Consider the following 55,762-nt stretch of genomic DNA (forward strand, 5'->3'; position numbering starts at 1 on the left):
AGCGGGCCCGGTCTGCGGCACGGGCAGTCATGGCCGAAGCCTGCCAGACCCGATTACCGGAGGGTAGGGGGAGGATCCGGGCAGATCGCCCGAGGGCCCGGTCCGGGTTCCCCCGGGCCCCGCGTCTGCCCGTAGAGTGACGCGCACGGAGCCTCGCCGGGCCGAGCGTTCCGGCAGCCGGAGCGCGAGGAGACGGGGGAGCATGAGCACGGAGGCGGGACGCACCCCGATTCCCCCGCGCCCCACCGCGCCGCCCCGCCCCGCCTCCCCTCCGGACGAGCCGCCGCCCGCGCCGTCCGCCCGCTTCCCCGACGTGCGCCCCCCGGTGGACGACGACTGGCTCCTCGACGCACCCCGCCCCACGGCCGGCACCGAGGACGACGACCAGGCCTCGCGCGTAGCGGCCCTGCTGGCTCCGTTCACCGAGGCGGCACGGGCCGTCGGGCGCGGCGGCGGGGCGTCCGGCGACCCCGCGCCGGGAGACGTGACCGCGCCCCGGCCCGCGACGGCCTTGCTGCCCGGCGCGGCGGAGAACGCGTCCGCCGGGACCGAGTTCCCGGGGACCGGCGCGGCCGCCACAGCGCCGGCCGGGTTCCCCGCGCAACCCCCTCCCGGGGTATCCCCTTCGCGGGACCGGGACCGGGACCGGGACTGGTCCCAAGACCGTGACCGTGACCGGTCACGGGACCAGGGCCGGGTCCAGGGCCGGGACCGGGACACGGCGTCGACCCCTTACGAAGCCGGGCCCCCCGCCCGCGACGTCACGAAGGCCACGCGCGGCCCCCTGCCCCGCCGCCCCGACGACGCCGACGGCGACGCCCCGCCACCCCCACCCGCTTCCGCCCGCCTCCCCGACGCCCCGCCCTCGGGCACCCGCACCCGGCGCGTCCTCGACGCGGGTGACGTACCGGAGCGGCCCGCCGCCGGGCGGCCCTTCGTGTTCTTCGCGCGGCCCGCCCTGTACGACGACACCACCACCCGGCTGCGCCCCGTCAGCGCCTGGGCCCGCCCCCGCGTGGCCGCCGCCGCGGCCTGCGTCGTCCTTGGGCTCGGGCTCATCGGCGGCGCCGTGACCGGCAGTTGGCTCACCGGCGAGTCGTCCGCCACCGGCGGCAACCGCAGTGCGTACGCGGTCACCGGCCGGCTCTGGCACAGCGTCCCCGTCGACCGGCTCTTCCCGCCCACCCTCAAGGGCGAGGGCGCGGGCCCCGGCGGCGCCGACCGGTCCTGGACCCGGATCGCCGTCGCCCCGGACAGCGGCTGCGACGCCGCCTTCGACCCGCTGCTGCACAAGGCCCTCGCCCCGGCCGGCTGCCTGCGCCTGCTCCGCGCCACGTACACCGACGCCACCCGCAGCCATGTCACCACCGTGGGCCTGCTGTTCACCAAGGCGGACGCCGAGGCCATGCGGGCGCTGCGGAACCGTTTCACGCGCGAGGGCCTCGACCGGCGCCCCGATCTCATGCCGAGGCCCTACGCGGCCAAGGGCACGGCGGCCGAGGACTTCGGGGACGCCCAGCGCGCGTCCTGGACGGTGTCCGTACTGCCGGACGCGCCCGTCGTCGCGTACGCCGTATCCGGGTTCGCCGACGGCCGCGCCGTCACGGACCCGGAGCCCGCCACCGAGGCGATGGGCAGCAACACCGCCTCGGCGCCCGCCCAGTCCGGCCTCGGCCACGAGGCGAAGGGCATCGCCGACCGCGTCGAGCGAGGCCTGCGCAAGACCATCGCGAAGGCGGACAAGGCGTGATGAGGCCCCGTCAGTCACTGGCCGCCGCCGCGGTCGCCGCCGCGCTGGCCCTCGCCCCCGCGGCCCCGGCGCACGCCGACGACGGCATCCGCGCCCAGCAGTGGGGCCTGGACGCCATGCACACCGGCCAGGCCTGGCAGACCACCAAGGGCGCCGGCATCACCGTCGCCGTCCTCGACACCGGCATCGACGCCCAGCACCCCGACCTCGTGGGCAACGTCCTCGAAGGCAAGGACATGGTCGGCTTCGGCGCCCGCCGCGGCGACCGCCCCTGGGCCCGGCACGGCACCGCCATGGCCGGCATCATCGCGGGCCACGGACACGGCGAGGGCCGCGGCGACGGCGTACTCGGCATCGCGCCCGAAGCGAGGATCCTGCCGATCCGCGTGATCCTCGAAGACGGCGACCCCGCCCGCAAGAAGGCCCGCAACACCCGCGGCAACGCGCTCGCCGAAGGCATCCGCTGGGCCGCCGACCACGGCGCCGACGTCATCAACCTCTCCCTCGGCGACGACTCCAAGTCCGCCCACCCCGAACCCGCCGAGGACGCCGCCGTCCAGTACGCGCTCAAGAAGGGCGTCGCCGTCGTCGCCTCCGCGGGCAACGGCGGCGAGCGCGGCGACCACGTCTCCTACCCGGCCGCCTACCCCGGCGTGATCGCCGCGACGGCCGTGGACGAGAACGGCGACCGCGCCTCCTTCTCCACCCGCCGGTGGTACGCCACCGTCGCCGCGCCCGGCGACGACATCGTCATCGCCGACCCCGACGGCAAGTACTACGAGGGATGGGGCACCAGCGCCGCCTCCGCCTTCGTCTCCGGCGCCGTCGCCCTGATCCGCGCCGCCCACCCCGGCCTCACGCCCGCGCAGATCAAACAGCTCCTGGAGAACACCGCCCGCGACGCACCGCCCGGCGGGCGCGACGACTCCCGCGGCTTCGGCCTCATCGACCCGGCGGCCGCCCTCACCCGGGGCGCCGCACTCGGGCGGGACAAGCCGCGCGCGGCGGCGTACGGCGAGAAGTACTTCGGCCCCGGCCCCGACGCGGCGGAGGGCGACAGCGGCCCCGCCGCCTGGGTCGGGCCCGTCGCGGGCGGCCTTGGCGTGGCCCTGCTGGCGGCCGGCACCTATCTGTGGCGCGGGCGGCGGGGCCCCCTGCCCGAGGCCGTGACCCTGCTCCTCGGGGGACGGCGCGTCCCGCCGGCAGGGGCGCCGGGCGGCCCTCCCTAGGGCCGGACTAGGGTCGACACCGTGGCGAACATGGCGAACAAGAACATTCCCGACCCCGGTTTCTCCGACGACGACGGCACCGCCGACCCCCGGCTCGCCGCGGCGCTCACCGCCTGGTCGCAGGACCGTACGGCCCACGGGCCCGTCCTCGAAGCCCTGGCCGAGGCCCGGCTCCTCGTTCCCGTCGTCGCCGTACTCGGCGAGGTCGAGGAGGACGAGAACGGCCTTCGCCGCGAGAAGACCAGCGACATGGCCGTCCCCACGCTCAAGGCCGGCGACCGCAAGGCACTGCCCGCCTTCACCTCCACCGAGGCCCTCGCCCTGTGGGACCCGGCGGCCCGGCCCGTCGCCGTCCCCCTGCACCAGGCGCTCCAGGCCGCGGCCCACGAACAGGCGGACACGATCGTCCTGGACCTCGCGGGCCCCGTCCCCTACGAACTGGGCCGGGCCGCGCTGCTCGCCCTCGCCGAGGGCCGCGCCGGCGCCGACCCGCTCGCCGACCCCGCCGTCACCGGCGCGGTGCGCGCGGCCGTCGCCGCCGAGCCCGCCGTGCTCCGCGCCCACCTCGGCCCCGGCAGCTCCGACGGCACCCTCGCCCTGGTGCTCGACCCGAGCGCGGACCCGGCCGAGGCCGCCCAGCGCGTGGCCCGCCGCATCGCCGCCGACGAAACACTGAGGGCCCGCCTGGTGCGCGGCCTCGACCTGGCGATCCTGCCGGCCGAGGCGACGCCACCGGGCGAGCCCCTCTACGTACGTACTGACTGATCCGTGCGTACTGACTGACTACCGGGATCTCCCCGGGACGGGCGGCTCAGCCGAAGACCGGGCCCGTGTACTTCTCGCCCGGCCCCTGGCCCGGCTCGTCCGCGACGATCGACGCCTCGCGGAACGCCAGCTGGAGCGACTTCAGGCCGTCGCGCAGCGGCGCCGCGTGGAACGAGCTGATCTCCGTGGCGCTCGCGTCCAGCAGACCGGCCAGCGAGTGGATCAGCTTGCGGGCCTCGTCGAGGTCCTTGTGGCCCTCGCCGCCCTCGGCGAGGCCGAGGTTCACGGCGGCGGCGCTCATCAGGTGGACCGCCACCGTGGTGATCACCTCGACCGCGGGGACGTCCGCGATGTCACGGGTCAAGGTGTCGAAGTCGGGGGAGTCGGGCCCGGGGACCTCGGGGGACTCGGGGGCGGGGGTCGTGTCGCTCATGTCCCACACGATAAGCCGCGCCCCGCACCGCCCGGCCCCCGGGAGCCCGCGGCCCGGCCGGTTCGCCCCACCCCCGGGGAGCTGCTAACCTTGTGTAACGACCGGCCGGAGACCCGCGTGCCAACGCAAGGATCCGGCCCACAAGTGGAGGCTCCGATCTCCCACCTGGCCGCTCCTAGGAGCGGCGGGTCACCGGTCAGGCGGCCGAAGTCCCCGAGGCTTCGGGTCGCCCGATGTGCGCCCCGCGATCACCGCGGAGGTGCTCCGGTAGTACGTGGAGCCCCTTCTGTGATCGGTCGGGGCATTTTTTATTGCCTCGCGCGGTTGGTCCAGTCAAACAGACGTAACGCGGCTGTCCGCCAGACGGTCGCGTGGTGCTACCGAGGAGGATCCATCAGCGCCGAGCCCCGCATCAACGACCGGATTCGCGTTCCCGAGGTGCGACTTGTCGGCCCCAGCGGCGAGCAGGTCGGGATTGTTCCGCTTGCCAAGGCCCTGGAGCTCGCGCAGGAGTACGACCTCGACCTTGTCGAGGTCGCGGCGACCGCGCGGCCGCCCGTGTGCAAGCTCATGGACTACGGGAAGTTCAAGTACGAGTCGGCCATGAAGGCCCGTGAGGCGCGCAAGAACCAGGCGCACACGGTCATCAAGGAGATGAAGCTCCGGCCGAAGATCGACCCGCACGACTATGACACCAAGAAGGGTCATGTCGTCCGGTTCCTCAAGCAGGGCGACAAGGTCAAGATCACGATCATGTTCCGTGGTCGCGAGCAGTCCCGCCCCGAGCTGGGCTTCCGGCTGTTGCAGCGTCTCGCTTCGGACGTCGAGGACCTCGGGTTCATCGAGTCGAACCCGAAGCAGGACGGCCGAAACATGATCATGGTTCTCGGTCCGCACAAGAAGAAGACCGAGGCGATGGCCGAGGCCCGTGAGGCCCAGGCGGCCCGCAAGGCGGACGCGAAGGCCAACCCGGGCCGCTCGCAGAACTCCGCCGAGGGGGAGGAGCCCTCCGAGGCTCCCGCCGAGGCCCCGGCCGAGGCCAACGCCGAGGCCTGATCTCCCGGACGCGAGTCCAGGGGATCGCCAACTGACACATATGGCTCCCGGATGCCCGGTTTCACGACCGGGCATCGGAGTGCCACTGACGAGGAGAGAACGGCGCTATGCCGAAGAACAAGTCGCACAGCGGTGCCAGCAAGCGCTTCAAGGTCACCGGCTCCGGCAAGGTGCTCCGTGAGCGCGCCGGCAAGCGCCACCTGCTCGAGCACAAGTCGTCCCGTCTGACGCGTCGCCTCACCGGCAACGCCGAGATGGCCCCGGGCGACGCCAAGAAGATCAAGAAGCTTCTCGGCAAGTGAGCCGGGGCGCGCACCGCGCGCCTCGCTCTGACCGGGACCCAATCGATACCGGGTCGTGTGAGTCCAACCACGGCCCCGCTACAAGGAGTTAACAAGTGGCACGCGTCAAGCGGGCAGTCAACGCCCACAAGAAGCGTCGGGCGATCCTCGAAGCGGCCAGCGGCTACCGCGGCCAGCGCTCGCGCCTGTACCGCAAGGCCAAGGAGCAGGTCACCCACTCCCTGGTCTACAACTACAACGACCGCAAGAAGCGCAAGGGCGACTTCCGTCAGCTGTGGATCCAGCGCATCAACGCCGCTGCCCGCGCCAACGGCATCACCTACAACCGCTTCATCCAGGGTCTGAAGGCCGCCAACATCGAGGTGGACCGCAAGATCCTCGCGGAGCTGGCCGTCAACGACCAGAACGCGTTCGCCGCGCTGGTCGAGGTCGCGCAGAAGGCGCTGCCGAGCGACGTGAACGCGCCGAAGGCGGCCTGACGCCCGCGGTTCGCTCAGCGTGATCTTCGGACCCGTAAGCCGCTTGGCTTACGGGTCCGCTTGCGTTCGGGCTCTCGTCTGCCCTCTGCTCTTGTCTGCCGTCCGCGGACCGTGACCGGCTGGTCGCGCAGTTCCCCGCGCCCCTGCGGGGCGCCCGCATAGTTTCCCGAAGGTGAGTTCATGACCGCCGCCCCCGAGTTGATCTCTCCCAAGTCGCCGCGCGTCAGTGCCGCCCGGCGGCTGGCCAAGCGGAACTTCCGGGGGAAGGAGCGGCTGTTCCTCGCCGAGGGGCCGCAGGCCGTGCGGGAGGCCGCCGGGCACGCCGACACGCTCGTCGAGCTGTTCGCCACCGTCGACGCCGCCGAGCGCTACGCCGACATCGTGGGGGAGGCGCGGGCCGCCGGCGCCAAGGTGCACCTCGCCGACGAGGACGTCATCGCCGACATCTCGACGACCGTGACGCCCCAGGGGCTCGTCGGGGTCTGCCGGTTCCTCGACACGCCCTTCGAGGAGATCCTGGCCGCCCGGCCCAGGCTCGTCGCCGTCCTCGCCCACGTGCGCGACCCCGGCAACGCAGGCACCGTACTGCGCTGCGCCGACGCCGCGGGCGCCGAGGCCGTCATCCTGACCGACGCCTCCGTCGACCTCTACAACCCCAAGGCGGTGCGCGCCTCGGTCGGTTCGCACTTCCATCTGCCGGTCGCCGTCGGCGTACCCGTGGAGAGGGCCGTGCAGGGCCTGAAGGACGCGGGCGTACGCATTCTCGCCGCCGACGGCGCGGGCGAGGACGACCTCGACACGGAGCTGGACAAGGGCACCATGGGCACCCCCACCGCCTGGATCTTCGGCAACGAGGCGTGGGGCCTGCCGGAGGAGACCCGCGCACTCGCCGACGCCGTGGTGCGCGTTCCGATCCACGGCAGAGCCGAGAGCCTCAATCTCGCGACCGCCGCCGCCGTGTGCCTCTATGCGTCCGCTCGTGCACAGCGCGCCGCCGGAGGGTGCCGCTCCGTCACATCCAGCTAGTAGGGTGACGGCCCAGTCCGAGAGGTGGGGTACGGGGAATGAGCGTCGGCACGAGCAGCGCACCGGGAGTACCGGACATCGTCCGTGCTCGCGCGGACTGCGGTCACGGTGATCTCGGCGACCTCGGAGTCGACCCCGACGAGCTGCCCGACGGGCTCGTCGTCGCGGACGAGACGGGCCGGATCATCTGCTTCAACGCGGCCGCCGCGCGGATCACCGCCGTCCCGGCCGACGACGCCATCGGCGCGCCCCTGGAGCGCGCCCTTCCCTTAGAGGACCTGGAAGGCCGCCGCTGGTGGCAGCTGACCGATCCCTACGGAGGCCTCGCCATCCGCGTCGGCCAGCCCGAGCGCAATCTGCTGCTGCCGGGCGGCCGCGAGGTCCTCGTCTCCGCCCGCTATCTGCGCACCACCCGCACCGGGCCCGTACGCCGCGTCATCATCTCCCTCCGCGACACCGACGCCCGCCGCCGCACCGAGCGCAGCCACGCCGAGCTGATCGCCACCGTCGCCCACGAGCTGCGCTCCCCCCTCACCTCCGTCAAGGGATTCACGGCCACGCTGCTCGCCAAGTGGGAGCGGTTCACGGACGACCAGAAGAAGCTGATGCTGGAGACCGTCGACGCCGACGCCGACCGCGTCACCCGGCTGATCGCGGAGCTTCTCGACATCTCCCGCATCGACTCCGGACGGCTCGAACTGCGCCGCCAGCCCGTCGACATAGGCGCGGCCGTCTGCCGGCACATCCAGGCGCACGTCGCCTCGGGCCAGGACGCCGACCGCTTCCTCCTGCGCCTCCAGCGGCCGCTGCCCGACCTCTGGGCGGACCCCGACAAGATCGACCAGGTGCTCAGCAACCTCCTGGAAAACGCGGTGCGGCACGGCGAGGGAACCGTCACCATTGACGTGGCGCCCTTCTCGTCCTCGCGCGAGCGGGGCGGCGCCGAGACCGCCGTCACCGTGAGCGACGAGGGCCCCGGCATTCCGGAGGAGTCGATGGGCCGCGTCTTCACCCGCTTCTGGCGGGGCAGCAAGCGCGGCGGGACAGGACTGGGGTTGTACATCGTGAAGGGCATCGTGGAGGCGCACGGCGGGACGATCACCGTCGGCCGCGCGCCCGGCGGCGGCGCCGAGTTCCGATTTTCGTTGCCCGTGGGGGCCCCGGCGTATCTCCAGTGACTCAGCTGAGTCAGTGAGGGCGCCCTGAGCAGCCCGCGGGCGCATTCGATCACCACACCCCCGTTAGACTCGGTCGTTGGCACTTTGCGTCCCCAACCTTGGGACACTCCGTCTCCGATTCGTCGACGGGGACCATCCGCCAGCCAACCGGAAGCACGGGAAGAGATGTCGGCACCGAACAAGTCGTACGACCCTGTTGAGGTCGAGGCACTGAAACCTGAAGAGATCGAGCGCATGCGGGACGAGGCGCTCGCCGCCTTCGCGGCCGCGGACTCCCTCGACGCGCTCCAGGAGGCCAAGGTCGCGCACACCGGCGGCACCTCGCCGCTGGCGCTCGCCAACCGCGAGATCGGCGCGCTGCCCCCGCAGGCCAAGGCCGAGGCCGGCAAGCGCGTCGGCATGGCGCGCGGCGCCGTGAACAAGGCGCTGGCCGCCCGCCAGGCCGAGCTGGAGGCCGAGCGCGACGCCCGCGTCCTGGTCGAGGAGGCGGTGGACGTCACACTGCCGTACGACCGCACGGCCGCCGGTGCCCGGCACCCGCTGACCACGCTCATGGAGCGGGTCGCGGACGTCTTCGTCGCCATGGGCTACGAGGTCGCCGAGGGCCCCGAGGTCGAGGCGGAGTGGTTCAACTTCGACGCCCTGAACTTCACGCCCGACCACCCGGCCCGGCAGATGCAGGACACGTTCTTCGTCCAGGGGCCCGAGGGCGCCACCGGTGACGAGTCCGGTGTCGTACTGCGGACGCACACCTCCCCGGTCCAGGCCCGCGCGCTCCTGGAGCGCCGTGAGCCGCCCGTCTACATCGTCTGCCCCGGCCGCGTGTACCGCACGGACGAGCTGGACGCCACGCACACCCCGGTCTTCCACCAGATCGAGCTGCTCGCCGTCGACGAGGGCCTGACCATGGCCGACCTGAAGGGCACCCTCGACCACATGGTCCAGGCGCTCTTCGGCCCGGACATGAAGACGCGGCTGCGGCCGAACTACTTCCCGTTCACCGAGCCGTCCGCCGAGATGGACATGGTCTGCTACGTCTGCCGCGGCGAGTCCGTCGGCAACCCCGACCGCCCCTGCCGCACCTGCGGCAGCGAGGGCTGGATCGAGCTGGGCGGCTGCGGCATGGTCAACCCCAAGGTGCTCACCGCCTGCGGCGTCGACCCCAAGAAGTACAGCGGATTCGCCTTCGGGTTCGGCATCGAACGGATGCTGATGTTCCGCCACAACGTCGAAGACATGCGAGACATGGTCGAGGGTGACATCCGGTTCACCCGGCCGTTCGGGATGGAGATCTGATGCGGGTCCCGCTTTCCTGGCTGCGGGAGTACGTCGACCTCCCCGCCACCGAGACCGGCCGTGACGTGCAGGCCAAGCTCATCGAGGTCGGCCTCGAGGTCGAGACCGTCGAGCAGCTCGGCACCGGCCTCAAGGGCCCGCTCGTCGTGGGCAAGGTCCTGACCATCGAGGAGCTGGAGGGCTTCAAGAAGCCCATCCGCTTCTGCACCGTCGACGTCGGCACCGCCAACGGCACCGGCGAGCCCCAGGAGATCGTCTGCGGCGCCCGCAACTTCGCCGTCGGCGACAAGGTCGTCGTGGTCCTGCCCGGCGCCGTCCTGCCCGGCGACTTCGCGATCGCCGCCCGCAAGACGTACGGCAAGACCTCGCACGGCATGATCTGCTCCGGCGACGAGCTGGGCATGGGCGACGACGGCAGCGGAGGCATCATCGTGCTCCCGCCCGAGCACGAGGCCGGCACCGACGCCATCGAGCTGCTCGAACTGGTCGACGAGGTCCTGGACATCGCCGTCACGCCCGACCGGGGCTACGCCCTGTCGATGCGCGGCGTCGCCCGCGAGACCGCCATCGCGTACGGCCTGCCGCTGCGCGATCCGGCGCTGCTCGACGTGCCCGCGCCGAACTCCTTCGGTTACCCCGTCAAGATCAGCGACCCGCTCGGCTGCGACCGCTTCACCGCGCGTACCGTCACCGGCCTCCAGCCCGAGGCCCGCTCGCCGATCTGGCTCAAGCGGCGCCTCCAGAAGGCCGGGATGCGTCCCGTCTCGCTCACCGTCGACGTCGCGAACTACGTGATGCTGGAGCTGGGCCAGCCCCTGCACACGTACGACCGCTCCCGCGTCCAGGGGACGATCGGCGTGCGCCGGGCCGAGCAGGGCGAGAAGTTCACGACGCTCGACGGCGCCAAGCGCGTCCTCGACGCCGAGGACCTGGTGATCACCGACGAGCGCGGGCCCATCGGCCTCGCGGGCGTCATGGGCGGCGCCAACACCGAGATCGCCGACCACGACGCCGAGAGCGGCACCACCGACGTCGTCATCGAGGCCGCGCACTTCGACGCGCTCTCCATCGCCCGCACCGCGCGCCGCCACAAGCTGGGCTCCGAGGCCGCCAAGCGCTACGAGCGCGGCGTCGACCCGCAGGCCGCGTCGGCCGCCGCCCAGCGCACGGTCGACCTGCTGGTCCTGCTCGCGGGCGGCACCGCCGAGGCCGGTGTCACCGAGATCATCGCCCCCAGCGCGCCGCACACGATCACCATGCCCGCCGACCACCCCGACAAGGTCGCCGGTGTCACCTACGGCCGCGAGACCGTCGTACGCCGCCTCCAGCAGGTCGGCTGCGACGTGTACGGCCAGGACGACCTGACCGTCACCGTGCCGTCGTGGCGCCCCGACCTCGCGGAGCCGAACGACCTCGCCGAAGAGGTCATCCGCCTGGAGGGTTACGAGAACCTCCCCTCGACCCTGCCGAAGCCCCCCGCGGGCCGCGGCCTGACCGAGCGGCAGCGCCTGCACCGCCGCGTCGGGCGCGCGCTGGCCGGTGCCGGGTACGTGGAAGCGCTGAGCTACCCCTTCATCGGCGAGAACGTGTTCGACCAGCTCGGCCTGGAGGCGGACGACCCGAACCGCCGCGTGGTCAAGCTCGTCAACCCGCTCTCGGACGAGGAGCCCGCCCTCCGTACGACGCTGCTGCCGGGGCTGCTCTCCACGCTGCGCCGCAACGACGGGCGGGGCAGCCACGACCTGGCGCTCTTCGAGACGGGCCTCGTCTTCCACCCGCGGGAGCAGCTGAAGGTCGCGGTGCGGCTGCCCGTCGACCGGCGGCCCACCGACGAGGAGATCGCCTCCCTCACCGACGCGCTGCCCGCCCAGCCCCGGCACGCCGCCGTCGTCCTCGCGGGCGCCCGCGAGCAGGCCGGCTGGTGGGGCAAGGGCCGCCCGGCCGACTGGGCGGACGCCGTCGAGGCGGCCCGCACCCTCGCCCGCGAGGCCGGTGCCGAACTCATCGTCGACCAGGGCCAGTACGGCCCCTGGCACCCGGGCCGCTGCGCCGAGCTGAAGGTCGTCACCGACGGCGACATCGTCGCCGTCGGCCACGCGGGCGAACTGCACCCGCGCGTCGTCAAGGCGTTCGGCCTGCCCGCCCGCACCTGCGCGATGGAGCTGGACCTGGACCGCCTGGAGCAGGCCGGCGAGGGGACGCTGCGCGCACCGCGCATCTCCGCCTTCCCTGTGGCCACCCAGGATGTCGCGCTGGTCGTCGACAAGGAGGTGCCGGCCGCCGTGGTCGAGTACTACCTGACCGGCGGCGCGGGTGAACTCCTGGAGTCCATCCGCCTGTTCGACGTCTTCGAGGGCGACCAGATCGGCGAGGGCAAGAAGTCCCTCGCGTACGCGCTGCGCTTCCGCGCGGCCGATCGCACGCTGACCGTCGACGAGGCCACCGCGGCCCGCGACGCGGCCGTCGCCCTGGCGGCCGAGCGCACGGGCGCGGTGCTCCGCGGAGCGTAGTCACCGTCCGTGGGCGCCGAGAGGCGCACATCCAGGCGCGTAGAGGGGCTCATCCGGATCATCGGATGAGCCCCTCACTCGTTAGGGTGACAACTGGCTTCACCCTGGCCCAATCGGGTCACTCGGTCGACAGAATCAGTCCGGCCGTAGGGGTCGGCCTGCGCGCTGAACAGGGCCTTAGGGGGGCCGTCGGCATGATCCGTACCAAGGCTGGGGCTCCCCGCCGGACGACGCTCGGGGCGAGGTTGCGGGGCTGTGGACCCCGGAACCGGGACAGAGGACGAAGCCGCGGCAAAGGCCCGTTCGTCCGTCTCAGAGACTCCCGGGCGGCGCCTCGGCCGCTTCCCCGGGTGAAGCGCGAGCCCTTCCGCCGCGCGCTGACGGTGGGCCTGCCCACGGTGTGGGGCGCCGTCGCCATCACCTACAAACTGGCCTGCCCGCTCGCCCAGCAGGACGACATGGGCGCGCGGATCGTCAGCAGCGCGGTCTTCTTCGCCGTCGGGACCGGGCTCGTCCTGCACGTCCGCGGGGCGCTGCTGCGGGAGTTGCGGCAGATGCGCGAGGTCGCGGGCGCCGCGCAGAACGTACTCCTGAGACCGCTGCCGCCCCGCACCGAGGGCCTCGCCCTCGCCGCCGGACGGCTCTCCGCCTCGTACGGCGCCACCGTCGGCGGCGATCTGTACGAGGTGACCGCCACCGAGCACGGCGTCCGCGTCGTCATGGGCGACGTCCGCGGGCACGGCCTGGCCGCCATCGCAACCGTCGCCGCCATCCTCGGCAGCTTCCGCGAGGCCGCCCACGACGAGCCCGAACTCCCGCTGCTCATGCGGCGGTTGGAGCGGGCGCTCGGGCGCCACCTGCGGGAGCGCTCCCGCGCGGAGCACCCCGCGAGCGGCGGGCCCGCACCGGAGAGCCCGCTGGCCGAGGAGTTCGTCACCGTACTCCTCCTGGAGATCGGCCAGGACGGTGACATTCTCGCGCTCAACTGCGGCCACCCCTGGCCCTTTCTGCTGAGCGGCCAGGCCCGGCCGCTGATAGAAGCCGATCCGCTGCCGCCGCTCGGCCCCTTCCCGCTCCCCGCCGAGCTGCCCGTGCTGCACTGCGGCCGGCTGCTGCCCGGTGAGGCCCTCGTCCTGCACACGGACGGCATAGAGGACGCGCGCGATGCGGCGGGGGAGTTCTTCCCGCTCCAGGCGGCGCTCACCGAGGCCGCCCGCGTCCAGCCGGTGTCACCGCAGAACCTCATCCGCGTGGTCTACGCCGAACTCCTGCGCCACACCGGCCGGTTGCCGGCCGACGACGCGGCGCTGCTCGTCCTGCGCAACGACCGCAAGAGGGTCCCCGTCCAGCACCCGGAGACGGAGCGACGCGCCCGCACCATGAGCTGAGGCCCCACGGGCGGGGGCGGACCGGCGATATGCCGTCCGCCCCGCCATGGAGTTGTCGGGCAGACGGCGGGACGGACGGCGCCGGTGAGGGCCGCCGCACTGTGGAGGGGGGAGCCGGCGGCCCGCCGGCCTCCTCGACTGGCGAGGTGCCCCAGTCAAGCGATCCCACACGGTGCGCGGCAGAGCGCACACCCCCCGGATCCGAGCACTCCGTTCACACCCCGTGTGAAGGCACCTCCACTACCCTGAACAGCACCGAGCCACCGGAGGGCATTCATGCAGCCCAACACCTTGCTCGACGCGATCCTCGACGAAGCGGGCATCTCGCACGCGGGACTTGCCGCACATGTGAACCAGGCCGGGAAGTCCAGAGGGCTCGCGCTGCGCTACGAACACACCGCCGTCTCCCGTTGGTTGAAGGGGCAGCGTCCGCGCGGCCAGGTCCCCGACCTGATCTGCGAGGTGCTCGCCGCCCGGCTGCAACGGCCCGTGACCCTCGACGACATCGGCCTCGGGCTGCCCGGTGTCCCCGCCGCCCACGTCGGCTCGGCCTCCTCCACGCTCTCCGGTTTCGTGGAGCGGGCCACCGCGCTGTGGCGCTCGGACGAACAGCAGCGCCCCCATCTGCTCGGCGCGCCCGCGGTCACCGGCACGCCCGCGGTGATGCCGGTATGGGAGTGGGAGAACCCGCCCGAGGACGTCGACGTCTCCCGCGGCGGACGCCACCCCGTCAGCACGGCCGACATCGAGATGATGCGCGCGGCCCGCGCCCACTACGAGCAGATGTACCGCAAGACCGGCGGCATCGCGACCCGCACCCGCATCGTCGGCTTCCTCAACGCGGAGGCCGCGCCGCTCCTGCGCGGCAGCTACGCCGACGAGACGGGCCGTCAACTGCACCGGGCCACCGGGGGTTTGGTGGCCATAGCGGGGATCTGCGCCTACGACTCCGACGCCCACGGCCTCGCCCAGCGCTACTTCCACCAAGCCCTGAGGCTGGCAAAGGCCAGCGGGGACAGGGGACTTGGGGCGTACGTCATCGCGCTCCTGGTCAACCAGTCCCTCTTCATGCGCGAGTACCGCCAGGCCGTGGCGTTCGCCGAGGCGGCGCTGCGGGCCGCGGGCCGCGACCTCACCCCCGCGCTCGCGTCCGATCTGTACGCGATGCAGGCCAAGGCGTACGCGCACCTGGGCGACGGCAGGAGCGCGCTCTCCTGCATCCGGCGTGCGGAGGCCGCGGCCGAGCGGATCCTGCGGGGCCGCGAGCCGGATGAGACGGGTTATGTCCAGCCCGGACTCGTCAACGTACAAGTGGCGGAGGCCCTGCTCAGCCTCGGCGATCTGGCCGGCGCCAGGGAGCACGCGGCGGCGGCCGTGGACACCCCGGCGCACGACCGGGGCCGGGTCCACCGGCTCGCCATGCTCAGCCAGATCGAACTGCGCCAGGGCAATACCGACGAGGCGGTGGCCACCGCGGTGCAGATGGCGGAGCAGGCACGGGGGATGGAGTCCCAGAGACTGCGCGACCGGCTGCGCGCGGTGCGCGAGCACCTGGTCCGCAGCGACTGCGCGGGCACGGCCGAGGCGGCCGCACTCATCGACGGGGCGCTGCGGGTGCCGCTGTGACCCCCTGACGCCCACTGCTCCACGGTTCGCCCTGCTGCGATATTGCCATCTACTCGGCGGAAGGTGGCAGAACCGTGCAGTGGACGAAAAAGAGCGAACAAAATGTGTATGGAAATCGGTGGTTCACCGTCAATCTCGCAGACGTCGAACTACCCGACGGCCGGCATCTGGACCACTTCCTCATACGGATGAGGCCCGTCGCCGTGGCCACGGTCGTCAACGACGCCAACGAAGTACTGCTGCTGTGGCGGCACCGCTTCATCACCGACAGCTGGGGTTGGGAGCTGGCGGCGGGCGTCGTCGAGGACGGCGAGGACATCGCGTACGCGGCGGCCCGCGAGATGGAGGAGGAGACCGGCTGGCGGCCGGGCCCGCTGCGGCACCTGATGAGCGTCGAGCCCTCCAACGGGCTCACCGACGCCCGGCACCACATCTACTGGTCCGACGAAGGGACATACGTCGGCCATCCCGAGGACGACTTCGAGTCGGACCGTCGCGAGTGGGTCCCTCTCAAGCTCGTCCCCGACATGGTGGCTCGCGGGGAGGTCCCGGCCGCCAACATGGCCGCGGCGCTCCTCCTCCTGCACCATCTGCGCCTCGGCCAGGACGCGCGCTAGCTAACGGCCGAGGGCCTGCCAGAGCGCCACGGCGAACGCCGCGACCGCCGCGAGAGCGACGATCGTGGGCAGCGGCCAGCGTGTGTGCTCCAGGGCGGCGACCTTGGCCTCCAAGGACTCCACGTTCTTGGCGGTCTGTTCGTCGTGCTGCGTGAGCAACGCCAGCCGTCCGTCGACGCGGGCGAGGCCCACGTCCAGGCATCGGCGTAACTCGGCGAGTTCTTCAGGGACCACGGCACTCTCGCCGTCGGTGGTCACGAGTCCACTCCTCTCTGTAGTGGCGCGTCCCCCCTTCCTCCGCACAGGAAGTCAACTCGCCTGGTGGACGGGGCGGGAGAGTGTGCGATGGGCATATGCGAGCCCGCCGCGCACACGGTGTGCGAACGCCGCGGGCCCGGCACTCACAGGAGTGCCGGGCCCGTCAAACACAGCGGGAGCGTCAGGAGTACGTGTAGAAGCCCGACCCGGTCTTGCGGCCGAGGCGGCCCGCGTCCACCATCCGCTGGAGCAGCGGGGGAGCGGCGTACAGCGGCTCCTTGTACTCGGCGTACATCGAGTCGGCGACCGAGGCGACCGTGTCCAGGCCGATGAGGTCGGCGAGCTTGAGCGGGCCCATCGGGTGGGCGCAGCCCATCTCCATGCCGTTGTCGATGTCCTCGCGGCTCGCGATGCCCGACTCGAACATCCGGATCGCGGAGAGCAGATACGGGATGAGCAGCGCGTTCACCACGAAGCCCGAGCGGTCCTGCGCGCGGATCGCGTGCTTGCCGAGGATCTTCTCGACCATCACCTGCGCCCGGCTGATGGTGCCCTCGGACGTGGTCAGCGCCGGGATCAGCTCGACGAGCTGCTGTACGGGCGCCGGGTTGAAGAAGTGGATGCCGATGACCTGGTCGGGCCGCGAGGTCGCGACGGCCAGCTTCACCAGCGGGATGGAGGAGGTGTTCGAGGCGAGGATCGCGTCCTGCCGGGTCACCACCTGGTCGAGCACCTGGAAGATCTCGGTCTTGACCTGCTCGTTCTCCACCACGGCCTCGATGACCAGGTCACGGTCGGCGAACTCGCCGAGGTCGGTGGTGAAGCTGAGGCGGGCCAGCGTCGCGTCGCGCTCCTCCTCGGAGATCTTGCCGCGCTCGGCGGCCTTGGAGAGCGAGTTGTACAGCCGCGTGCGGCCGATCTCCAGGGCCTCGCCGGTGGTCTCCGCGACCTTCACATCCAGTCCGGAGCGGGCGCAGACCTCTGCGATTCCGGCGCCCATCTGGCCACAGCCCACCACTCCGACGCGTGCGATATCGGTCATGGAGTCGGTCACCTCGTGCCTTTCGCTGATCAATGGGACGGCAGGGTCCGGTCCCCCGTATGGATGCGGTCCCCGCCTCGGCCGTGAACGTTACTCCGCAACCAGGGGTCCATGACGTGCCGGGTCGGGCATGCTGGCGGCAACCCGGCGGAGGGTGCCGGACACAGCGAGCTGAGGGGCGTACAGATGAGGCGTATGTCACGCAGGGGTTTCTCGGTGGTGGCCGCGGCGACGCTCGCGGGCCTGGCGAGGGCGGGGGACGCGGGAGCCGCCCCCGGCCGGCGCCCGAAGAAGCGGCGTGAGCTGCGGGGCATGTGGCTGGCGACCGTCGTCAACCGCGACTGGCCTTCCAAGCCGGGCCTGCCCGCGGCGCAGCAGCGGAGCGAGTTGCTGGCCTATCTGGACTCCGCGGTGAACCGCAGACTGAACGCGGTGGTCTTCCAGGTGCGGCCCACCGCTGACGCGCTGTGGCCCTCGCGGTACGAGCCGTGGTCGGAGTACCTGACCGGTGTGCAGGGCAAGGACCCGGGCTGGGACCCGCTGGGCACCGCGGTGGCGGAGGCACACCGCAGGGGCCTGGAGCTGCACGCGTGGTTCAACCCCTTCCGCATCGCCAACCACACCGACCCCTCGCGTCTGATCGCCTCGCACCCCGCGCGCGTGCACCCCGACTGGGTGGTGCCGTACGGCGGGAAGCTCTACTACAACCCGGGCCTGCCCGAGGTGCGCCGCTTCGTGCAGGACGCGATGCTCGACGCGGTCCGCCGTTACCCGGTCGACGCGGTGCACTGGGACGACTACTTCTACCCGTACCCCGTCGCGGGTCAGGTCTTCGACGACGACGAGGCCTTCGCGCGCTACGGCGGCGGCTTCCCGGACCGGGCCTCCTGGCGGCGCGACAACATCGACCGGCTGGTGCGCGAGATGGCGGGCCGGATCAAGAAGACCCGGGGGCGCACCCAGTTCGGGATCAGCCCCTTCGCGGTCTGGCGCAACATCGCGACGGACCCGACCGGATCGGACACCCGGGCAGGCGTGCAGACGTACGACGATCTGTACGCGGACACGCGCGGCTGGGTGAGGAAGGGCTGGCTCGACTACATCGTGCCGCAGGTGTACTGGAATATCGGCTTCCCCGCGGCGGACTACGCCAAGCTGGTCCCGTGGTGGAACGACGTCGTGCGGGACACGGGCGTACGCCTGTACATCGGTGAGGCGCTGTACAAGGCGGGCGACCCGGCGCAGCCCCCGGCCTGGCAGGACCCGGCGGAGCTGTCCCGCCACCTCACCTACGCCGAGGGCTTCCGCGAGGTGCGCGGGCACGTCTACTTCTCGGCGAAGGAGGTCGGCGTCGACAGGAACGGCGCGATGGCGCGGGTGGTCGCCGACCACTACCAGGAGCCGGCGAAGCCGCCGCGCTGATGTCCGGATTGCCTTAGTTCGCCGGGTCCTTGGGCTGTACGACGGTGTCGGGGCCCGGCGATACCAGCGTCTCGTGGCCGTCCTCGAACCGGACGCGGTACGGCGGGCTGCCATCCGCGCCCAGGACCTCGACGACCTCGGCGATCCGGTCGTGCTGCCCGACGACCCTGCCGTGCAGCACCAGCTTGTCACCCGCGGTTGCGCGCATGTGGAGGGCTCCCTCGTCCTGCTCTGCGGTCGCGTTCCGTGGCCGTCAGTCTACGACGGGTGCCGGGTATTGGCGCCTGGTCGGGCGGGCGGGGGATCAGCCTCGGGCCCGTTGGGTGACCGCGATGCAGACGAGCACGGCGGCCGCCGTCACGGGCGCGGCGACGGGCAGGTGCTCGCCGAGCAGGAACACCGACCAGACCAGCGTCAGCAGCGGCTGGGCGAGCTGGAGCTGGCTGGCCTTGGGGACGCCGATGGCCGCCATGCCGCGGTACCAGACGACCAGGCCGAGGAACTGCGAGCCGATCGCGGAGTAGAGCAGGCCCGCCGTGCTGTGCCCGGTCAGCTGGAAGGACTCGTGCTGGAGGGCGAGGACCGCGCCGACCGCGTTGAGCGGCAGGCAGAGCATCAGCCCCCAGCCGATGACCTGCCAGCCGGGCATCTCGCGGGCCAGCCTGCCGCCCTCCGTGTAGCCGGCCGCGCAGATCAAGAGCGCGCCGAAGAGATAGAGGTCGGCGGTGGACAGGGCGCCGCCGCTCTGCTGCACGGTGAACGCGATGACGGCGGCGGCCCCGACCAGCGCCGCCGTCCAGAACATGCGCGAGGGCCGCGCGCCCGTGCGCAGCGCCGAGAGCACGGCGGTGGTCAGCGGGAGCAGACCCACGACCACGGCCGCGTGCGCGGTGGTGGACGTCTGGAGGGCGAGCGTGGTGAGCAGGGGGAAGCCGACGACGACGCCGGCGCCGACCACCGCGAGGCCTGCCCAGTGGCGGCGGTGCGGGACCGGGACGCGCAGGGCGAGCAGGCAGCCGCCCGCGATCAGGGCGCTCAGGACGCCGCGCAGGGTCACGAGGCTCCACGGGCCGATGCCCTCCAGGCCCCACGCGGTGGAGGGGAAGGTGAGCGAGAAGGCGGTGACGCCCAGGGCGGCCATCAGGGTGCCGGTGCGGCGGGCGCTGTGCGGCGCGGCCGTGGGGGTGGCGGCGGGGCCGGTCGTCGTGGAGGTCGCCGGGACGGGGGCTTCGGTGACTGCTATCCGCCTCGGGCGAGTAGCGCTATCCTGTGCTGTCATGCATGACAGTAGCAGCGTGGGCGAACTGGCGAAACAGCTACGGAGTGAGCTGGACCGCTACTCCCCGGGTGGAAAGCTGCCGTCGAGCCGTGCGCTCGTCGAGCGGTTCAAGGTGAGTCCGGTGACCGTGTCGCGGGCGCTGGCGCAGCTGGCCGCCGAGGGGCTCGTCGTCACCAGGCCCGGCGCCGGGGTCTTCCGTGCCGTGCCGTCGGCGCCCGCCGCGCCGGCCGGGGACACCTCGTGGCAGGAGGTGTCGCTGAGTGCCGATGCCGCGGCGGAGCTGGTGCCGCGCGGGGTCGACGCGACCGGAGTGCTCGCCACCCTGGCCGCGCCGGCGCCGGGCGTCATCGAGTTCAACGGCGGCTACCTCAATCCGGCGCTCCAGCCCGAGCGCGCCATGGCCGCGGCGCTCGCGCGCGCGGGGCGGCGGCCCGGGGCGTGGGGGCGGCCGCCCGTCGACGGCCTCCCCGAGCTGCGGGAGTGGTTCGCGCGAGGGGTGGGCGGCGCGATCACCGCCGCCGAGGTGCTGATCACGGCGGGCGGGCAGAGCGCGCTGACGACCGCGCTGCGGGCGCTCGCCCCGCCGGGGGCGCCGGTGCTCGTCGAGTCGCCCACCTACCCCGGCATGCTGGCGATCGCCCGCGCGGCGGGGGTGCGCCCCGTGCCGGTGCCGGTCGACACCGACGGGGTCCGCCCGCGGCTCCTGGAGGCCGCGTTCCGCGCGACGGGCGCCCGGGTCTTCGTCTGCCAGCCGCTCTTCCAGAACCCGACCGGCGCGGTGCTCTCCGCCGAGCGGCGCCCCGAGGTCCTGCGGATCGCCCGCGAGGCGGGCGCGTTCGTCATCGAGGACGACTTCGTGCGCCGCCTCGTCCACGAGGACGCCGGCCCGCTGCCGCGGCCCATGGCCGCCGACGACCAGGACGGCGTCGTCGTCCACGTCTGCTCGCTCACCAAGGCCACCTCGCCGAGCTTCAGGGTGAGCGCCCTCGTGGCGCGCGGGCCCGTCCTCGAACGGCTGCGCGCCATCCAGGTCGTCGACCACTTCTTCGTGCCGAGGCCGTTGCAGGAGGCGGCCCTCGAACTGGTCGGCTCACCGGCCTGGCCGCGCCATCTGCGGGCGGTCGCGGGCGAGCTGCGGGTCCGCAGGGAAGCCATGGCCGCCGCGCTGCGGCTGCGTCTTCCCGAACTCGCGATGCCGCACATCCCCGCGGGCGGCTACCACCTGTGGCTGCGGCTGCCCGACGGCACCGACGAGACGGCGCTGGCCTCGGCCGCCCTGCGCGCGGGCGTCGCCGTGGCCCCCGGCCGCCCGTACTTCGCGGCGGAGCCCTCGGCGGCGTACGTCCGGCTGAGCTTCGCGGCGGTCGCCGGGGTGGGGGAGATCGGTGAGGGCGTGCGCAGACTGCGCGAGGCCTGTGACGAGGTGCGGGGGTAGCCGGGGGCGCCCGTCCCAGCAGGCGGAATCCGCTCGACGCCGCGCGGCGGCTGCTGCGAGGGTCGGACCATGAACGACAGTGTCACGCTCCACGGGGAGTACGAGATATCCGCCGACCCCGCCCGCATCGACGCGGACCGCGTCCACCGGTGGCTGTCCACGGACGCCTACTGGGCCCTCGGCCGCAGCCGCGCCAAGCAGGACGCGGCGATCGCGGGGTCGCTGAACTTCGGCGCGTACGAAGGGAGTTCGGGGGAGCAGGTCGCGTACGCCCGGGTGGTCACCGACCGGGCCACGTTCGCCTGGCTCTGCGACGTGTACGTCAGTCCCGCCGCGCGCGGCACCGGGCTCGGCACCGCGCTCGTCGAGGCGGTCCGCGCGCACCTGGAGCCGTTCGGTCTGCGTCGCGTGCTCCTCGCCACGGCCGACGCGCACGGGGTCTACGAGAAGGTGGGGTTCACGTCCCTGGAGGTTCCGGAGAGGTGGATGGTGCTGGGCAGCCAGTGACCCGGCGGCCTCCCGCGCCGACGCGTACGCGCACGTAGTCCGTGACGAGCAGCAGGTCCTTGGCCGGGCCGCCCACCCGCCACCGGGTGCGCCAGCGGTCCGCGTCGTACACCTCGAACTCGCCGTCGTAGCGGTCCGCGGCGCACGGATGGTCGGCGGTGTGGCGGCCGGAGCGCAGGTCGAGGCCGTGGAAGAAGCGCCCGTCGGCGAACTCCACGCGGGCCGTGCCCGGCGGCTCGCCGGGCAGGAAGCGCAGGGTGCGCTCGGCGGGGCGCCCGGTGCCGCGCCAGGTGAAGACGCCCGACTCCCGGTGGAGGAGCCCGCCCTCGTCCGGGGCGGGCAGCGGCGAGAAGAGCGTCGTACCGGCGAAGCCGCCCTCGGACCCGTCGGCGAGGTCGCGGACCGTGCGGGTCACGCGCCACTCACCCACGAGATGGTCCAGGACGTCCGGGACGGGCAGAAAACGCATACCGGCAGGTTACGCGGAGGGGCCCGCGGCTCAGCTGTCGACGACCGACATGCTGCGCTCGTCGTACCGCGTGCCCGCGACCCCGCCCGCGGGCGCCGCCGCGTCGATGGCCTTGAGGTCCTCGGCGGACAGCTCGATGGTGACGGCGGCGACGTTCTCCTCCAAGTACTTCTCGCGGCGCGTGCCCGGGATCGGTACGACGTCGTCGCCGCGGTGCTGCACCCAGGCGAGAGCGAGCTGCCCGGCGGTGACGCCCTTCTCGGCGGCGAGCGAGTTCAGGGTGTCCACGATCGACAGGTTCCGCTCCATGTTGCCGTCGGCGAAGCGGGGCTGGGTGCGCCGCAGATCGTCCTCGGGGAGAGCGTCGAACGAGGTGTAGCGGCCGGTGAGGAAGCCGCGCCCGAGCGGTGAGAACGGCACGAGACCGATGCCGAGTTCGCGGCAGACGGGCGCGATCTCCTCCTCCAGGTCCCTGGTCCACAGCGACCACTCGCTCTGCAACGCGGCGATCGGATGCACGGCGTGCGCCCGCCGGATCGTGCGCGCGCTGGCCTCGGAGAGCCCGAGGTGGCGCACCTTGCCCGCCTCGACCAGCTCGGCGAGCGCGCCGACGGTCTCCTCGATCGGCACGGCCTTGTCCACCCGGTGCACGTAGTACAGGTCGATGTGGTCGACCCCGAGCCGCCGCAGCGAGGCGTCGCAGGCCTCGCGCACGTACGCGGCGTCGCCCCGGATGTGCGGCGGCTCGCCGACGCGGTTGGCGAAGCCGAACTTCGTGGCGACCACGGCCTGTTCGCGCCGCGGCCCGGCGAGCGCGCGGCCGATCAGCTCCTCGTTGTGGCCGTTGCCGTAGAAGTCGGAGGTGTCGAGCAGGGTGACGCCGAGATCGAGGGCGCGGTGGATCGTCGCGATCGACTGGGCGTCGTCCGACGTGCCGTAAACATGGCTCATCCCCATGCATCCGAGCCCCTGCGCCGAGACCGTCAGTGCGCCGAGCCGGCGGGTGGGAAGGCTGGTCATGGTGGTACCTCCTGGCTGGTGCTCCGTGGTCGGTCCTGACCCTAGGAGCTGGAGCGGACTCCAGGTCAAGAGGCGGACGGTCTTGGGAGAACGGCGGCGTGCGTACGGGGGTCATCCCCGGGGGAGTTGAGCCCGGTGGGCCCGTCGGACGCGGTGCCCGAGTTTGTGCCAGGCCCTATCCGCGTGACGCGGAGTCCGCCGTCGGGCGCGGTGCCTGGGCGGTCAGGGGGCCCTGGGCGTCCGTTCCCCGGGCCCGCCGCGGCAGTCTCGTCGCCGTTACCGCGCCGAGTGCCGCCACCGCCGACAGGGCCGACAGCGTCGGGCCCATCGCCGTGAGGAACGCGGTGTCCGTCCACCGAGCGTTCCCGTGAGGGCCCCCGCCGCGCCCCGCGAAGGTCGTCATCAGCGTGGTCGCCAGGGCGATGCCCAGGGTGGGGCCCACGTTCATCGCGGTCTGCTGGAGACCGCCCGCCACCCCGGCGTCCGCCACCGCGGCATGCCGTACGACGACCGCGGTCGCGGCGACCATCACCGTGCCGAAGCCCGCGCCGACCAGCAGGAACCCGCCACTGACCAGCACCGGCCCGGACGCCTGGTCCAGACGGGACAGGGTGAGGACGCCGAGGGTGAGCACCACCATCGCGGCCGTGATGGTCCGCCGCGGCCCGTGCCGCCGCAGCAGCACCGCCCCGTACGGCGCGCACACCACCATCATCAGCGCGAGCGGCAGCGCCCTCAGCGCGCTCCGCAGCGGATCGAGTTCCAGGACCTCTTGCAGGAAGTACGTCGCCACGAACAGCGCCCCGAACATCGCCGCGGACGCCGCCACCAGCACGCCGAGCGCGGGGCCCACCGCGGGCGAGGCGACCAGGCGGGGCGGCACCAGCGGACTCGCGGCACGGCGCTCGTGCCGGACGAACGCGGCCGCGGTGAGCGCCGCGGCGCAGCAGCCGAGCGCGGTGGCCGCCGTCCAGCCGGTCTCCGCGACGCCGACCAGCGTGTGCACCAGGCAGGCGAGCGCCACCGCGAGCAGCCCGGCGCCGGGCAGATCGAGGCCGGGCGCGGGCCCCTCCCGGGGCGGCGCGGGCACGCGGACCACCAGCGCGAGTACGCCGATCACGAGCGCGGGCACGACGCTCAGGAAGAACACCGAGCGCCACCCGAGATGCGTCGCGAGCGCCCCGCCGAGCACCGGCCCCACCGCCGCCGCGAGGCCGATCGCACTGGTCCGCACGGCGATCGGCATCCCGAGCCTGTCCGGTGGGAACGCGGCCCGCAGCATGCCGAGCGTCGCGGGCTGCAACAGCGCGCCGAAGACACCCTGGGCGACGCGCAGCCCGATCACCCAGCCGACGCCGGACGCGAGACCGATGCCCGCCGAGGCGAGCGCGAAGCCGAGCGTCCCGACGGCGAAGAGCCGCCGGTGCCCGTACCGGTCGCCGAGCCGCCCCGCGAAGACCAGCAGGCTCGCCACCGCGATCAGGTAGCCGGTACTGGTCCACTGCACCTGCGCGAAGGAGGCGCCCAGATCACGCTGGAGAGCGGGCTGCACGATGGTCAGTACCGTGCCGTCCAGGGCGACGATCATGGCGCCGAGGACGCTGCATACGAGCGTGAGGTTCCGTTGCAGTCCGGTGCCGGGATTCACGGGGTCTCCGATGCCGGGTTTCACGAGGCCTCCGGTCCGAGGTGCGCCTCCAGCGCGGCCTCGATCAGCGCCTCCACATCCGCCGCCCCGGTCGCGAGCCCCAGGCTGCCCCACTCCCACAGCTGGGCGATGCCGTGCAGGTTCGCCCAGAGCGCGCCCGCGACGACCCGCGCCCCCGCGCCGGACGCCGGGCGGGCCTCGGCGACCAGGCCGACCAGCGTGTCGAAGAGCGGCAGGCTGGTCTCCCGCAGGCCCAGCGCGCCGCTCTCCAGGAGGTCGTGGCGGAACATCAGCTCGAACATGCCGCGGTGGGCCGCCGCGTAACCGAGGTAGGCACGGCTCAGCGCCTTCAACCGCGTACGCGCGCCGCCCTCCACCGCGGCCTTCTCGACCTCGGCCGCCAGCTCCGCGAAGCCCCGTCGCGCGATCGCCGACAGCAGGGCGACATGCGTGGGGAAGTACCGCCGGGGCGCCCCGTGCGAGACCCCCGCCCGGCGGGCGATCTCCCGCAGGGTCAGCGCCTGCACGCCCTCGGCCTCGACCAGCTCGACGCCCGTCCTCACGAGCCGGGCCCGCAGCCCGGCATCACCCTCAGCGTGCTCATCGTGTCCGTCGTGTTCCTTCATCACCCGTACCACCTCCCTAGCCTTCGCAGCCTTCGTAGACACTGTCTACTCCATCTCGTAGACAGTGTCTACCCAGATTGGGGTCCTTGGGGCCCTGTCCGGCAGGGGGGAGGTAGGAGATATCTTGATGTCGAGCAATGTTGCAGACGCGGAGCGGAGCACCCGGTGACTGACTCGACCATCATCTACACCCACACTGACGAGGCCCCGGCCCTGGCGACCCATTCGTTCTTGCCGGTGGTCCAGGCCTACGCATCGACGGCCGGTGTCGGCGTGGAGACCCGTGACATCTCGCTCGCGGGGCGGATCATCGCGAGCTTCCCCGAGCGTCTCGAGGAGGGCCAGCGCATCAACGACGCCCTCGCCGAGCTGGGCGAACTCGCCAAGACGCCCGGGGCGAACATCATCAAGCTGCCCAACATCTCGGCCTCGATCCCGCAGCTGAAGGCCGCGATCGCCGAGTTGCAGGGCCAGGGCTACGCGCTCCCCGACTACCCGGACGACCCGAAGACCGACGAGGAGCGCGACATCCGCGCCCGCTACGACAAGGTCAAGGGCAGCGCCGTCAACCCGGTCCTGCGCGAGGGCAACTCCGACCGCCGCGCCCCCGCGTCGGTCAAGAACTACGCCAAGGCGCACCCGCACCGCATGGGCGCCTGGACGGCCGACTCGAAGACGAACGTCGCCACCATGGGCGAGAACGACTTCCGCTCCACCGAGAAGTCCGCGGTGATCACCGAGGCCGGTTCGCTGCGCATCGAGCTGCTCGGTGACGACGGCTCCACCACCGTCCTGCGCGAGTCCGTACCGGTCCTCGCGGACGAGGTCGTCGACGCCTCCGTCATGCGTGTCGCCGCGCTGCGCGAGTTCCTCAAGGAGCAGGTCGCCCGCGCCAAGGCCGAGGGCGTCCTCTTCTCCGTGCACCTCAAGGCCACGATGATGAAGGTCTCCGACCCGATCGTCTTCGGCCACGTGGTCCGCGCCTTCTTCCCGAAGACCTTCGCCGCGCACGGCGAGACCCTCGCCGCCGCCGGCCTGACCCCGAACGACGGTCTGGGCGGCATCTTCAAGGGCCTGGACTCGCTCCCCGAGGGCGAGAAGATCAAGGCGTCCTTCGAGGCCGAGCTGGCCGAGGGCCCGGAGCTGGCCATGGTCGACTCCGACAAGGGCATCTCCAACCTGCACGTCCCGAGCGACGTCATCGTCGACGCCTCCATGCCCGCCATGATCCGCACCTCCGGCCACATGTGGGGCCCGGACGGCGAGGAGCACGACACCCTGGCCGTCCTCCCGGACAGCAGCTACGCGGGCATCTACCAGGTCGTCATCGACGACTGCCGCGCCAACGGCGCCTTCGACCCGGCCACGATGGGCTCGGTCCCGAACGTCGGCCTGATGGCGCAGAAGGCCGAGGAGTACGGCAGCCACGACAAGACGTTCGAGGTCCCGGCCACCGGCACCGTGCGCGTCGTCGACGCCGCCGGCAACGTCGTCCTGGAGCAGACCGTCGCCGCCGGTGACATCTTCCGCATGTGCCAGACCAAGGACCTGCCGATCCAGGACTGGGTCAAGCTCGCCGTCACCCGCGCCCGCGCGACCGGCAGCCCGGCCGTGTTCTGGCTGGACGACACCCGCGCCCACGACGCCGTGCTCATCGGCAAGGTCGAGCGGTACCTCGCCGACCACGACACCGACGGCCTGGACATCCGGATCATGTCGCCGGTCGAGGCCACCGCGTTCTCCCTGGAGCGCATCCGCCGCGGCGAGGACACCATCTCCGTCACCGGCAACGTGCTGCGCGACTACCTCACCGACCTGTTCCCGATCCTGGAGCTGGGCACCAGCGCCAAGATGCTGTCGGTCGTCCCGCTGATGAACGGCGGCGGCCTCTTCGAGACGGGCGCCGGCGGCTCCGCCCCGAAGCACGTCCAGCAGCTGGTCAAGGAAAACTACCTGCGCTGGGACAGCCTGGGCGAGTTCCTGGCCCTCGCGGTGAGCTTCGAGCACCTCGCCACCACCACGGGCAACGCCCGCGCGCAGATCCTCGCCGACACCCTGGACCGCGCCACCGCCACGTTCCTGGAGAACGACAAGTCGCCGAGCCGCCGCCTCGGTGGCATCGACAACCGTGGCAGCCACTTCTACCTCGCCCTGTACTGGGCGCAGGAGCTGGCCAAGCAGACCGAGGACACGCAGCTCGCCGAGGCGTTCTCGGCCCTGGCCAAGACGCTGGCCGAGCAGGAGCAGACCATCGTCGACGAGCTGATCGCGGTGCAGGGCTCCCCGGCCGACATCGGCGGCTACTACCAGCCGGACGTGGCCAAGGCCTCCGCGGTCATGCGCCCGTCCGCGACGCTCAACCAGGCGCTCGCGATCCTGAGCTGACGCTCCGGCGCCCATGAAGAAGGGGCCTCCCGCCACACCGGCGGGAGGCCCCTCTTCCGTAGGGTCCCGAGGGATCCGCTGCCGGGTTACGACCGGCGCCGGGGCTTCCCGCGCTTGGCCGGCTTGGCGCTCTTCGACTGCCGGACGGGGGCCCCGCGGCGCCCCTTGTCGGCCGCGGGCTTCCGCTTCGGCTGGGCGGCCGCCTTGGCCGGGGCCTTGTCCTTGGCCGGGGCCCTGTCCTTCGCCGGGGTCTGCGCGCGCCCCCGCGAGCTGTTGACCGTACGGCCGCGGACGATGCCGATGAAGTCCTCGACCAGATCCGTGGTCTCGGCCTCCGGCCAGGCCAGGGCCACGCGCGACTCGGGGGCGCCGGTGACCGTGCGGTAGGTGAGGTCCTTGCGGTGGTGCAGGCGGGCCAGGGACTGCGGGACGACGAGGACCCCCACGCCCGCGGCGACCAGCTCGACGGCGTCGGCCGTCGTCTCGGGGCGCTCGGCGGCCGGCACCCCGGGCCGCCGCTCCCACTCCAGCGTCTCGTCGAGCGGGTGGAACACGACCTCGTCGGCGAGATCCTCGGGCGACACCTCGTCGACCGCCGCCACGACGTGGTCCTTGGGGATCACCACGACCGTCGTCTCGGCGTAGAGGGGGATCGCGCTGAGGTCCGTACGGTCGACCGGCAGCCGTACGAATCCGGCGTCGGCGCCACCGGCCCGCAGCACGTCGGCTGCCTCGGCGGGGGAGACCTGGAGAAGGGTCAGCGGGACGTCGGGCAGCCGCTCGTTCCAGATACGCACCCACTTGGTGGGCGTCACCCCCGGGACGTAGGCGAGCCGGAACGAAGGGGTTACTTCCGAGCCTGTCACCTCGCCAGGCTACCGGTCGTGGTCGGAAGTAGCGCACATGCTCGATACCCTGGACACCATGACGTCGCACCAGACCACCCAGACCATGAAGCCCGCGACCGCGGCGAAGAAGCTGGGTGTGTACCTCGAGGCCACCCCCGCCGAGTTCCAGGAGGGTCTCGTCACACGCGCTGAGCTGAACGCGCTCCAGACCGACCCGCCCGAGTGGCTCCAGGAACTGCGCCGCAACGGCCCGCACCCCCGCCCCGTCGTCGCCGCCAAGCTCGGCGTCTCCATCGCGGGCCTCGCCCGCGGCGGGGTCACCGAGCCGCTCACCACGGAGCAGATCGACGCGCTGAAGGACGAGATGCCCGGCTGGCTGCGCCAGGAGCGCGCCACGCAGGCCGAGGTCCGCAAGGAAGCGGTGCGTATCAAGGAGAAGCAGGCGGAGGACGCCCAGAAGCGGGCGGCCCGCGCCGACGACAACGCCCGCTCCTGACCGGCGCCCACTCCTGACCGCGCCCCTGACGGACCCCCCTGGTGGACGCCCTCAGTCCGTCGACCGCAGGCTCAGCACGAGGTCCCGCGGCAGGCCGTGGGTGTCGTGCAGATAGCGGAAGTCCTCCTCGTCCAGCGGGCCGTGGAAGCGGGGCCGGGCCAGCACCTGCCGGCCGCGCTCCAGAAGTCGCCGGAACCGGCGCTCCTCGTCGAGCAGCACCCGGCGCACCTCGCCCGGATCGGTGTCCTGCCGGAAGCGGTCCAGGGTGTGCCGGATCAGCTCGTCGGGGAGATCCCCGAGCCCGCGCGAGGGATCGTCACGCCAGAGCACGGTGAGCACCCGCCGCACCAGGCGGCGCAGCACATAGCCGCGCCCTCCGGCGGCCGGACGCACTCCGTCGCCGATGACCACCACGGCCGAGCGGAGATGATCGCAGACCAGCCGCAGTGACGGCTCGTCCAGCGGCCACCGCCCCGGGACGAGCTGCCGCCAGGGCTCGAAGACGTCGCACTCGAACACCGAGGTGCGGCCCTGGAGCAGCGAGGCCAGCCGTTCCAGGCCGAGACCGGTGTCGACATTGCGCTGGGTCAGCGGCACGAGTGAACCGTCGGCGAGCCGGCGGTGGCGCATCATCACGTGGTTCCACACCTCCACCCAGCGGTCGTCGCGCGTGGGCGTCGACTGCGGCGGGCCCTCGCCCGTCCACACGAAGATCTCCGAGTCGGGGCCGCACGGGCCGGTCGGTCCGCTGGGCCACCAGTTGTCCTCGATGGTCAGCTCCACGGGGACCCCGCGTTCCTGCCACAGCTCCACGGAGGCGGTGTCGGGCCCGGTCCTGTCGTCACCGCCGAAGGCCGTGGCGTGCAGCAGCCCCGGATCGACACCGAACCCCTCGGTGAGCAGCCCGTACCCCCAGTCGAGGCTCTGCGGACCCCCGTAGTCGCCGAGCGACCAGGTGCCGAGCATCTCGAAGACGGTCAGATGGGTGGGGTCGCCGACCTCCTCCAGGTCCGTCGTGCGCAGACAGCGCTGTACGTTGACGAGTCGTCGGCCCAGGGGGTGCGGGCGCCCCTCCAGGTAGGGGATGAGCGGATGCATGCCCGAGGTGGTGAAGAGCACCGGGTCACCGGACGGTGGCAGCAGCGTCGAGCCGGTGATCCGGCGGTGCCCGCGGTCCTCGTAGTACTCGACGAACGTACGGACGACACGCTCGGTGCTCCAGGGAACGGTCTTGAGGGGAACGGTCTTCATGGGAGTGGCTCCTTGGCGTCGCAGCGGGGGAGGCGCCGGGCGACGGCCCGCGGAACACCGGAACCGGGACGGGAGACCACGGATCCACCGGCGGGCCGTTTCCGGTCGCCGGTGGGATGAGGAGGTACGTCAGGCGGCGGCAACCGGCGAGCTGGTCGCTCGCGCGGTCGCGGTACGGCTTCGGCCGGTGACGTTCATACGGCCGAAGGTAGCGCGCGCAAAGCCGCGGGGCACGCGAATTATCGGCGGCGGGGGTGCCGCGGCCGGGGGATCGTGGCTGCTCAGGCCAGGGTGACGGTCATGCCGCGCTCGGGCAGGAGGTCGAGGACCGCGGCGAACAGGTCGTAGGGCCGGCCGTCCGGTGTCAGGGCGTGGGACAGGTGCGCGTGGGCGGTCGCGGCGTCGCGCCACAGCAGGGTGGCGGGGGCGGTGTAGCCGAAGGTGCCGCCCAGGCATTCGTGCAGGGCGGCGAGGCAGCCGCCGAAGTAGCCCCCCGGGCCGTTGACCGCCTCGCCGAGTGCCAGATAGAGGGCGGGTTCGTCGGTGATGTGCCGCCCGTCGAGTTCGTAGGTGTGCCCGGCCGGTCGGTCGTGGCGGGTTCGCCGGCAGCCCCGCTCCCGGACGAGGTCGTGCCAGGCCCCGCGGCGGCGGGTGTCGAGGCCGGCCCAGGCGTTGACGGCGTCCGGTGGCCCGGCGAACCACCGCTCCCAGACCGGCCGGGCGTACTCGGGAACGGGTGTGAACAGGCGGCCGCCGTCGAGTTCCAGGTCGATCAGGTCCGCCCCCTGGGAGGAGGGGCGCCAGCCGCTGACGGTGGCCCGCAGCAGCCGGTCGGTGAGCGGCTCACCCTGCGCGTCGCGGATCTTGAGAGCGGCCTCATCCAGATCCAGTGCCCGCCGGGTGCCCTTCACCAGCGCCGCCCTCAGCCGGTCGCTCGGCGCGAGCCCCCGCAGGACGAGCGAGGGCGGCGCCTGCTCGCAGGACAGGACGTGGGTGAACTCGCGGCAGGAGCCCAACCAGCGGTGCCCGTCGTGCACGCGCACGCGACCCCTGTACTGCTCGGGCGGCCCCTCGTAGTCGTCCAGGCCGGTGAGCAACAGGCCGTCGGATCCGGGGAGTTGACTCGAACTCTGCACGTCCTCCAGCAGCCAGGGGTCGAGCGCGTCGTCCTCCGGCACCAGCCACACCCGGCTGCCCACCCACGCGGGTACGCCGGACGCCTCCGGAACCCAGCCGGACAGTTCGTACGTCTCGCGGTCGGGTTCCCCGAAGAGTCCCTCCACTTCGGCGCAGACGCCCCAGACATGGTCGTCGCCGGTCCCGGCCAGGGCGTACCGCGGGCCCTCGCGCCTGTTCTCGTCCTCATGCACAGGGGCCATCATCCCCCGGCCAGGTGGGTCCGGCGCCGGTAGTAGTGCACCGTCACCGCGCCCAGCAGCGGGCCCCAGAGGAGCAGGGGAGCGTAGACGATGTTGAGCAGCCAGGTGCCCCAGGCGCTGGCCGCCATGTCCGCCGCGTTGAGGGACGTGTAGACGAACAGTGCCCCGAAGACCGTCGTGGCCAGCGCGCCGAGGCCCGCCAGGGTGGTGGCCACCATGACGGGCACCCGGCGGCCACGGAGATACGGGATCCAGCGCGGCCAGATCTCGCCCCAGCTCCGCACGAGTCCAAGGGCGAGGAACCCCAACATCTCGGAGACCAGGCTGAGGCCCACGAGATAGAACGACCCCCAGCCCGGGGCGTGCATCAGGTCGTACTCGGACTGTGCCAGCCCCACGGGGAGGCCGACGGCGATGGCGACGCGCCACAGCCCCGAGGGCACATTGGTCAGCGCGGCCCCCGTCGCGGCGAGTCGGGCCCAGCGCGGCACGTTCGGTAACGCAGGTGTTCTCGGCATGCGACCCAGGCTGGCCGAGGTGGCGTGGCCGGGGCGTCGACCCGTGGGCGCATCCGCCTCGTCCTCGCGGCGGAGAGGCCGTACGACTACCGAGCACCTTTGCATAAAAGTGCAGCTCTGCGTATAGTCATGCCATCCAAGAGGAGGGTTCCATGGCGGTACGCGCAGCAGTGGCAGGGGCGAGCGGGTATGCGGGCGGCGAATTGCTGCGCCTGCTGCTCGCCCACCCCGAGGTGGAGATCGGCGCCCTGACCGGGAACACGAACGCGGGGCAGCGCCTGGGCGCGCTCCAGCCGCATCTGCTTCCGCTCGCCGAGCGGGTCCTGGAGCCGACCACCGCGGAGGTCCTCGCGGGGCACGACGTCGTGTTCCTCGCGCTGCCCCACGGGCAGTCCGCCGCCGTCGCCGAGCAGCTCGGCCAGGGCGTCCTCGTCGTCGACATGGGCGCCGACTTCCGGCTGAAGGACGCGGGGGACTGGGAGAAGTTCTACGGCAGCCCGCACGCCGGCACCTGGCCCTACGGCCTTCCCGAACTGCCGGGCGGGCGCGCAGCGTTGGCGGGGGCCAAGCGCATCGCCGTCCCCGGCTGCTACCCGACCGCCGTCTCGCTCGCGCTCTTCCCCGCGTACGCGGCGGACCTCGTCGAGGCCGAGGCGGTGATCGTCGCCGCGTCCGGCACCTCCGGCGCGGGCAAGGCCGCCAAGCCGCACCTCCTCGGCTCCGAGGTCATGGGCAGCATGTCTCCCTACGGAGTGGGGGGCGCGCACCGGCACACGCCCGAGATGATCCAGAATCTGAGCGCCGCCGCCGGTACCCCCGTCACCGTCTCCTTCACACCGACACTCGCCCCGATGCCGCGCGGCATCCTCGCCACCTCCAGCGCGAGGGCGAAGCCGGGTGTGACCGCCGAGTCCGTGCGGGCGGCCTACGAGAAGGCCTTCGCCGACGAGCCGTTCGTCCATCTGCTCCCCGCGGGGCAGTGGCCCGCGACCAGCGCCGTGTACGGCTCGAACGCCGTGCAGATCCAGGTCGCGTACGACGGCACCGCTGACCGCGTGATCGTGATCAGCGCCATCGACAACCTCACCAAGGGCACCGCCGGTGGTGCCCTCCAGAGCATGAACATCGCCCTCGGCCTCGACGAGGCCACCGGGCTTACTACGATCGGAGTCGCGCCGTGAGTGTGACGGCAGCCAAGGGATTCACGGCGGCGGGCATCGCCGCCGGGATCAAGGAGAACGGCAACCCGGACCTGGCCCTCGTGGTCAACACCGGGCCCCGACTCGCCGCCGCGGGCGTGTTCACCTCCAACCGCGTCAAGGCCGCCCCCGTCCTCTGGTCGGAGCAGGTACTCAAGGGCGGCCTCGTCTCCGCCGTCGTCCTCAACTCCGGTGGCGCCAACGCCTGTACGGGCCCCAAGGGCTTCCAGGACACGCACGCCACCGCCGAGAAGGTGGCCGACGTCCTGTCCCTCAACGCGGGCGAGGTCGCCGTCGCGTCGACCGGGCTCATCGGCGTGCCGCTGCCGATGGACAAGCTCCTGCCGGGCGTCGAGAAGGCCGCCGGTGAACTCTCCGCGCACGGCGGCGAGAAGGCCGCCATCGCCATCAAGACCACCGACAGCGTCCACAAGACGTCCGTCGTGACCAGGGAGTCCGGGGGAGGCTGGACCGTCGGCGGCATGGCCAAGGGCGCCGGCATGCTCGCCCCCGGCCTGGCCACGATGCTGGTCGTGCTCACCACCGACGCCGACGTCGAGGCCGACGTCCTGGACAGGGCGCTGCGGGACGCCACCCGGCTCACCTTCGACCGGGTCGACTCCGACGGCTGCATGTCCACCAACGACACCGTGCTGCTGCTCGCCTCCGGCGCGGCCGAAGTCACCCCCGAGTACGCCGAGTTCGCCGAGGCCGTCCGCGAGGTCTGCGACGACCTGGGCCGCCAGCTCATCCGCGACGCCGAGGGCGCAAGCAAGGACATCAAGGTCGAGGTCGTGAACGCGGCGAGCGAGGCCGACGCCGTCGAGGTCGGCCGGTCCATCGCCCGCAACAACCTCCTCAAGTGCGCCCTGCACGGCGAGGACCCCAACTGGGGCCGGGTGCTCTCCGCGATCGGCACCACGTCCGCCGCCTTCGACCCGGACCGGCTCAACGTCGCCATCAACGGCGTCTGGGTCTGCAAGAACGGCTCGGTGGGCGAGGACCGCGACCTCGTCGACATGCGCTACCGGGAGATCGTCGTCACCGCCGACCTGGCCGCGGGCGGCGAGAGCGCCACCATCTGGACCAACGACCTCACCGCCGACTACGTCCACGAGAACAGCGCGTACAGCTCATGAGCCAGCCCACCGCGCGCAAGCACACCGCGCTGCCCAAGGCCCAGATCCTCATCGAGGCGCTGCCCTGGCTGACCAGGCACCGCGGCAAGACCGTCGTCATCAAGTTCGGCGGCAACGCCATGGTCGACGACGACCTGAAGGCCGCCTTCGCCCAGGACGTCGTCTTCCTCCACCACGCGGGCCTCAGGCCCGTCGTCGTACACGGCGGCGGCCCGCAGATCAGCAAGGCCCTCGACCGGCACGGCATCGTCAGCGAGTTCAAGGCGGGCCTGCGCGTCACCACCGAGGACGCCATGGACGTCGTACGCATGGTGCTCGCCGGACAGGTGCAGCGCGAACTGGTCGGGCTGCTCAACCGGCACGGCCCGCTCGCCGTCGGCCTCACCGGTGAGGACGCGCACACCATCACCGCCACCAAGCACCAGCCCCGCATCGACGGCGAACTGGTCGACATCGGCCGGGTCGGTGAGATCACCAAGATCGACACGGGCGCCATCGAGGCGCTGCTCGCCGACGGCCGCATCCCGGTCGTCTCCTCGATCGCCCGTTCCCAGGACGAAAGCGACAAGGGGCATGTCTACAACGTCAATGCTGATACGGCGGCTGCGGCACTCGCTGCGGCGCTTGGTGCCGAGACCCTGATGGTCCTGACCGACGTCGAGGGCCTGTACGAGGACTGGCCGAACTCCGACGAGGTCATCAGCAGGCTCACCGCGAAGGAGCTGGAGAAGCTGCTGCCTGAGCTGGCCAGCGGCATGGTCCCTAAGATGGAGGGCTGTCTGCACGCCGTACGCAACGGCGTCGAGACCGCCCGGGTCATCGACGGGCGGGTCCAGCACTCGATCCTGCTGGAGATCTTCACCGATGAAGGCATCGGCACGATGGTCGTGCCCGACGCCCACAGCACCGGCACCGGCACCGGCACCGGCACCGAGGGGGAGTCATGAGCAACCAGGAGCTGACCACGCGCTGGCAGGGCGCGCTCATGGACAACTACGGCACGCCGCGGCTGCCCCTCGTGCGCGGCGCGGGCACCAAGCTGTGGGATGCCGACGGCAGGGAGTACGTCGACTTCGTCGGCGGCATCGCGGTCAACGCGCTCGGCCACGCGCACCCGGCGGTCGTCGAGGCCGTGAGCACCCAGATCGCCTCGCTCGGCCACGTCTCGAACCTCTTCGTCGCCGAGCCCCCCGTGGCGCTCGCCGAACGGCTGCTCCAGCTCTTCGGGCGTGAAGGCCGTGTGTTCTTCTGCAACTCCGGTGCCGAGGCCAACGAAGGCGCCTTCAAGATCGGCCGGCTGACCGGCCGGCCGCACATGGTCGCCACCGACGGCGGCTTCCACGGCCGGACCATGGGGGCGCTCGCCCTCACCGGCCAGCCCGGCAAGCAGGAACCGTTCCTGCCGCTGCCCGGTGACGTCACGCACGTCCCGTACGGCGATGTGGAGGCTCTGCGCGCCGCCGTCACCACCGAGACCGCCTTCGTGATCATCGAGCCGATCCAGGGCGAGAACGGCGTCGTCATGCCGCCCGCCGGCTATCTGCGGGCCGCCAGGGAGATCACCCGGGCCACGGGGACCCTCCTCGTCCTCGACGAGGTGCAGACCGGAATCGGCCGGACCGGACACTGGTTCGAGCACCTGGCGCACGACGGCGTGGGGCCCGATGTCGTCACACTCGCGAAGGGTCTCGGCGGCGGCCTGCCGCTCGGCGCGACCGTGGCCTTCGGCGCGGCGGCGGAGCTGTTCAAACCCGGTCACCACGGCACGACGTTCGGCGGCAACCCCGTCGCGTGCGCCGCCGGGCTCGCGGTCGTCGACACCATCGCCGCCGAGGGCCTGCTCGAGAACACCAAGCGGGCGGGCGACAGGCTGCGCGACGGAATCGAGTCACTCGGACACCCGCTCGTAGGGCATGTCAGGGGCTCGGGCCTGCTGCTGGGTATCGTGCTCACCGAGCCGCTCGCGCCGCGGGCGCAGCAGGCGGCTCAGGACGCCGGCTTCCTGGTGAACGCGCCCGCCCCCGATGTCGTACGGCTGATGCCACCGCTGAACGTGCGCGGCGACGAGGTGGACGCGTTCCTCCGGGCGCTGTCCGGCATCCTGGACAAGGCTCTTGAAGCCGACGACGGGGACGGACGATCCGGAGAATGAGACGACGATGAGCCAGGCGCAAGGCAACGAGCACGGCGACCACGCGGGTCCCGCCGTGCCGCAGACCCGCACCGCACGCCACCGCCGGATCGTGGACATCCTCAACCGGCAGCCGGTGCGCTCCCAGAGCCAGCTGGCGAAGCTGCTCGCCGACGACGGTCTGACCGTCACACAGGCGACGCTCTCCCGCGACCTGGACGAGCTGAACGCGGTCAAGATCCGCAACGCCGAGGGCGACCTCATCTACGCCGTGCCGAGCGAGGGCGGTTTCCGCACCCCGCGCGCGCCGCTCGGGGAGTCGGCCAAGGAGGAGCGGATGCGGCGCCTCTCCGCGGAGCTGCTGATCTCCGCGGAGGCCTCGGCCAACCTCGTCGTGCTCCGTACGCCGCCGGGCGCGGCCCAATTCCTCGCCTCGGCCATCGACCAGGCCGAACTGCACGACGTCCTCGGGACGATCGCGGGCGACGACACGCTGATGCTGATCAGCAGGGAGCCGGCGGGGGGTCAGGCGCTGGCGGACCACTTGCTGCGGTTGGCCTCCAACGAGTGATCTGGCTCCGGAGCCTTGGGCGTGCCCCGTCGCCGGCTGCGCCGGGCTTGTCCTCAAGCGCCGGACGGGCTTGAAGTCGTGGTGCTCGGGGGTGTTCTGTCGCCGGCTGCGCCGGGCTTGTCCTCAAGCGCCGGACGGGCTAGAGGGTGTGGTGCTCTGTCGTCGGCTGTGTCTGGGTTGTCCTTAAGCGTCGGACCGGTTTGATTGCCGCTGCCCGTCCGGGGACTTTGCGGGGCGCGCCATCCAGGCCGCTACCAGCGCGCCCGACACGTTGTGCCAGACCGAGAACACCGCCGAGGGCAGTGCCGCGAGGGGGCTGAAGTGGGCCGTGGCCAGGGAGGCTGCCAGGCCTGAGTTCTGCATGCCGACCTCGAAAGCCATCGCCCGCGAGGCCGGTTGTCCTAGGCGGGCCAGTTTGCCCGCGCCGTAGCCGAGCGCGAGGCCCAGGCCGTTGTGCAGGAACACCGCGAGGAACACCAGCGCCGCGGCCGACTTGATGGCCGCGGCACTGCCCGCGACGACGATCGCCACGATGGCGGCGATGGTCAGCGCGGACAGCCACGGCAGCGCCCCGAGCACCCGGTCGACGTACCGCCCGAAGAGCAGCCGCACCACAAGCCCGGCGAGGACCGGCAGCAGCACGGTCTTGAGGATGTCCGTGACCATCGAGCCCGCGTCCACCGGCAGGTACTCGCCCGCGAGCAGCAGCGTCAGTGGCGGTGTGACCAGCGGCGCTAGGACCGTCGAGACGGTGGCCACGGACACGGACAGTGCCACGTCGCCGCGCGCCAGATACGTCACCACGTTCGATGCGGTGCCGCTCGGCGCGCAGCCCACCAGGATCACACCGGCCGCCAGTTGGGGCGAGAGGTGCAGCGCGTGGGCGATCAGCCAGCCGAGCCCCGGCATGATCAGGTAATGGGCGACCAGGCCCAGCGCGACCGCCCAGGGCCGCCTGACCACGCCCTGGAAGTCCAGCGGGGTCATCGTCAGCCCCATGCAGAACATCACCACGCCCAGCAGGTACGGCACGCCGGTGCCCCAGCCCTCGAAGACGCCGGGTGCGGCGAGGCCGAGAGCGCCCGCGGCCAGGACCAGGACGGGGAAGACGGTGACAGCGCGGCGGGCGGCCTTGTCGCCGCCGCTTTTGCCGCCGGTGGGTGCGGGGATCGTCTGTTCGGGGTGCACGGCGCGATGCAACGCCCCGCCCACGCGCGCGTGCAACCCCGTCTCGGTATGTGGTCGCTACACCGACCGTGCCGGGGGGCGGCTCAGTAGCGGGTCAGGGCCGTCGGGCCCGACTCCGTGCCGATCGCGATATGCGGCCGCAGGCCCGGCCTCGCCCACCGCAGGATCTGCCGCATCGCCCTCGCGGAAACGGAGACGCAGCCCGCGGTCGCCCCGCTCCCGTGGACGTGCAGGAAGATCCCCGCACCCCGCCCGCGCACGGGACGGCGGTAGTTGTAGTCGATGACGAGGGCGTGTCGGTACTGCGGGTCGTAGGTGATGAGGTGCTCGGACTCGGCGGCGCGGCAGTCGGCGGCACGCGGCTCGGACCAGCGGTTGTAGGAACGCGACGCGTTGTCCTGGCACCACCAGGACTCCTTCGTCACGCGGCGGTACGGGTAGTCGGCCCCGCTGGGCCTCGGGGCGATCCCGAACGCGTACGGAAGCCCGTACAGGCCCGTCGGTGTCGTCCTCGTCCCCTGTCGGCGCGAGCCGCCCTCCACCAGCCCCCGCGCGCCGAACCGGGCGGGGGCGGACCCGGCCTCCACCCAGCGGCCGCCGCGCCGGTCCCACCAGGTGAGCGTGCCGGTGGCGGCGCCGATGTCCGGTGCCACGGCGGTGATGAGCTGGCTGCCGCCGCCCGTGTCGGCCATCCGTTCCGGAAGCGGGAGGCCCGGCGCGGGCGCCGCCCCGAGCGCTCCGGCGGCGGCGAACAGGACGGCACAGACCAGGGCGGCGGCTCGTGGGCGCATGGCTCGGACGCTAGTGGGCGGCGACGGAAGCGGCAGCCCGGAAAGGCCGTCGATGCTCCGTGCGAGGAAATCCCTCGCCCCGCCCCGGCGGCCGATTGACGAATCATGCATAACTCTGCATACTCATGCACAGCGCATAGTGCATAGCGTATGGCGCACAGCAGCGAACCCGGCAAGCGACAGCCCTGAGGAGCACGTGCAGTGAGCAGCAACAACGGCGGTGACGTCCGGCTCTGGGGCGGACGGTTCGCCGACGGGCCCGCCGAGGCCCTGGCCAAGTTGTCCGCGTCGGTCCACTTCGACTGGCGTCTCGCCCCGTACGACATCGCCGGTTCCCGCGCCCACGCGCGCGTGCTCCACACGGCGGGGCTGCTCACCGAGGACGAGCTGACCCGCATGCTGGCCGGGCTCGACCAGCTCGAAGCCGACGTCGCGGACGGCTCGTTCGTCGGCACGATCGCCGACGAGGACGTCCACACCGCCCTGGAGCGGGGCCTCCTGGAGCGGCTCGGGCCCGACCTCGGCGGCAAGCTGCGGGCCGGCCGTTCGCGCAACGACCAGGTGGCGACGCTCTTCCGGATGTACCTGCGCGACCACGCGCGGATCATCGGCGGCCTCCTCGCCGACCTCCAGGGCGCGCTCGTCGGCCTCGCCGAGGCGCACCCGGACGTCGCGATGCCGGGGCGTACGCACCTTCAGCACGCCCAGCCGGTCCTCTTCGCCCACCACGTCCTCGCGCACGTCCAGTCCCTGTCCCGGGACGCGGAGCGGCTGCGGCAGTGGGACGAGCGGACGGCCGTCTCCCCGTACGGCTCGGGCGCGCTGGCCGGTTCGTCGCTCGGCCTCGATCCGGAGGCGGTCGCGAAGGACCTCGGCTTCGAGCGCGGCAGTGTGGGCAACTCCATCGACGGCACGGCCTCCCGGGACTTCGTCGCGGAGTTCGCCTTCATCACCGCGATGATCGGTGTGAACCTCTCCCGGATCGCCGAGGAGGTCATCATCTGGAACACGAAGGAGTTCTCCTTCGTGACCCTCCACGACGCCTTCTCGACCGGCTCGTCGATCATGCCGCAGAAGAAGAACCCGGACATCGCCGAGCTGGCGCGCGGCAAGTCGGGCCGCCTGATCGGCAATCTGACGGGCCTGCTGGCCACCCTCAAGGCGCTGCCGCTCGCGTACAACCGCGACCTCCAGGAGGACAAGGAGCCGGTCTTCGACTCCTGCGACCAGCTGGAGGTCCTGCTGCCCGCCTTCACCGGCATGATGGCGACGCTCACCGTCCACCGCGAGCGCCTGGAGGAGCTGGCCCCGGCCGGCTTCTCGCTCGCCACCGACATCGCCGAGTGGCTGGTCAAGCAGGGCGTGCCGTTCCGTGTCGCGCACGAGGTCGCGGGTGAGTGCGTGAAGGTCGCCGAGGCCGAGGGCAAGGAGCTGGACGGCCTCACCGACGAGCAGTTCGCCAAGATCTCCGAGCACCTCACCCCCGAGGTCCGCACGGTCCTGAACGTGCCGGGCGCCCTGGCCTCGCGCAGCGGCCGTGGCGGCACCGCCCCCTCGGCCGTCGCCGTCCAGCTCGCCGAGGTCAAGGCGGATCTGACGGTCCAGCAGGAGTGGGCGGACGCGCGCGGGTGACGCAGGGGCGTCGCGGGTTACGTTGGCGGGGAGATCCCCTACGACGAGGAGCCCGCGATGCCCTTCGCCCGTCTTGCCGCAGCCACCACCCCGACCGCGCACCTGGGGCTCGGTCTCGCCGCCGTCGGCAGGCCCGGCTACATCACCCTGGGCCGCGAGGCGGACCTGCCGCCGTCCCGCAGCGTCGAAGCGCTGCGCGAGCGCACGTTCGAACTGCTCGACGCCGCGTACGCCTCCGGCGTCCGCTACCTCGACGTGGCGCGCTCCTACGGCCGCTCCGAGGAGTTCCTGGCCGCCTGGCTGCACGCCAGGCCCGATGTCCGTGACGTCGTCGTCGGCAGCAAGTGGGGCTACACGTACACGGCGGACTGGCGGACGGACGCCGAGGGCCCGCACGAGGTCAAGGACCACAGCGTCGCCGCCTACGACCGGCAGCGCGCCGAGACCGCCGAAGTGCTCGGCGACCGGCTCGACCTCTACCAGATCCACTCCGTCACCCCCGAGAGCCCGGCGCTCACCGACAAGGAACTGCACGCCCGCCTCGCCGGCCTCGCCGCGGAGGGCGTCACCGTCGGGCTCTCCGTGAGCGGCCCCGAACAGGCGGCCGCGATCCGCGCCGCCCTTGAGGTCACCTTCGACGGGGAGCCGCTCTTCCGCACCGTGCAGGCGACGTACAACCTCCTGGAGACCTCCGCGGGGCCCGCGCTCGCCGAGGCGCACGACGCGGGCCTGACCGTGCTCGTCAAGGAGGGCATGGCCAATGGCCGCCTCGCCGCCCCGCACGCGCCCGCCGCGCTGCGCGAGATCGCCGAGGAGACGGGGCTCGGCTGCGACGCGGTGGCGCTCGCGGCGCCGCTGTGCGAGCCGTGGGCGGGCGTCGTCCTGTCCGGGGCGGCCACCTCGGTCCAGCTCGTCTCCAACCTGCACGCGACCGCCGTCGACCTGGACGCGGGCCACCGCGAACGCCTCGCCGCGCTCGTGGAGGAGCCGCGGGAGTACTGGGGGCGGCGCGGGGAGCTGCCCTGGCACTGAGCGGCGGCGCGCAGGGAATGATCTTGGCGCGGAGCGGCTTCGCGGCACCCCCGTGAGACAACGGCGTCTCAATAGGGCTAGGCTTGTCTCATGTCAGTCGATCGCGACCAGGTCCTGCGCAGCGCCGCGGCCCTGCTCACCCACAAATCGACCTCCACCATGGACGAGGTCGCCCGCGCGGCGGGCATCAGCAGGGCCACCCTGCACCGCCACTTCGCGGGCCGCGACGCCCTCGTACGCGCCCTGGAGGACCTGGGACTCCAGGAGTGCGAGGCCGCCCTGGACCGGGCGGAACTCGACGCGGGCAGCGCCCAGGACGCCCTGCGGCGCCTGGTGAAGGAGATCGAACCGCACGCGGGCCTCCTCGCGTTCCTCTACACCGAGAACCAGCTCTTCGAGGGGGAGGCGCAGAACGAGGGCTGGGCCCGCATCGACTCCCGCCTCGCCGCGCTCTTCCGGCGCGGCCAGGAGAGCGGGGAGTTCCGCATCGACCTGACACCCGTCTGGCTCACGGAGGCGCTCTACGGCCTCATCGGCTCCTGCGCCTGGGCCGTACTGGACGGCCGGGTGGCCGCCAAGGACTTCTCGTACATGATCGCCGAGCTGCTGATCGGCGGCGCGCGGCGGAGAGTGGACTCATGACCAGCACCCCTCAGCGGACCGCCGAGGCGGACGTGGAACGCGGCCCCGGCCGCTGGCTCGCGCTCGCCGTGCTCGTCCTCGCCGTGCTCCTGGTCGCCGTCGACGCGACCGTGCTCGGCCTGGCGACCCCGTACATCAGCGAGGACCTCAAACCCTCCGGCACCCAGCTGCTCTGGATCGGCGACGTCTACTCCTTCGTGATCGCCGGTCTGCTCGTCTCCATGGGCAGCCTCGGCGACCGCATCGGCCGCAAGAAGCTGCTGCTCACCGGCGCCGTCGCCTTCGGCGCGGTCTCGGTCCTCAACTCCTACGCCACGAGCCCGGAGCTGATGATCCTGGCCCGCGCGCTGCTCGGCGTCGCGGGCGCTACGCTCATGCCGTCCACCCTGGCACTGATCCGGAACATCTTCCACGACCCGCGCGAGCGCAGCCTCGCGGTCGGCATCTGGGGCGCCATGGCGTCCGCGGGCGCGGCCGTCGGGCCCGTCGTCGGCGGCTTCCTCCTGGAACACTTCTGGTGGGGTTCGGTCTTCCTCATCAACCTGCCGGTGATGGCCGTCCTCGTCCTCGTCGGCATCAAGCTCCTGCCCGAGTCGAAGAACCCCGCACCGGGCCCCTGGGACCTGGTCAGCGTCGTGCTCTCGCTCATCGGCATGATCGCCGTCGTATACGCCATCAAGGAGGCGGCCGCGCACGGACTGCGCTGGGACGCCGTGCTGGCCGCGGTGGTCGGTGCGGGCGCGCTCACCTGGTTCGTACGCCGCCAGCTCACGCTCCCCGCGCCGCTCCTGGACATGCGGCTCTTCCGCAACCGCGGCTTCTCCGGGGCGGTCCTCGCCGACCTGCTGACCGTGCTCGGCCTGTCCGGCCTGGTCTTCTTCCTCTCCCAGTTCCTGCAACTGGTACAGGGCAGACGGCCGTTCGAGGCGGGCCTCGCCGAACTGCCCGCCGCCGTCGGCGCGGTGGGGGCGGGCCTGATCGCGGGCGTGGTCGCGCGGCGCTTCTCGGTACGGGTGGTGGTCGCCGGCGGGCTCGCGGCGGTCGGCCTCTCGCTCGCCGCGCTCACCGGCCTGAGCCAGCACACCGGCTATCCGCTGCTCGGCGCCTCGCTCCTGGTCGTCGGCATCGGAGCGGGCTTCTCGTTCACGGTGACCGCCGACGTCATCCTCTCCAGCGTCCCCAAGGAACAGGCGGGCGCGGCCTCCGCCGTCTCCGAAACGGCATACGAACTGGGCGCGGCGCTCGGCATCGCCCTGCTCGGCTCCATCGTCACCGGCGTCTACCGCGACTTCACCGCCCCCGCGGGCACTCCACCGGACGTGGCATCGGCCGCGCACGAATCACTGGGCGGCGCGGTGGAGTCGGTCGACGCCCTGCCGAGCGCCCAGGCGGACGCGTTGCTTGCCTCGGCCCAAACAGCCTTCGTGGACGGCCTGCGCCTCGCGGCGGGCGTCGGCGCGGCGGTCCTCCTCGCCACGGCTGCGGTGGCGTGGTTCCTCCTGAAGGGCCAGAAACTGGAGGACGGGGTCGAGCACTGAGGGCGTGCGGGGACAACTGTGCGCGACCAGCCGCGGGTCATCCGTGGCTGATCGCGCAGTTCCCCGCGCCCCTCGGGGGCGCGGCTAGGCCGCTTTGGCCTTAGTGGCGTACATGTCCACGTACTCCTGCCCGGACAACCGCATGACCTCCGTCATCACGGAGTCCGTCACCGCCCGCAGCACATAGCGGTCGCGGTCCATGCCGTCGTAGCGGGAGAACTCCATCGCCTCGCCGAAGCGGACGGTCACCTTGCCGGGTCGCGGCAGGCCCTTGCCGCCGGGCTGGAGCTTGTCCGTGCCGATCATCGCGAAGGGCACGACCGGCGCACCGGTCATCAGGGTGAGGCGGGCGATGCCCGTACGCCCCCGGTACAGACGCCCGTCGGGCGAGCGCGTGCCCTCGGGGTAGATGCCGAAGACCTTGCCGTCGTCGAGAACGCGCCGCCCGGTCATCAGCGCGGCGACACCGCCGCGCCCGCCGTCGCGGTCCACCGGGATCATGCCGACGCCCGTGAAGAACCACGCCATCAGGCGCCCCTTGAGACCCTTACCGGTGACGTACTCGTCCTTGCCGATGAAGAACACCGGACGGTTGGCCACCAGCGGCAGGATCATCGAGTCGATGAACGTCAGGTGATTCCCGGCCAGAATGACGGGCCCGGTTCCCGGGATGTTCTCGGCGCCTTCTACCCGTGGACGGAACATCAGGCGCAAGATCGGTCCGAGCACTGCCTTGATGAGCGCTAGACGGGACAACAGGCCCTCCGGGGTCAACGATCCGACGACGAGTATGTACGAGTAAGTGCAGGTGAGGACGATACTCGCGGGCCGCTGCCGTTTGCACATCGGGTTCACGCACTCGATACGCAGTGTTGACATGACTCCGTGTGCCGGTGCCCTGGGCCGTCGCCCCTGCGACGACCGTATCCCCGTGGGGAGGATGTGGCCCGAAGTAGTGGTCCTTGTCACGCGCACGCTTCTCTCTGCGTGACGGCCATCCGGCCGGGGCGCCACCCCCGTCGTCCCGGGGCCGTCACCTCCATGGTGCGCCCACTCGCCATGCCGCGTCACCCCGCCGTTCCGTCCAGGGTCTCCCACACGTCACTCGCGGCCACCTACGATCGGTCCCGCTTTGTCAGGTGCAAGGCGGCAGTACAACGGGAGGAGCGCCAATGGCGACACAGGAGTCGGGTCAGCAGCAGCCGGGGACGAACCGGGGGCGCCGAGCGGTACTGGGGGCGGCGATCCTCGGCGCGGGTACGGCCGTGGTGGGAGTGCCCGGCGTGGCGAGAGCCGACCAGCGGCACGGGCACGGGCACGGCGGGTACGAGGACCTCCCGAAGCCGACCGTCGTCGCGCACCGGGGTGCGAGCGGTTACCGGCCCGAGCACACGCTCGGCTCGTACCAACTCGCCCTGGACATGGGCGCGCACGTCATCGAGCAGGACGTCGTCCCCACCAAGGACGGGCACCTCGTCTGCCGCCACGAGAACGACATCACCGCCACGACGGACGTCGCGGCGCACCCCGAGTTCGCGTCCCGCAAGACCACCAAGACCGTGGACGGCACGAAGTACACCGGCTGGTTCACCGAGGACTTCACGCTCGCCGAACTGAAGACGCTGCGCGCCAAGGAGCGCATCCCGGGCACGCGCCAGCACAACACCCTCTACGACGGCCGCTGGGACGTACCCACCCTCGAAGAGGTCTTCCAGTGGGCCGAGAAGCAGGGCCGCAAGCGGGGCCGGCAGATCTGGCTGCACATCGAGACCAAGCACCCCACGTACTTCCGCAAGCTCGGTCTCGGCCTCGAAGAGCCGCTGGCCAAGCTCATGCGCCGGTACGGCAGGCACAAGAAGAACTCGCCGAACTTCCTCCAGTCCTTCGAGCCCAGCAGCATCCAGCGCCTGGCCAAGCTGGTCTCCGCGCCGCGCGTCGTCCTCCTGTCCGGCGCCGCCTCGCGCCCCTGGGACTTCGTCGAGGCGGGCGACCCGCGCACGGTCGCCGACCTGATCAAGCCCGAGGGCCTGGAGTGGATGGCGGGCTACGCGCAGGGCATCGGCCCCACACTCGACCTGATCATCCCCAAGAAGGCCGACGGCAGCCTCGGCACGCCGACCACGCTCGTGGAGGACGCGCATGACGCCGGGCTGATCCTGCACCCGTACACGATGCGCAACGAGAACACCTTCCTGCCGGCGAACTTCAGGAAGGGCACCGACCCGGCCGCCTACGGAGACGCCTTCGGCGCCTTCAAGACCTACTTCGAGACCGGCATCGACGGCATCTTCTCCGACAACCCGGACACCGCGCTGCTCGCCGCCGCGGACTTCGCCGACCGCTGAGCGACGCCCGTCAACGGCTGACCGCCCGGCCCCGATTGGGGTGAGAGACGGCCGCTCCGGAAACCTACCGCCGGAGCGGCCGCGTCCCGCCGTGCATGACGTACGACCTCACCCTCATCCCCGCCCTGCGCCCGCTGCTCGCCGCCGAGGCGTCGGCGGAGGACCTCGGCTCCGGTGATGACCCCGGCGACCTGGAACAGGCCGTCTGGCTGCGCCTGTTGGAGCGCCTGGAGTCCGACGGGCCGCCCGCCGACCCGGCCCTGTGGCTGCGCGGCGCCGTCCAGTCCGAGGCACGCCGCTCCCGACGAGCCACCCAGCGGGAGGTGGCGTACGCGGCCGAGCCCGCCGACGACTCCGAGGGCGGCCCCGAGCAGCGCGCCCTCACCGCCGACCGGCGCCGCTCCCTGCACGCCGCCGTCCGCAGACTGCCGGGCCGCTGCCCCCGCCTCATGGCCGCGCTCCTGTCCCCCAAGGACCTCACCTACCGGGAGATCGCAGGGGAGTTGGGAATGTCACAGGGGAGCCTCGGGCCGGAACGTTCCCGATGTCTGGGATGCCTGCGCAGAATGCTGGCGGCGGAGGTTGCAGCTCCCGGGCCGCGGGGAAGGGAGCGTTAGACAACCGGTGGAGCAGGTGAGCGGGAGGCATGCGCACATGGGCATGAGCGTGACCATCTCGGAAGCGGCTGAAGCGGACGCCGAACAGATACTCAAACTCCAGTACCTCTGTTACCAGAGCGAGGCCGAGCTGTACGGCGACTACTCGATCGAGCCGCTGACCCAGTCCCTCGACTCCATCAAGGCCGAACTGACCGCGGGCACGGTGCTGGTGGCCCGCCTCGGCGACGAGGTGATCGCCTCCGTGCGCGGCACGGTCGACGCGGAGGGCACGGCGCGGATCGGCAAGCTCATCGTCCACCCGAGGCTTCAGCGGCACGGCCTGGGCGGCCGCCTCCTGGACGCGGTGGAGCGCCAGTTGGGCGCGGGCGGTGCCGCCAAGTCCTTCCAGCTCAGCTCCGGCCACCGCAGCGAGCAGAACCTCCAGCTCTACCGCAAGCACGGGTACGCGCCCGTGAAGACCCAGCAGGTGAACGACCGGCTCACGGTCGTGACCCTCTCCAAGGACTCCGACGTGCGCGCGTACGTGGCCAGCGCCTAGGGCGTGTCGGTCCGTCGATCCGCGGATCCTCCCGCGGGTCGACGTCCGTCGCGCAGGACGTTCAGTCGAGACAGAACTCGTTGCCCTCGACGTCCTGCATCACGAGGCACGACTCGTTCTCCTCATCGGCGAGCAGCAGCCGTACGCGTACTCCACCGAGCGCGACCAGACGCGCGCACTCGGCCTCAAGCACGGCCACGCGCTCTTCCCCCACCAGTCCGGTGCCGACCCGCACATCGAGATGCACCCGGTTCTTGGCGACCTTCCCCTCGGGAACGCGCTGGAAGAACAACCGCGGGCCCACACCCGAGGGATCACCGCACGCGAACCACGCGTCCCGCTCCTCCGGTGGCTGTGCCTGCTTGAAGTCGTCCCAGGTGGTGTACCCCTCGGGCGGCGGCGGTACGACGTACCCCAGCACCTCGCACCAGAAGCGGGCGAGGCGCTCCGGTTCCGCGCAGTCGAAGGTCACCTGGAACTGCTTGATCGATGGCATCGGCGCACCATAGCAAGGGAGTTCAGCCGAGCGAGGGGATTTTCCCGTCGCTCACGCCGCCCGCCGCGCCTTGATCAACCAGAAGATCGCCGTCACCGGCAGGAGCACCGGAATGAACAGATAGCCCATGCCGAAGTCCGACCACACCGTGGAGTCGGGGAAGGCGGACGGTTCCGCCAGCGTCCACGCGCCCACGGCGAGCACGCCCACCAGCTCGGCGGCGCAGCACACCAGCGCCGCCCTGCGGGCCGTCTCGCCGCCGCGTACCAAGGAGTACGTGATGAAGCCGTAGACGAGGCCCGCCAGCGCCGACAGGGAGTAGGCGAGCGGGGCCCTGTCGAAGTCCGTCGAGATCTGCACGGCCGAGCGCGACACCGCGCCGACGACCATCACGCCGTACAGCCACAGCAGCAGAATGCCCGGCCCGGTGATCAGCTTCCGGCGGGCGCCGCCGTCCGCGCCCGCTGCGGTCTTCTCGGCCTCGGCCACCTCAGCCACCCCAGATGTCGTAGAGCCGCACTTCGAGCACGGCGAGGACCACGCCGCCCGCGGCGACCGTCAGGGAGCCCCAGCGGGTGCGCTCGGCGAGCGACATGAAGCCCGCCGCGGGTACGCACGCGAAGGAGCCGAGCAGATACGCCACGAAGATCGTCGTGCCCTGTTCCGGGTCCTCGCCGCGCGCGAGCAGGACGATGCCGACGATCAGCTGGACCAGGGCGAGGAAGGTCACCACACCCATGCCGATGAAGTGCCAGTCCTTGGTCGGCTGGTCGCGGTACGCGGCGAAACCGCACCAGGCGGCGAGGGCGAGCGCGGCCACGGAGGTCGCGATCGTCAGGGCAACAAGCATGCCCGTGACTTTATTACGGGCCCTTTGACCCGATGCGCCTGCCCCCGGGGTGCCCCGTACGCTCGGACGCCATGAAGATTCAGGCCGAAGCGCTCCTGTTCGACAACGACGGCACCCTCATCTCCTCCCTCGCGTCGGTCTACCGCTGCTGGACGCGGTGGGCGCGGGAGTACGGGATCACCGCCGAGGAGTTCGCCCGGGTCGAACTGCACGGCCGCCCCGCCGCCGAGATAGCCGCCGACCTGCTGCCGCCGGAGAAGGTCGCCGAGGCCGTGGCCCGGATCGAGGAGCTGGAGGTCTCCGACGTGGCCGGCGGTGTCGAACTGCTCCCCGGCACCCGCGAACTCCTCGACTCCCTGCCGTCCCCCGAGCCCTCGGCTCCGCTCGCGCAGGGAGGTGCCCCCCTCCGCTGGGCCGTCGTCACCTCCGCCACCCGCGTCCTCGCCGAGGCCCGGCTCGCCGAGGTCGGCATTCGGCCCGGTCTGCTGATCGCCGCCGACGACATCACCCGCGGCAAGCCCGACCCGGAGCCCTTCCTCCTCGCGGCCCGCAAGCTCGGCGTCGACCCGGCGCGCTGCGTGGTCTTCGAGGACGCCCCGGCCGGTCTCCAGGCCGGGCGGGCCGCGGGCATGACCACCGTGGCGTTGGCCACAACGCACAACAGCTCCGAGCTTTCCGCGGATGTCCTGGTCAAGGACCTCTCCGCCGTGTCGGCGCAGGCCACGGCGGGTGGCGTGGAGATCACGATCGCCGACTGACCGGCGCGGCCGGGCCGCCCGGTCCCGTCCCACCGCTGTCCGCTATACGGACAGCGGTGGCGGACGGCGTCCTCACGCGTGTTTTACTTCTCCCCATGACCACGACGAGCAGCCGCACCCTTGCGACCGAGGCGACGATGACGCCCGGTGCTCGTTGTATGTGTCGAATGTGCGCCTTCTGAGGGCCCCCGCACCACTGAAGAGCCTCGCGCCCCGAAGCGAAGCCGCTGTGCCCCGCCCCCGCACGACGTACGCGACGAAAGCCGTACCGACGCAGGAAGCGAGCCCGCCCCCGCGCACACGTCCTCCGGTTCCTTTCGCCACCGCGAGAACCGTGCCGCGTTCCGAACGAATGCCCCGTGCCCGGCCACACCCACGCCGCGCACTCGACAGTGACGGAATCCCCTGTGATCACCACTTCCGGCCTCACCAAGGTCTACCGCTCACGCGGTCGTGAAGTAACCGCCCTCGACGGAGTCGACCTGCATGTACGAGAGGGCGAGGTGTACGGCGTCATCGGCCAGTCCGGCGCCGGCAAGTCCTCCCTGATCCGCTGCGTCAACCTCCTTGAGCGCCCCACCTCCGGCACGGTGACCGTCGCCGGTCAGGACCTCACCGCCCTGGCCGGCCGCGGCCCGCGCGCGGGCCGGGAGCTGCGCCGGGCGCGCAGCCGCATCGGCATGGTCTTCCAGCACTTCAACCTGCTGTCCTCGCGGACCGTGCAGGACAACGTCGAGCTGCCGCTCGAAATCCTCGGCCTGTCCGGCCAGGAGCGCTCCCGCAAGGCCCTCGAACTGCTCGACCTGGTGGGCCTCGCCGACAAGGCGAAGTCCTACCCGGCGCAGCTCTCGGGCGGCCAGAAGCAGCGCGTCGGCATCGCCCGCGCGCTCGCCGGCGACCCGAAGGTGCTGCTCTCCGACGAGGCGACCAGCGCGCTCGACCCGGAGACCACCCGCTCCATCCTCCAGCTCCTGCGCGACCTCAACCAGCAGCTCGGCCTGACCGTCCTGCTCATCACGCACGAGATGGACGTCGTCAAGAGCGTCTGCGACTCCGCCGCCCTCATGGAGCGGGGACAGATCATCGAGTCCGGCACCGTCAGCGAACTCCTCGCCACCCCCGGTTCCGAGCTGGCCGCCGCGCTCTTCCCCGTCAGTGGCGAGGCCACCGGCGAGGACCGCACCGTCGTCGACGTGACCTTCCACGGCGAGGCCGCGACCCAGCCGGTCATCTCCCAGCTGTCACGCACGTACAACATCGACATCTCGATCCTCGGCGCCGCGATGGACACCGTCGCGGGCAAGCAGGTCGGCCGCATGCGCATCGAACTGCCCGGCCGCTTCGAGGAGAACGTCGTCCCGATCGGGTTCCTGCGCGAGCAGGGCCTCCAGGTCGAGATCGCGGGCGAGGGCCTCGCGAGCGCTCCGCAGGACGACACGCTGCTGGTCAAGGAAGGTGCCAAGTGACCTGGTCGGAGATGCAGCCCCTGCTGGAGCAGGCCTGTTGGGACACCCTGTACATGGTGGGCTGGTCGACGCTGATAGCCGTCGTCGCCGGACTGCCGCTCGGCATCCTGCTCGTCCTCACCGAGCGCGGCGCGCTGTTGCAGAACGCCGTGCTCAACAAGGTCATCGGGCAGATCGTGAACATCGCCCGCTCGATGCCCTTCATCATCCTGATGGTCGCCCTGATGGGCTTCACGCGCTGGGTCACCGGCACCACGATCGGCCGCGAGGCCGCCCTCGTGCCGCTCGCCGTCGGCGCCATCCCGTTCTTCGCGCGCCTGGTGGAGACCTCGATCCGTGAGGTCGACGGCGGGCTCGTGGAGGCCGTGCAGTCGATGGGCGGCTCCACCTGGACCGTCGTACGCAAGGTCCTCGTACCGGAGTCGCTGCCCTCGCTGATCTCCGGCGCCACCACCACGATCGTCGCGCTCATCGGCTACTCCGCGATGGCGGGCACGGTCGGCGGCGGCGGCCTCGGCGACCTCGCGCTGCGCTACGGCTACCAGCGCTTCGAGACCGAGCTGATGTGGATCACCGTGGCGATCCTCGCCGTGGCCATCTCGATCATCCAGTTCGCGGGCGACTACGCCGCCCGCAGGCTGCACAAGCGCGGCGGCGGCTCCGGTCCGCTGCTGCTGTTCCGGCCGCTGCGCGGGGTGCTGCCCGGCACCGTCGCCGCCGAGTCGACCACCAAGACCGGCTGACCGGGCACAGGCCCGCAGCCCGCCCCGCCCACCTGTGCGGGGCCGCACCACCCATGGAGAAAGGCACTTTTCGTGCGTAACACCGCCAAGATCACCACCGCTGTCCTCGCCGCCGGAGCCCTCACCCTCGGGCTCACCGCCTGCGGCTCCGAGAAGGGCTCCGCGGGCGACAAGGACGGCCCGCTCGTCGTCGCCGCCACCCCCACGCCGCAGGGCCAGATCCTTGAGTACGTCCAGAAGAACCTGGCCAAGAAGGCCGGGCTCGACCTGGAGGTGAAGGAGTTCACCGACTACGTCACGCCGAACACCGCCGTCCAGCAGGGCGAGGTCTTCGCGAACTACTTCCAGCACAAGCCGTACCTGGACGACTTCAACAAGAAGAACGGCACGGACATCGTGCCCGTCCCGAACGGCACGGTGCACCTGGAGCCCCTCGGCGTGTACTCCAAGGGCGTCAAGAAGCTCGGCGACCTGAAGGACGGCGCCACCGTCGCCGTCCCGAACGACACCACGAACGAGGCCCGCGCCCTCAAGCTCCTCGCGGACAACGGCGTCATCGAGCTGAAGAAGGGCGTCGGCTTCGACGCCACCCCCAAGGACGTCGCCAAGAACCCGAAGAACCTCAAGTTCAAGGAGCTGGAGGCCGCCCAGCTGCCCCGCTCCCTGAGCGACGTCGACGCCGCGGTGATCAACGGCAACTACGCGCTGGAGGCCGACCTCAGCCCCGCCAAGAACGCCCTCGTCGCCGAGAAGGCCAAGGGCAACCCCTACGGCAACTTCCTCGCCGTGAAGAAGGGCGACGAGAACGACCCGCGCGTGAAGAAGCTCGCCAAGCTCCTCACCTCGCCCGAGGTCAAGAAGTTCATCGACGACAAGTACGACGGCGCCGTCGTCGCGGCGTTCTGATCATGCGTGCGTCCGTCATCGCCGCCGCGGCCGGAACCCTGGCCCTCGCGCTGGGGCTCACCGCGTGCGGCGCGGACACGGACAGTGGCCCGGGCGGCGACACGCTCGTCGTCGGGGCCACCCCGACCCCGGCCGGCGAAGTACTCACGTACATCCAGGAGAACCTCGCGAAGAAGAAGGGGCTCGACCTCCGGATCACGGAGTTCACGGACTACGTGACGCCGAACACCGCGCTCCAGGAAGGCTCCCTCGACGCCAACCTGTACCAGCACACCCCGTACCTCAAGGACTTCAACGCGTCCAAGAAGACGGACCTGGTGCCGGTCGCCGAGGTGTACCTGCCGCCGATGGGCGTGTACCCGAAGGACGACAAGAAGCTGAAGGACGTCCGCGAGCTGCGGGCGGGCGCGACCGTCGCCGTCCCCAACGACACGACCAACGAGGGCCGGGCACTCCAACTCCTCGCCTCCAAGGGCGTCATCGGGCTCAAGAAGGGCGTCGGCGGCACCGCCACGCCCGAGGACATCACGTCCAACCCGAAGAAGCTCACCATCAAGCCGCTCGACCCCGCGCAGCTGCCGCGCTCGCTCGACGACCTCGACGCCGCGGTCATCAACAACAACTACGCGCTCGACGCCGGACTCAGCCCCAAGAAGGACGCCATCCTCCTTGAGTCGCCGAAGGGCAACCCGTACAACAACGTCCTGGCCGTCAAGAAGGGCGACGAGGACGACACACGGGTGAGGAAGCTGGCCGAACTGCTCACCTCCCCTGAGGTGAAACGGTTCATCGAGGACACGTACAAGGGCTCCGTCCTGCCCGCCGAAGGGAACTGACGCCCAGTCCGTTCCCGCCCGCACCACGGGGTCCGCTCCTGATGAAGGAGCGGACCCCGTGGTGCGTCCGCGCGCCGACATGCTGCATGCTGGGCACTTCAGCAGGCCCGAGGGTTCCAGGTTACGGAGCGGCGCATGACGACCACCTTCCCCGATGTCTCCATCAGCACGGAGCGGTTGGTGCTGCGCCCGTTCGAGGACGCCGACGTCTCCGCGTACGCGGAGATGATGAACGACGAGATGGTCACCGCCTGGACCTCCGTGCCCCAGCCCTACACCGAGGCCGACGCCCACGACTGGATCACCCGGCTCGCACCGGCCGAGCGCACCGAGGGCCGCGGGATCGCCCTCGCCGTCACGGAGTTCCTCACCCAGCGGCTGGTCGGCGTCATCCATCTGCGCAATACGGACTGGCGGGTGCGCGCCAGCGAACTCAGTTACGTCATCGCCCCCTGGGCCCGCGGTGAGGGCTACGCCTCCGAGGCGGCGCTCGCCACCGCCCAGTGGCTCTTCAACGACCAGGCGTTCGAGCGCATCGAACTGCGCACCGCAGCCGACAACACCGCAGCCCAGCAGGTCGCCCAGAAGATCGGCTGCATCAGCGAGGGCGTCCTGCGCGGCGCCTGGATAGCGCGTACGAGAAACGGCGGCGACCCCTTCGGCGGCTGGCTCGAGATGCGCACCGACCTCATCGTGTGGAGCCTGCTCCCCGAGGACCTCGAAGGCGTGTCCGACAGCCTCGCCGAGAGCGGCTTCTCCGCGTTCTCCGACTGGAACTGAGCCCGCGCCCGCCGCGCACGGGAACGCGCCGAACCATCGGCCCGGCACACCCCCCGGCTCCCCAGCACACCCGAGTCCCACCAGGTACGCTCGCCCTGGCCGCGTGCGCGGTCGCTCCCCGCAGCCACCGCACCGCACGGACGACCCGCGAGAACCTCAGGAGACAGACGACGATGGCCGACCGGGTCACGGTGATCGGCTGGGACGGTACGCCGCTGACCGCGGCGGCACGCTCCGCGCTCCGCGCCGCCACGCTCGTCGCCGGCGCCGCCCACCACCTGGCGCTGGACGAGCTGCCCGCCCACGCCGAACGGATCCGCCTCGGCAGCGTGGGCCTGGCCGCCCGCCGCATCGCCGCCCACCGCGGCACCGCCGTGGTCCTCGCCGACGGCGACCCCGGCTTCTTCGGTGTCGTACGCACCCTGCGCGCCCCCGAATTCGGCCTGGAAGTCGAAGTGGTCCCCGCCGTCTCCTCCGTAGCCCAGGCGTTCGCCCGCGCGGGCATGCCGTGGGACGACGCCGAGGTCGTGGTCGCCCACCGCCGCAGCCTGCGCCGCGCCGTGAACGTCTGCCGCGCCCACACCAAGGTCGCCGTCCTCACCTCCCCGGGCGCGGGACCGGCCGAGCTGAGCCTGCTGCTCCAGGGCGTCCACCGCACCTTCGTCATCTGCGAGGAACTCGGCACCGAGCGCGAGCGCGTCACCGTGGTCACCTCCGACAAGGCCGCCGACCACACCTGGCGCGACCCGAACGTCGTCATCGTCGTCGGCGGATCCGGCACCACGCCCTCCTCCGACACCGGCTGGATCGCCGGGCGCGAACCGGCCGCGTCGCCGCGCGGCTGGGCACTGCCCGCCGCGGAGTACGGCGGCGACATCTGGCTCGGCGAGGGGGAGAGCGACCGGCTGCGCGCCGCCCAACTCGCCCGCACCGGGCCGCGCGTGGGCGACCTCGTCTGGGACATCGGCTGCGGCAGCGGCGCCTTCACCGCGGAGGCGGCCCGCTTCGGCGCCGCCGTGATCGCCGTCGACCAGGACGCCGACGCCCTGGGCCGCACCACCGCCGCCGTCCGCCGCTTCGGCGTCCAGGCGCAGACCGTCCACGGCGTCGCGCCGCACATCCTCGAAGACCTCCCCGAACCGGACGTCGTACGCGTCGGGGGCGGGGGAGCGGCGGTGGTCTCCGCCGTCGCCGACCGCCGCCCGCAGCGCATCGTGACGCACGCCGCGACGCGCGACGCCGCCGAACTCATCGGCAGGGACCTGTCCGAGCACGGATACCTCGTCGAGTGCGCCCTCCTCCAGTCCGTCGAGCTGGACACCC

Annotated in this window: 57 protein-coding genes (2 of these 57 cut by a window edge); 37 read left to right on the plus strand and 20 right to left on the minus strand. The window is 72.0% G+C overall.

Annotated elements, in window-relative coordinates:
* On the minus strand, positions 1-31 hold the beginning of the coding sequence (locus IG54_RS0115065; RefSeq protein WP_030783022.1) for an amino acid deaminase/aldolase. The gene continues 1,172 nt to the left of window position 1, outside the view; only the first 31 of its 1,203 coding nucleotides appear in the window; the start codon lies at positions 29-31; its stop codon lies beyond the left edge, outside the window.
* A 171-nt stretch (positions 32-202) separates the two neighbouring features.
* Between IG54_RS0115065 and IG54_RS42925 the strand changes: the two genes are divergently transcribed.
* From IG54_RS42925 to IG54_RS0115080, 3 genes are read left to right on the plus strand one after another with little or no spacing between them, the layout of a single operon-like run.
* Complete coding sequence (locus IG54_RS42925) at positions 203-1,750, plus strand: hypothetical protein (protein ID WP_267883636.1); 1,548 nt, start codon at positions 203-205, stop codon at positions 1,748-1,750.
* Entirely contained in the window at positions 1,750-2,979 is a 1,230-nt protein-coding gene (gene mycP / locus IG54_RS0115075; protein WP_051819521.1) for a type VII secretion-associated serine protease mycosin, read from the plus strand. Before IG54_RS42925 ends, mycP begins: the two co-directional genes overlap by 1 nt.
* Before the next feature lie 30 nt (positions 2,980-3,009).
* Positions 3,010-3,744, plus strand: coding sequence for an SseB family protein (locus IG54_RS0115080; protein ID WP_030783028.1), 735 nt, complete (start codon positions 3,010-3,012; stop codon positions 3,742-3,744).
* A 46-nt stretch (positions 3,745-3,790) separates the two neighbouring features.
* Here the strand turns inward: IG54_RS0115080 and IG54_RS0115085 are convergent, their stop codons facing one another.
* Positions 3,791-4,177, minus strand: a complete 387-nt coding sequence (locus IG54_RS0115085; protein WP_030783031.1) for a DUF1844 domain-containing protein — start codon at positions 4,175-4,177, stop codon at positions 3,791-3,793.
* A gap of 393 nt (positions 4,178-4,570) precedes the next feature.
* Here IG54_RS0115085 and infC point away from each other — a divergent pair, with 393 nt between their 5' ends.
* The 10 genes from infC (at position 4,571) to IG54_RS0115135 (ending at position 15,655) form a co-directional block, all read left to right on the plus strand.
* Positions 4,571-5,233 (plus strand): translation initiation factor IF-3, encoded by a 663-nt coding sequence (infC, locus tag IG54_RS0115090; RefSeq protein WP_213083947.1) that lies wholly within the window; start codon positions 4,571-4,573, stop codon positions 5,231-5,233.
* 107 nt (positions 5,234-5,340) lie between these two features.
* Positions 5,341-5,535: a 50S ribosomal protein L35 gene (gene rpmI / locus IG54_RS0115095; RefSeq protein WP_007829094.1), complete on the plus strand. Its 195-nt coding sequence runs from the start codon at positions 5,341-5,343 to the stop codon at positions 5,533-5,535.
* A 95-nt stretch (positions 5,536-5,630) separates the two neighbouring features.
* Positions 5,631-6,014 carry a 50S ribosomal protein L20 gene (gene rplT / locus IG54_RS0115100; protein WP_030783035.1) on the plus strand — a complete coding sequence of 128 codons (384 nt, stop codon included), beginning with the start codon at positions 5,631-5,633 and terminating at the stop codon, positions 6,012-6,014.
* Between the two features lie 180 nt (positions 6,015-6,194).
* Positions 6,195-7,040: a TrmH family RNA methyltransferase gene (locus IG54_RS0115105; protein WP_030783038.1), complete on the plus strand. Its 846-nt coding sequence runs from the start codon at positions 6,195-6,197 to the stop codon at positions 7,038-7,040.
* A gap of 38 nt (positions 7,041-7,078) precedes the next feature.
* Positions 7,079-8,218, plus strand: a complete 1,140-nt coding sequence (locus tag IG54_RS0115110) for a sensor histidine kinase (RefSeq protein ID WP_030783040.1) — start codon at positions 7,079-7,081, stop codon at positions 8,216-8,218.
* 165 nt (positions 8,219-8,383) lie between these two features.
* Entirely contained in the window at positions 8,384-9,514 is a 1,131-nt protein-coding gene (gene pheS, locus IG54_RS0115115; protein ID WP_030783041.1) for a phenylalanine--tRNA ligase subunit alpha, read from the plus strand.
* On the plus strand, positions 9,514-12,024 hold the full coding sequence (pheT, locus tag IG54_RS0115120; protein WP_030783043.1) for a phenylalanine--tRNA ligase subunit beta: 2,511 nt from the start codon (positions 9,514-9,516) through the stop codon (positions 12,022-12,024). Before pheS ends, pheT begins: the two co-directional genes overlap by 1 nt.
* A 398-nt stretch (positions 12,025-12,422) precedes the next feature.
* Positions 12,423-13,412 carry a PP2C family protein-serine/threonine phosphatase gene (locus IG54_RS0115125; RefSeq protein ID WP_037897142.1) on the plus strand — a complete coding sequence of 330 codons (990 nt, stop codon included), beginning with the start codon at positions 12,423-12,425 and terminating at the stop codon, positions 13,410-13,412.
* Positions 13,413-13,688: 276 nt separating this feature from the next.
* On the plus strand, positions 13,689-15,038 hold the full coding sequence (locus IG54_RS0115130) for a hypothetical protein (protein ID WP_030783047.1): 1,350 nt from the start codon (positions 13,689-13,691) through the stop codon (positions 15,036-15,038).
* 74 nt (positions 15,039-15,112) lie between these two features.
* Complete coding sequence (locus IG54_RS0115135) at positions 15,113-15,655, plus strand: NUDIX hydrolase (RefSeq protein WP_030783050.1); 543 nt, start codon at positions 15,113-15,115, stop codon at positions 15,653-15,655.
* On the opposite strand, the gene IG54_RS0115140 is transcribed toward IG54_RS0115135, so the two are convergent.
* Entirely contained in the window at positions 15,656-15,913 is a 258-nt protein-coding gene (locus IG54_RS0115140; protein WP_030783052.1) for a hypothetical protein, read from the minus strand.
* A 181-nt stretch (positions 15,914-16,094) separates the two neighbouring features.
* Positions 16,095-16,955, minus strand: a complete 861-nt coding sequence (locus tag IG54_RS0115145) for a 3-hydroxybutyryl-CoA dehydrogenase (RefSeq protein ID WP_030783054.1) — start codon at positions 16,953-16,955, stop codon at positions 16,095-16,097.
* 186 nt (positions 16,956-17,141) lie between these two features.
* Here IG54_RS0115145 and IG54_RS0115150 point away from each other — a divergent pair, with 186 nt between their 5' ends.
* On the plus strand, positions 17,142-18,377 hold the full coding sequence (locus IG54_RS0115150) for a glycoside hydrolase family 10 protein (RefSeq protein ID WP_030783056.1): 1,236 nt from the start codon (positions 17,142-17,144) through the stop codon (positions 18,375-18,377).
* 13 nt (positions 18,378-18,390) lie between these two features.
* Here the strand turns inward: IG54_RS0115150 and IG54_RS0115155 are convergent, their stop codons facing one another.
* Together IG54_RS0115155 and IG54_RS0115160 are read right to left on the minus strand one after the other, a co-directional pair.
* Positions 18,391-18,585 (minus strand): DUF1918 domain-containing protein, encoded by a 195-nt coding sequence (locus IG54_RS0115155; protein WP_030783057.1) that lies wholly within the window; start codon positions 18,583-18,585, stop codon positions 18,391-18,393.
* 96 nt (positions 18,586-18,681) lie between these two features.
* Positions 18,682-19,656, minus strand: a complete 975-nt coding sequence (locus IG54_RS0115160) for a DMT family transporter (RefSeq protein ID WP_030783058.1) — start codon at positions 19,654-19,656, stop codon at positions 18,682-18,684.
* Between IG54_RS0115160 and IG54_RS0115165 the strand changes: the two genes are divergently transcribed.
* On the plus strand, positions 19,655-21,091 hold the full coding sequence (locus tag IG54_RS0115165) for a PLP-dependent aminotransferase family protein (protein ID WP_030783060.1): 1,437 nt from the start codon (positions 19,655-19,657) through the stop codon (positions 21,089-21,091). The two genes, IG54_RS0115160 and IG54_RS0115165, sit on opposite strands and share 2 nt — an antisense overlap.
* Before the next feature lie 69 nt (positions 21,092-21,160).
* On the plus strand, positions 21,161-21,598 hold the full coding sequence (locus IG54_RS0115170; protein ID WP_030783062.1) for a GNAT family N-acetyltransferase: 438 nt from the start codon (positions 21,161-21,163) through the stop codon (positions 21,596-21,598).
* On the opposite strand, the gene IG54_RS0115175 is transcribed toward IG54_RS0115170, so the two are convergent.
* From IG54_RS0115175 to IG54_RS0115190, 4 genes are all read right to left on the minus strand, one after another.
* Positions 21,549-22,067, minus strand: coding sequence for a DUF6314 family protein (locus IG54_RS0115175; protein WP_234336175.1), 519 nt, complete (start codon positions 22,065-22,067; stop codon positions 21,549-21,551). The genes IG54_RS0115170 and IG54_RS0115175 overlap by 50 nt on opposite strands.
* A gap of 30 nt (positions 22,068-22,097) precedes the next feature.
* Positions 22,098-23,087, minus strand: a complete 990-nt coding sequence (locus IG54_RS0115180) for an aldo/keto reductase (protein WP_030783069.1) — start codon at positions 23,085-23,087, stop codon at positions 22,098-22,100.
* Positions 23,088-23,262: 175 nt separating this feature from the next.
* On the minus strand, positions 23,263-24,675 hold the full coding sequence (locus tag IG54_RS0115185; protein ID WP_051819526.1) for an MFS transporter: 1,413 nt from the start codon (positions 24,673-24,675) through the stop codon (positions 23,263-23,265).
* An 80-nt stretch (positions 24,676-24,755) separates the two neighbouring features.
* Positions 24,756-25,361, minus strand: coding sequence for a TetR/AcrR family transcriptional regulator (locus IG54_RS0115190; RefSeq protein WP_030783076.1), 606 nt, complete (start codon positions 25,359-25,361; stop codon positions 24,756-24,758).
* Positions 25,362-25,526: 165 nt separating this feature from the next.
* Here IG54_RS0115190 and IG54_RS0115195 point away from each other — a divergent pair, with 165 nt between their 5' ends.
* Complete coding sequence (locus IG54_RS0115195) at positions 25,527-27,746, plus strand: NADP-dependent isocitrate dehydrogenase (RefSeq protein ID WP_030783079.1); 2,220 nt, start codon at positions 25,527-25,529, stop codon at positions 27,744-27,746.
* Between the two features lie 86 nt (positions 27,747-27,832).
* Here the strand turns inward: IG54_RS0115195 and IG54_RS0115200 are convergent, their stop codons facing one another.
* Positions 27,833-28,612: a LysR substrate-binding domain-containing protein gene (locus tag IG54_RS0115200; RefSeq protein WP_078594123.1), complete on the minus strand. Its 780-nt coding sequence runs from the start codon at positions 28,610-28,612 to the stop codon at positions 27,833-27,835.
* Between the two features lie 58 nt (positions 28,613-28,670).
* Between IG54_RS0115200 and IG54_RS0115205 the strand changes: the two genes are divergently transcribed.
* Positions 28,671-29,090: a DUF5997 family protein gene (locus IG54_RS0115205; RefSeq protein ID WP_030783084.1), complete on the plus strand. Its 420-nt coding sequence runs from the start codon at positions 28,671-28,673 to the stop codon at positions 29,088-29,090.
* 51 nt (positions 29,091-29,141) lie between these two features.
* Here IG54_RS0115205 and IG54_RS0115210 read toward each other — a convergent pair whose 3' ends face one another.
* From IG54_RS0115210 to IG54_RS0115220, 3 genes are all read right to left on the minus strand, one after another.
* A complete protein-coding gene (locus tag IG54_RS0115210; RefSeq protein WP_030783087.1) occupies positions 29,142-30,341 on the minus strand; it encodes an alanine--tRNA ligase-related protein in 1,200 nt (399 codons plus the stop codon).
* 281 nt (positions 30,342-30,622) lie between these two features.
* Complete coding sequence (locus tag IG54_RS0115215; protein WP_030783090.1) at positions 30,623-31,723, minus strand: barstar family protein; 1,101 nt, start codon at positions 31,721-31,723, stop codon at positions 30,623-30,625.
* Positions 31,720-32,238, minus strand: coding sequence for a hypothetical protein (locus tag IG54_RS0115220; protein ID WP_037897132.1), 519 nt, complete (start codon positions 32,236-32,238; stop codon positions 31,720-31,722). The genes IG54_RS0115215 and IG54_RS0115220 overlap by 4 nt, the downstream gene beginning before the upstream one ends.
* 152 nt (positions 32,239-32,390) lie before the next feature.
* Here IG54_RS0115220 and argC point away from each other — a divergent pair, with 152 nt between their 5' ends.
* Genes argC through IG54_RS0115245 form a run of 5 tightly spaced genes read left to right on the plus strand, consistent with a single transcriptional unit; the run spans position 32,391 to position 37,278 of the window.
* Positions 32,391-33,419 carry an N-acetyl-gamma-glutamyl-phosphate reductase gene (gene argC / locus IG54_RS0115225; protein WP_030783096.1) on the plus strand — a complete coding sequence of 343 codons (1,029 nt, stop codon included), beginning with the start codon at positions 32,391-32,393 and terminating at the stop codon, positions 33,417-33,419.
* Positions 33,416-34,576, plus strand: a complete 1,161-nt coding sequence (gene argJ / locus IG54_RS0115230) for a bifunctional glutamate N-acetyltransferase/amino-acid acetyltransferase ArgJ (protein ID WP_030783099.1) — start codon at positions 33,416-33,418, stop codon at positions 34,574-34,576. Before argC ends, argJ begins: the two co-directional genes overlap by 4 nt.
* Positions 34,573-35,523 (plus strand): acetylglutamate kinase, encoded by a 951-nt coding sequence (gene argB, locus IG54_RS0115235; RefSeq protein ID WP_051819522.1) that lies wholly within the window; start codon positions 34,573-34,575, stop codon positions 35,521-35,523. The genes argJ and argB overlap by 4 nt, the downstream gene beginning before the upstream one ends.
* Positions 35,520-36,728 carry an acetylornithine transaminase gene (locus IG54_RS0115240; RefSeq protein WP_030783105.1) on the plus strand — a complete coding sequence of 403 codons (1,209 nt, stop codon included), beginning with the start codon at positions 35,520-35,522 and terminating at the stop codon, positions 36,726-36,728. The genes argB and IG54_RS0115240 overlap by 4 nt, the downstream gene beginning before the upstream one ends.
* Positions 36,729-36,735: 7 nt before the next feature.
* A complete protein-coding gene (locus tag IG54_RS0115245; RefSeq protein ID WP_030783109.1) occupies positions 36,736-37,278 on the plus strand; it encodes an arginine repressor in 543 nt (180 codons plus the stop codon).
* A gap of 183 nt (positions 37,279-37,461) precedes the next feature.
* Here the strand turns inward: IG54_RS0115245 and IG54_RS0115250 are convergent, their stop codons facing one another.
* On the minus strand, positions 37,462-38,466 hold the full coding sequence (locus tag IG54_RS0115250; protein ID WP_051819527.1) for a bile acid:sodium symporter family protein: 1,005 nt from the start codon (positions 38,464-38,466) through the stop codon (positions 37,462-37,464).
* Between the two features lie 83 nt (positions 38,467-38,549).
* Entirely contained in the window at positions 38,550-39,257 is a 708-nt protein-coding gene (locus IG54_RS0115255; protein WP_030783118.1) for a L,D-transpeptidase family protein, read from the minus strand.
* 201 nt (positions 39,258-39,458) lie between these two features.
* Between IG54_RS0115255 and argH the strand changes: the two genes are divergently transcribed.
* The 4 genes from argH (at position 39,459) to IG54_RS0115275 (ending at position 44,101) form a co-directional block, all read left to right on the plus strand.
* The gene (argH, locus tag IG54_RS0115260; RefSeq protein WP_030783120.1) at positions 39,459-40,889 is read left to right on the plus strand and encodes an argininosuccinate lyase; all 1,431 of its coding nucleotides are present in this window, start codon (positions 39,459-39,461) and stop codon (positions 40,887-40,889) included.
* A gap of 57 nt (positions 40,890-40,946) precedes the next feature.
* Complete coding sequence (locus IG54_RS0115265; protein ID WP_030783122.1) at positions 40,947-41,921, plus strand: aldo/keto reductase; 975 nt, start codon at positions 40,947-40,949, stop codon at positions 41,919-41,921.
* A 90-nt stretch (positions 41,922-42,011) separates the two neighbouring features.
* Positions 42,012-42,563 (plus strand): TetR/AcrR family transcriptional regulator, encoded by a 552-nt coding sequence (locus tag IG54_RS0115270; protein WP_030783124.1) that lies wholly within the window; start codon positions 42,012-42,014, stop codon positions 42,561-42,563.
* Positions 42,560-44,101, plus strand: a complete 1,542-nt coding sequence (locus tag IG54_RS0115275) for an MFS transporter (protein WP_030783127.1) — start codon at positions 42,560-42,562, stop codon at positions 44,099-44,101. Before IG54_RS0115270 ends, IG54_RS0115275 begins: the two co-directional genes overlap by 4 nt.
* A gap of 84 nt (positions 44,102-44,185) precedes the next feature.
* Here IG54_RS0115275 and IG54_RS0115280 read toward each other — a convergent pair whose 3' ends face one another.
* Positions 44,186-44,947 carry a lysophospholipid acyltransferase family protein gene (locus IG54_RS0115280; protein ID WP_030783128.1) on the minus strand — a complete coding sequence of 254 codons (762 nt, stop codon included), beginning with the start codon at positions 44,945-44,947 and terminating at the stop codon, positions 44,186-44,188.
* Between the two features lie 326 nt (positions 44,948-45,273).
* Between IG54_RS0115280 and IG54_RS0115285 the strand changes: the two genes are divergently transcribed.
* The 3 genes from IG54_RS0115285 to IG54_RS0115295 all read left to right on the plus strand — a co-directional run bounded on the left by IG54_RS0115285 (position 45,274) and on the right by IG54_RS0115295 (position 47,604).
* Complete coding sequence (locus IG54_RS0115285; protein ID WP_030783129.1) at positions 45,274-46,446, plus strand: glycerophosphodiester phosphodiesterase; 1,173 nt, start codon at positions 45,274-45,276, stop codon at positions 46,444-46,446.
* Between the two features lie 95 nt (positions 46,447-46,541).
* The gene (locus IG54_RS0115290; RefSeq protein WP_030783130.1) at positions 46,542-47,063 is read left to right on the plus strand and encodes an RNA polymerase sigma factor; all 522 of its coding nucleotides are present in this window, start codon (positions 46,542-46,544) and stop codon (positions 47,061-47,063) included.
* A 37-nt stretch (positions 47,064-47,100) separates the two neighbouring features.
* Entirely contained in the window at positions 47,101-47,604 is a 504-nt protein-coding gene (locus tag IG54_RS0115295; protein ID WP_030783139.1) for a GNAT family N-acetyltransferase, read from the plus strand.
* Between the two features lie 61 nt (positions 47,605-47,665).
* Here IG54_RS0115295 and IG54_RS0115300 read toward each other — a convergent pair whose 3' ends face one another.
* The 3 genes from IG54_RS0115300 to IG54_RS0115310 are packed head-to-tail and all read right to left on the minus strand — an operon-like array spanning position 47,666 to position 48,950.
* On the minus strand, positions 47,666-48,100 hold the full coding sequence (locus tag IG54_RS0115300) for a VOC family protein (RefSeq protein WP_030783142.1): 435 nt from the start codon (positions 48,098-48,100) through the stop codon (positions 47,666-47,668).
* Between the two features lie 51 nt (positions 48,101-48,151).
* On the minus strand, positions 48,152-48,598 hold the full coding sequence (locus tag IG54_RS0115305; protein ID WP_420712256.1) for a hypothetical protein: 447 nt from the start codon (positions 48,596-48,598) through the stop codon (positions 48,152-48,154).
* Positions 48,591-48,950: a hypothetical protein gene (locus IG54_RS0115310; RefSeq protein ID WP_030783146.1), complete on the minus strand. Its 360-nt coding sequence runs from the start codon at positions 48,948-48,950 to the stop codon at positions 48,591-48,593. The genes IG54_RS0115305 and IG54_RS0115310 overlap by 8 nt, the downstream gene beginning before the upstream one ends.
* Positions 48,951-49,021: 71 nt before the next feature.
* Between IG54_RS0115310 and IG54_RS0115315 the strand changes: the two genes are divergently transcribed.
* From IG54_RS0115315 to cbiE, 7 genes are all read left to right on the plus strand, one after another.
* Positions 49,022-49,708, plus strand: a complete 687-nt coding sequence (locus IG54_RS0115315) for an HAD family hydrolase (protein ID WP_030783149.1) — start codon at positions 49,022-49,024, stop codon at positions 49,706-49,708.
* Between the two features lie 407 nt (positions 49,709-50,115).
* Entirely contained in the window at positions 50,116-51,174 is a 1,059-nt protein-coding gene (locus IG54_RS0115320; RefSeq protein ID WP_030783151.1) for a methionine ABC transporter ATP-binding protein, read from the plus strand.
* Positions 51,171-51,917, plus strand: coding sequence for a methionine ABC transporter permease (locus tag IG54_RS0115325; RefSeq protein ID WP_051819523.1), 747 nt, complete (start codon positions 51,171-51,173; stop codon positions 51,915-51,917). Before IG54_RS0115320 ends, IG54_RS0115325 begins: the two co-directional genes overlap by 4 nt.
* A 72-nt stretch (positions 51,918-51,989) precedes the next feature.
* Positions 51,990-52,823, plus strand: a complete 834-nt coding sequence (locus tag IG54_RS0115330) for a MetQ/NlpA family ABC transporter substrate-binding protein (RefSeq protein WP_030783158.1) — start codon at positions 51,990-51,992, stop codon at positions 52,821-52,823.
* 2 nt (positions 52,824-52,825) lie between these two features.
* A complete protein-coding gene (locus tag IG54_RS0115335; protein ID WP_030783161.1) occupies positions 52,826-53,659 on the plus strand; it encodes a MetQ/NlpA family ABC transporter substrate-binding protein in 834 nt (277 codons plus the stop codon).
* A gap of 135 nt (positions 53,660-53,794) precedes the next feature.
* Entirely contained in the window at positions 53,795-54,439 is a 645-nt protein-coding gene (locus IG54_RS0115340; protein ID WP_030783165.1) for a GNAT family N-acetyltransferase, read from the plus strand.
* A 173-nt stretch (positions 54,440-54,612) separates the two neighbouring features.
* Positions 54,613-55,762: the 5' portion of a precorrin-6y C5,15-methyltransferase (decarboxylating) subunit CbiE gene (gene cbiE / locus IG54_RS0115345; protein WP_030783169.1), read on the plus strand. 71 nt of this gene lie beyond the right edge of the window; only the first 1,150 of its 1,221 coding nucleotides appear in the window; the start codon lies at positions 54,613-54,615; the stop codon falls past the right edge of the window.

The organism is Streptomyces sp. NRRL S-920 (assembly GCF_000717945.1).
Lineage (GTDB): Bacteria > Actinomycetota > Actinomycetes > Streptomycetales > Streptomycetaceae > Streptomyces > Streptomyces alboniger.

Excerpts from the sequence above, each read along its gene's own strand:
- IG54_RS42925 (WP_267883636.1), top strand. The coding sequence starts at position 203 with ATGAGCACGGAGGCGGGACGCACCCCGATTCCCCCGCGCCCCACCGCG.
- mycP (WP_051819521.1), top strand. The coding sequence starts at position 1,750 with ATGAGGCCCCGTCAGTCACTGGCCGCCGCCGCGGTCGCCGCCGCGCTG.
- IG54_RS0115080 (WP_030783028.1), top strand. The coding sequence starts at position 3,010 with ATGGCGAACAAGAACATTCCCGACCCCGGTTTCTCCGACGACGACGGC.
- IG54_RS0115085 (WP_030783031.1), bottom strand. The coding sequence starts at position 4,177 with ATGAGCGACACGACCCCCGCCCCCGAGTCCCCCGAGGTCCCCGGGCCC.
- rpmI (WP_007829094.1), top strand. The coding sequence starts at position 5,341 with ATGCCGAAGAACAAGTCGCACAGCGGTGCCAGCAAGCGCTTCAAGGTC.
- IG54_RS0115105 (WP_030783038.1), top strand. The coding sequence starts at position 6,195 with ATGACCGCCGCCCCCGAGTTGATCTCTCCCAAGTCGCCGCGCGTCAGT.
- IG54_RS0115110 (WP_030783040.1), top strand. The coding sequence starts at position 7,079 with ATGAGCGTCGGCACGAGCAGCGCACCGGGAGTACCGGACATCGTCCGT.
- pheS (WP_030783041.1), top strand. The coding sequence starts at position 8,384 with ATGTCGGCACCGAACAAGTCGTACGACCCTGTTGAGGTCGAGGCACTG.
- pheT (WP_030783043.1), top strand. The coding sequence starts at position 9,514 with ATGCGGGTCCCGCTTTCCTGGCTGCGGGAGTACGTCGACCTCCCCGCC.
- IG54_RS0115130 (WP_030783047.1), top strand. The coding sequence starts at position 13,689 with ATGCAGCCCAACACCTTGCTCGACGCGATCCTCGACGAAGCGGGCATC.
- IG54_RS0115145 (WP_030783054.1), bottom strand. The coding sequence starts at position 16,955 with ATGACCGATATCGCACGCGTCGGAGTGGTGGGCTGTGGCCAGATGGGC.
- IG54_RS0115150 (WP_030783056.1), top strand. The coding sequence starts at position 17,142 with ATGAGGCGTATGTCACGCAGGGGTTTCTCGGTGGTGGCCGCGGCGACG.
- IG54_RS0115155 (WP_030783057.1), bottom strand. The coding sequence starts at position 18,585 with ATGCGCGCAACCGCGGGTGACAAGCTGGTGCTGCACGGCAGGGTCGTC.
- IG54_RS0115165 (WP_030783060.1), top strand. The coding sequence starts at position 19,655 with ATGCATGACAGTAGCAGCGTGGGCGAACTGGCGAAACAGCTACGGAGT.
- IG54_RS0115160 (WP_030783058.1), bottom strand. The coding sequence starts at position 19,656 with ATGACAGCACAGGATAGCGCTACTCGCCCGAGGCGGATAGCAGTCACC.
- IG54_RS0115170 (WP_030783062.1), top strand. The coding sequence starts at position 21,161 with ATGAACGACAGTGTCACGCTCCACGGGGAGTACGAGATATCCGCCGAC.
- IG54_RS0115175 (WP_234336175.1), bottom strand. The coding sequence starts at position 22,067 with ATGCGTTTTCTGCCCGTCCCGGACGTCCTGGACCATCTCGTGGGTGAG.
- IG54_RS0115180 (WP_030783069.1), bottom strand. The coding sequence starts at position 23,087 with ATGACCAGCCTTCCCACCCGCCGGCTCGGCGCACTGACGGTCTCGGCG.
- IG54_RS0115185 (WP_051819526.1), bottom strand. The coding sequence starts at position 24,675 with ATGATCGTCGCCCTGGACGGCACGGTACTGACCATCGTGCAGCCCGCT.
- IG54_RS0115190 (WP_030783076.1), bottom strand. The coding sequence starts at position 25,361 with ATGAAGGAACACGACGGACACGATGAGCACGCTGAGGGTGATGCCGGG.
- IG54_RS0115205 (WP_030783084.1), top strand. The coding sequence starts at position 28,671 with ATGACGTCGCACCAGACCACCCAGACCATGAAGCCCGCGACCGCGGCG.
- IG54_RS0115210 (WP_030783087.1), bottom strand. The coding sequence starts at position 30,341 with ATGAAGACCGTTCCCCTCAAGACCGTTCCCTGGAGCACCGAGCGTGTC.
- IG54_RS0115215 (WP_030783090.1), bottom strand. The coding sequence starts at position 31,723 with ATGATGGCCCCTGTGCATGAGGACGAGAACAGGCGCGAGGGCCCGCGG.
- IG54_RS0115220 (WP_037897132.1), bottom strand. The coding sequence starts at position 32,238 with ATGCCGAGAACACCTGCGTTACCGAACGTGCCGCGCTGGGCCCGACTC.
- argC (WP_030783096.1), top strand. The coding sequence starts at position 32,391 with ATGGCGGTACGCGCAGCAGTGGCAGGGGCGAGCGGGTATGCGGGCGGC.
- argB (WP_051819522.1), top strand. The coding sequence starts at position 34,573 with ATGAGCCAGCCCACCGCGCGCAAGCACACCGCGCTGCCCAAGGCCCAG.
- IG54_RS0115240 (WP_030783105.1), top strand. The coding sequence starts at position 35,520 with ATGAGCAACCAGGAGCTGACCACGCGCTGGCAGGGCGCGCTCATGGAC.
- IG54_RS0115245 (WP_030783109.1), top strand. The coding sequence starts at position 36,736 with ATGAGCCAGGCGCAAGGCAACGAGCACGGCGACCACGCGGGTCCCGCC.
- IG54_RS0115255 (WP_030783118.1), bottom strand. The coding sequence starts at position 39,257 with ATGCGCCCACGAGCCGCCGCCCTGGTCTGTGCCGTCCTGTTCGCCGCC.
- IG54_RS0115265 (WP_030783122.1), top strand. The coding sequence starts at position 40,947 with ATGCCCTTCGCCCGTCTTGCCGCAGCCACCACCCCGACCGCGCACCTG.
- IG54_RS0115270 (WP_030783124.1), top strand. The coding sequence starts at position 42,012 with ATGTCAGTCGATCGCGACCAGGTCCTGCGCAGCGCCGCGGCCCTGCTC.
- IG54_RS0115275 (WP_030783127.1), top strand. The coding sequence starts at position 42,560 with ATGACCAGCACCCCTCAGCGGACCGCCGAGGCGGACGTGGAACGCGGC.
- IG54_RS0115280 (WP_030783128.1), bottom strand. The coding sequence starts at position 44,947 with ATGTGCAAACGGCAGCGGCCCGCGAGTATCGTCCTCACCTGCACTTAC.
- IG54_RS0115285 (WP_030783129.1), top strand. The coding sequence starts at position 45,274 with ATGGCGACACAGGAGTCGGGTCAGCAGCAGCCGGGGACGAACCGGGGG.
- IG54_RS0115290 (WP_030783130.1), top strand. The coding sequence starts at position 46,542 with ATGACGTACGACCTCACCCTCATCCCCGCCCTGCGCCCGCTGCTCGCC.
- IG54_RS0115295 (WP_030783139.1), top strand. The coding sequence starts at position 47,101 with ATGGGCATGAGCGTGACCATCTCGGAAGCGGCTGAAGCGGACGCCGAA.
- IG54_RS0115300 (WP_030783142.1), bottom strand. The coding sequence starts at position 48,100 with ATGCCATCGATCAAGCAGTTCCAGGTGACCTTCGACTGCGCGGAACCG.
- IG54_RS0115310 (WP_030783146.1), bottom strand. The coding sequence starts at position 48,950 with ATGCTTGTTGCCCTGACGATCGCGACCTCCGTGGCCGCGCTCGCCCTC.
- IG54_RS0115315 (WP_030783149.1), top strand. The coding sequence starts at position 49,022 with ATGAAGATTCAGGCCGAAGCGCTCCTGTTCGACAACGACGGCACCCTC.
- IG54_RS0115335 (WP_030783161.1), top strand. The coding sequence starts at position 52,826 with ATGCGTGCGTCCGTCATCGCCGCCGCGGCCGGAACCCTGGCCCTCGCG.
- IG54_RS0115340 (WP_030783165.1), top strand. The coding sequence starts at position 53,795 with ATGACGACCACCTTCCCCGATGTCTCCATCAGCACGGAGCGGTTGGTG.